Source organism: Guyparkeria sp. SCN-R1 (assembly GCF_003932495.1).
In the GTDB taxonomy this organism is placed as follows: domain Bacteria; phylum Pseudomonadota; class Gammaproteobacteria; order Halothiobacillales; family Halothiobacillaceae; genus Guyparkeria.
Genome location: NZ_QZMT01000005.1, coordinates 1 through 57671 on the forward strand (window position 1 = coordinate 1; position 57671 = coordinate 57671).

Consider the following 57671-nt stretch of genomic DNA (forward strand, 5'->3'; position numbering starts at 1 on the left):
GTCCCTCCACCCCGACAAGCCCAGTTTTTGACTTGCCGGGGTAAACATACAAGCGTCTTCAGGCGCGAAATGTTCATGTGGGAATTTGTTCTGGTTTCGCGGCTGAAGCCGCTCCTACAATGCACGTGACGGCCCAAACGCAAAATGGCCGCCCGAGGGCGGCCATTTTCTTTATCGATGGTCGAATTCCTTATCGACGGTCGAAATTGCGACGCGGCGGGCGCCCCTTGCCGGGGTGGCCACCCGGGCCGCCGGGGCCGCGGGGTTTGCGGCGCGGTCGGCCGGCGGGTGCGGGGCCGATCGCCTGCAGGCCGAGCTTGATGCCGAACAGATGGATGTTGCTCATCTGCTGGACCAGGCGGTCGGGCATGCCTCCGGGTAGGTCGACGAAGCTGTGATCCTGCTCGATCTCGATCGCACCGATCTGCTTGCCGTTGATGCCGCCCTCGTTGGTCAGCGCGCCGACGATGTTGCCCGGCGTAACGCCGTGCTCGCGGCCGACATTGATGCGATAGCGGATCTTGTCGGAATCGTCGCGCGGGCCGCTGTCACGCTCCTGCATGGCCGGCGGCGGGGCCATTTCCTTGATCTGCTCGGCGATCACCGGGCGATCTTTTTGCAGCAGGAAGGCCAGTGCGGCGGCCACCTCGGCCATCTCGATGTCGTGCTCGTTCTGGTAGTCGTTCAACATCTCGACGAACGGTGTCAGTTCCTCGGCCTCGCGCACCTCGGTGATCTGGTCCTTGAGCTGTGAGCTGCGCTTGCTGGCGATGTCTGTCGCGCTCGGCAGACGCATCTGCTCGATCGGCTGGCGCGTGGCCCGCTCGATGGCCTTGAGCATGCGCTTTTCACGCGGGGTGACGAACAGGATCGCCTCGCCCGAGCGCCCGGCACGGCCGGTACGGCCGATGCGGTGGACGTAGGCCTCGGTGTCGTAGGGGATGTCGTAGTTGATGACGTGGCTGATGCGCGGCACGTCGAGGCCGCGGGCGGCGACATCGGTGGCGACGATCATGTCGAGTTGCCCGTTCTTGAGCTTCTCGACCGTCTTTTCGCGCTCGGCCTGGCCCATTTCACCCGACAGGGCCGCGGCCGAGTGGCCCCGTGCCTGCAGGCGCTCGGCCAGGTCGTTGGTGGCCTGACGCGTGCGCACGAAGATGATCGCGGCGTCGAAGTCCTCGACCTCGAGGATGCGGGTCAGCGCGTCGGGCTTGTGCATGCCCGAGACCGGCCAGAACCGCTGGCGAATCGCCGAGACGGTGCTGGTGCTGTTCTTGATCTTGATTTCCTGCGGGTTGCGCAGGTGACGCTGGGCGATGCGACGGATCGGCTCGGGCATGGTCGCCGAGAACAGGGCGACCTGGCGCTCGGCGGGGACCTCGGCGAGGATCGCGTCGACGTCGTCGATAAAGCCCATCCGCAGCATTTCGTCGGCCTCGTCGAGGACGACCATGCGGATCTGGTCGAACTGGAGCGTGCCACGACGCAGGTGATCCTGGATGCGGCCCGGGGTGCCGACGACCACGTGCACGCCGCGCTGCAGCAGCTTGCGCTGCTGGAACATGGCCTGTCCGCCGTAGATCGGAGCGATGTGGAAGTCGGGAATGTGGCGGGCGTAGTTGGCCATCGCCTCGGCGACCTGGATGGCCAATTCGCGGGTCGGGGCGAGGACCAGCATCTGCGGGGCGCGAATGCTGGTATCGATGCGACTCAACAATGGCAGCGCGAACGCGGCGGTCTTGCCGGTGCCCGTCTGGGCCATGCCGATCAGGTCGCGGCCTTCCAGCAGCGGCGGGATGCTCTGCGCCTGGATCGGGGAGGGGGTTTCGTAGCCGACGTCTTGGATCGCCTGCTGGATGGCAGGGCTCAGATCGAGATCGGCAAAGCGAACCGAGGGTTGCTCGGTAGCGGGGGTATCGGACATGGATATCTCAACAACAGGCGGCAGGGGCCGCGGGGGACAGGCGGGCGCTGGGCCCTCACATCGGAGCGCTCCGGAGATGGTCCGGGGCTCTTTGGCGGGCTCGTGGCTCGGCGGAAACCCGGGGGCGCGGTGTATCGCAAGGCGACGCAAAGCGGTAAATCCCGAGTAATCGGTCATTCTACCGTTCCGGGAGCGCTTTGTCCCGAACTATTGTGCGTCTCCGACTATTGAGGTGGCCGACGCGACGATGGGATGGCTGCTATGTTGAGTGAGGCGCGCGCCCGCGTCATTGGTCAATGGCAAATGGAGCTAGAAATGGTCCACGGATTCGAGTCGTATCTTCCCATGCGCCGCTGGCCTCGATTCGCCCATTATCCGATCCGGTCGCGACTACCGTCTTGGCGGGGCCTGCTGGTAGTGGGTCTTCTGGTGCTGGCCACGCCACTGGGAGCGGCTACCAGCAGCGCGTTGACGCCGGGGGCAGGCTCGTCCAGCGCCGCCGCGACGGATGATGACGACGAGACGCCGGAGCCGAATCTCGACTCGCGCCTCTACGAACCGGACGGGGACCTGCGCTCCACAGCGATAGGGGATCTCAGCACGCCACGTGGAACCCTGATGAACCTGATTGCGGCGGCGGGCAGTGCTGACTATCGACAGGCTGCCAAATCGCTGCAAGTACCCGGCGACATGACGCAGGCCGAGATGGAGGACGCCGCCGGCAAGTTGACCTATGTGCTGCGCCAGCGTCTGCAATTGCGGGAGGACGTATTGCCGAACAATGGCGACGGATTGCGTGAAAAGGAACGTGAGGAGGAACGGTCTCCCCGAGACTCGATCCTGTTGACGGAGTTCGAGGTGGCGGGAGAGCAGGTGCCGGTGCGTCTCGTGCGCACGGTTACCGACGAGGGCGCGCGCTGGTGGTTCGATGCGGAAACCGTCGCCGGGACGGACGTTCTGTACGACAACACGGGCATGGGGAAGATTGTCTCCATGTTGCCGTTCTACCGAATCAAGTACGAGGTGCTGGAAAGCAACGTGTTTCGGTTGGGACTGGCGGCCCTTGGTGTGGCGCTCAGCGCGATCCTGGCCTTGCTGATCCGCTGGGCGGTGTTGCGTCTCGCAAGGCGCTTTTTGCCGAATGATGTGGTGGCTGACTGGATGCCTTACCTGCGGCGTTATGTCGGCTTTGCGTTCCTGTCGCTGGTCTTCTTCCTGCTGGCGGGGTCGTTGTTCGAGCCGCTGATCCTGTTGCCTGCTCCGGCGCAGTCGTTTTACGAGTCGCTCGTCTTCGTCGGCGTGGCCGGCTCGGTGACCTGGCTGCTGATCAACGTGGTGCGCATGTTCTTTTCCACCTACGGGCAGAGCAAGCTGCGACGACTGGAGGACAGCAGCATCTTTCTTGCCCGCACCTACAACACCAAGATGACGGTGCTCAGTCGGACGCTGATCGGGGTGATCTTTTTCGTGGGTGTGATTGTCGCGTTATCGACCTTCGACTGGTTTGCCTCGCTGGGGCTCTCGTTGCTCGCCTCGGCCGGCCTGATCAGTCTGCTCATCGGTATCGGTGCCCAACGCAGCATCGCCAGCCTGTTTGCCGGGCTGCAGGTGGCGCTCACCCAGCCGATGCGCATCGGGGACCTGGTGATTTTCAAGGGCGAATGGGGATACATCGAGAACATCACCTATACCTACGCGGTGATCCGCATATGGGACCTGCGCCGACTGACCGTGCCGTCGACGATGTTGATCGACGAGCCGATCTACAACTACTCGTATGCCAGTGAGGATGGCGACCTCAACGTCTATGGCGAGGTTTACCTGTATCTCGATTACACCGCGCCGATTGATGCGATCCGGGAGAAGCTGGCCGAGTTGGTCAAGGATGACGAGAACCACGACGGCGAGGTGGCCAGCGTCCTGGTCACCGACTGTCGCGACTGGACCCTGGAGGTGCGGGCATTGGTGAGTGCGACCGACGGGTTGGCCGCCTGGTACCTTCGTTGCAAGGTGCGTGAAGGATTGATCGCTTTCCTGCAGGAACTCGAGGATGGGCGATACCTGCCGCGCTCACGGGTGGTGCTCGAGCGAGAGCTGGCCGATGGCCGGTCGAGTGGAGAGTCGAGTCGCGGGGACGGCGATACGACGCCACAGCGGTCGCAGGAAGAGCGTCACGGTGTCGGGGCGCGTCCCGACGATCTTGCCGAGAACAACTGACACGCCTGCGGGTGTGTCTGGTATCGGAGCCTTATTCAGGCTGCAGCCAACAAAAAAACCCGGCCTCTTGGGCCGGGTCGATGATCGATCGGTGTTTGCCTTGCCGGTTATTCGCCCTTGTCGGCCTCCGCCTTGGCCGCCGCCTCTTCGAACAGCGGCTTCAATTCGCCACGCTCGTACATCTCGATGGTGATGTCCGCGCCGCCGATCAGCTCGCCATTGACGTAGACCTGCGGGAAGGTCGGCCAGTCCTGGTAGCTCGGCAGGGCCTGCATGATCTCCGGGTCGGCCATCACGTTGACGTAGCCGAACGGCACGCCGCAGGCCTTCATTGCCTCGGCGGTACGGCTGGAAAAGCCACAGGTCGGGAACTGCGGCGTGCCCTTCATGAAGATCAGGATCGGGTTTTCTTTGACGAACTGGTCGATGCGCTCAAGAGCATCCATGGTGATGGTCTCCCGTCTAAGTCGGTGTCTGGTGGCCCCGTCGATGAATCGGCGGGCCGAATGACTTTATATGGGACCAAATTCGTACCGATTTGGCAAGGCTTGCACGGGCGCGGCCCGACAGGCAGGGCGCACTAATGTTCGTAGTGGCGCGCCTTGACCTGGTTGCGGCCGGCCTGCTTGGCGCTGTAGAGCGCGCCGTCGGCGGCGTTGATGATCTCTTGCGGGGTGATGTGTTCGGGATAACCCGCCACACCGGCGCTGAACTGGCAGTGGATGGTGTCGCCGGACTCGGTGGTCACGGCGATCTCGGCGAACTGCTCGCGCAGCCGGTCGATCAGCTCCACGGCCGCATCGATCTCGGTGGCCGGCAGGACGACCAGGAACTCCTCGCCGCCGTAGCGGCCCACGCCGTCGTACTTGCGCAGGCGGGTATTGAGCAGGGTCGACAGCCGGCGGATAACGCGGTCGCCACTCGGGTGGCCGTGGGTGTCGTTGATGCTCTTGAAGTTGTCGATGTCGATCATCACGACCGACAGCGGTTGCTCCTGACGGATGGCGCGGTCGAGCTCGCTGTCGACCAGGTTGGTGATTGCGCGGTGGTTGAGTAGCCCGGTGAGCGAGTCGGTGCGACGTTCGGCACGCGCCTGGCGGTAGCGTTGCGCACGGTAGCGCACCATACGGATCAAATCGTCGCCGGCAATCGACTTGTTGAGGAAATCGTCGCCGCCCTGGAGCTTGGCCTCCAGCCGGTGTTGGTCGCGTTCCTCGGTGGACATGAACAGGATCGGTACGTCCGAGAGTTGCGGGTGCTCGCGGAAGATGCGCGCGAGGTCCACGCCGTCCATCTCCGGCATGTAGAGATCCAGCAGGATCACGTCCGGCTGTTCGGTGATCGCGGCATCGAAGGCGGCCTGGGGGCGGGTCTCGAACAGCAATCGGACATTGGCGCGGGCGAACTGCTTGCGCCAGTACATGCCCGCGGTGGCCATGTCGTCGACCAGCAGCACGGTGATCTGCTCGTCGTCGCATTCGTAGGCGCGTGCCCCGGTCAGGAGGGTGTTGAGGCGCGCGGAGTCGATCGGGTAGGTGATCACGTGGTCGATGCCGGCACGCACGGCGGCTGCGCGGATGGCGAAGTCGTCGCGCTGACTGATCATCAGCGACTGGGCGCAGGCGGACATGCGCTTTTTCAGCTCGGCAAGTTGGCTGAATTCGCGCTCGTGATCGGCATCGTCCTGCGCGAGATAGATCAATAGGCCCGTGTGCTCCAGTAGGGCCGGATCGGGGTTTTCCAGGTTGATCGGGTGGGCGCCGAATCCGCTGCGCCGCAGGGAATCTTCCAGCACTTCGGGGACGTCGGTACTGCCGGTGTATAGCGCAATGGCCTCCGGGGTGTCGTCCTGCGTCTTTTGTAGGTGCTGGACCAGGCGATCGAAGTAGCGGATCAGTCGATTGAGCCTTGATAGGTCGGCCGAGCCCTGGGCGTGTTCACGCTCGATTTCCTGATCGATCCGGTTGAGCACCCCCAGCAGCACGCGCAGTTTCTGGTGGCGGGCACGCTGAATCAGACAGCGAACCTGGCTCTGCAGGTCGGCCAGTCGCGTTGCGCGGCGAGCGGTGGGGTCATCGACGGTCGCCCGCAGCGAGGAGGCCGCCATCGGCCAGTCGCGGGAACCCGCGTCCCAGTCGGGCAGATCGATGGGTTCGGGCTCGGTCACGGCGTCGTCTGGCATGGGGCTCGGTCCATTGAGTCGGTGGGGCTGAGTCAGTTCAGCGTTTCCTGATATTGACTCTAACGCAATCCAACGGCGGTCTGTACCGCCGTGATTTGATTGCCCATAAAGCTGGATAGTGAGGCAATCGACCGCCGTGAATGTTCCCTGAGTCTTCCTATAAACCGGGCCTAAATCCCCTGTTCCTGCAGCCAGAGTTCGAAGACTGCCAGGTGCCAGATCTTCGCCCCTTGCAGGCGGGTGAAGTGACGATCGGGTTCGGCGAGCAGCTTCTCCACGTAGGCCGGCTCGAACAGCCCGCGGGCGCGCGCGGTGTCCGAAGTGAGGATCTCGCGCATGAACTCCAGGAACGGGCCGCGCACGAACTTGAGCGCCGGCACCGGGAAGTAGCCCTTGGGTCGGTCGATGACCGCATCCGGAATCCGCCCGCGGGCGATGCTCTTGAGGATGCCCTTGCCGCCCTGGGCGAGCTTGTGCTCGGCCGGTACGCGCATGGCCGCCTCGACCAGACCCGTGTCGAGGAAAGGCACGCGCGCCTCCAGCCCCCAGGCCATAGTCATGTTGTCGACCCGCTTGACCGGATCGTCGACGATCAGCGTGCTGGCATCGAAACCCAGCACGCGGTTGGCGAACGAGCCGCGGCCGGCTCCCGACAGTCCCTGCTTGACCAGTTCGCTGGTGGCGTCGGGGCCGCGAAAGCGCTCGGTGACCATCGCCATCAGTTCCTCGTGGCTGCGGTCGAAGTAGTAGGGCGCGAAGCGCTCGAGGTCCGAGCCTTCCGTTTCCGCCATCTTCGGGTACCAGAAGTAGCCGCCGAAGACCTCGTCGGCGCCTTGCCCCGAGAGCACCACCTTGACCTCGCGGGCGACCTGTTCGGAGAGCAGGTAGAAGGCGACCGCGTCCTGACCGAACATCGGTTCGTTCATCTCGCGCACCGCCTCGGGCAGGCGGGTGAGCACCTGCTCGTTGGGCACGTGGAAGCGGAAGTGTTCGGTCTGGTAGCGCTCGGCGACCGGGTCGGCGTACTCGAACTCGCTGCCTTTCTCTTCCGGCTGGTCCTCGAATCCGATGGTGAAGGTCTTCGGGGTGACGCCCGCCTCGTGGGCCAGCGCGACGATCAGCGAGGAATCCAGCCCGCCGGAGAGCAGTACGCCGACCGGTACGTCACTGATGGTCAGGCGCTTTCGCACCGCATCCAGCAGACGCTCGTGGATGAGATCGGGCCATTCGTCGGCCGGGACGTCGTGGTCCTCGGCGGTGTCGATGGCCCAGTAGCGGTTCAGCGTCCGGTTGCCGTTGCGATCGACGCGCATCCAGTGCCCGGGCGGCAGCTTGTTCACGCCGCGGAAGATGGTGCGCGGCGCCGGGACGACCGCGTGCAGGGTGAACTGGTGGTGCAGGGCGGTGGGATCGAAATCGGCGTCGACGTTGCCCGCGGCCAGCAGGGCCGGGATGCTCGAGGCAAAGCGCAGCGGGCCGTCACCGACGGTGTGGTAGAGCGGCTTGATGCCCTGGCGATCGCGGAACAAGAACAGCGATTCGTCGCGCATGTCCCAGATCGCGAAGGCGAACATGCCGTCGAGGCGCGAGACGCCGTCCGGGCCCCACTCGCGGAAGGCGGCAAGGATCACCTCGGTGTCGCCGGTGGAGGCGAAACGATGCCCGAGCGACTGCAGTTCCTCGCGCAGTTGCGGGTGGTTGTAGATGGTGCCGTTGAAGACGATCGCCAACCCGCGTTCGCGGTCGATCATCGGCTGGTGACCGTGGAAAGAGAGATCCAGGATCGACAGACGCCGATGACCGAAGGCCAGCGGCCCGTCGGAGAAGCTGCCCTCATGGTCTGGCCCCCGCCGTTCCAGCCGGCTCATCATCCGCCGTACCGCGGTCAGGTTGCCGTCACGTCCGCCGGTTTCCAGCCATCCGCAAATGCCACACATCGTTTCGTACGCCTGTTCTGAGAGGATTTTGTGTCGGGGGAGTCTAGCCCAATGGGCCGCCTTAGAGGCCGATGATGCCGTACTCGGAGAGAGTCGGTTCCCAGCGGCGCCACTCGGGGTAGGCATGATCCATCACGCCGTAGAATCGGGCGTTGTGGCCGCGCTCGACCAGGTGCGCCAGTTCATGGACGATCACCAGGTCGATCGCCTCGACCGGCAGGCGCACCAGCTCGAGGTTGAGCCAGATACGCCGCGCTTGGATGTTGCAGGTGCCCCAGCGTGATCGCATTCGCCGGATGCGGGTCTCGGGCCGGGGCAGCGCCATGTGATCGGCCCAATGAGGGACGCGGTGGTCGAGCACGCGTTTGAATTCCCGGCGGCAGTGTTCGCGCAGCAATGCCTGCCCCTGCTCGACCCCGGCGCTGTGGACACGGATGGTGCCGGGCTCTTGCCGCACTTGCCCCCGGGGTGTCGAGTCGTCGTGCCAGACAAGCGCGTGTTCCTCGCCGAACAGGTGGAGTCGATTCGGGAGTTGACCCTCGGTGATGACGGGCGGTCGATTGGCCAGCTTGCGGCGCTGTTCCTCGATCCAGCCGGCCCGGCTGGTGACAAACGCCCGCACCGCGCGGTCGCTGACTCGGCGTGGGGCGTTGACCCGCAGCGAACCATCCGCCGGATCGAGCCGCAGGTAGAGGTGTCGAATCGATTTGCGCTGCACCCGGACCTCGCCCATTGGGTGGTCGAGGCGGCTGACGCGTGTTTGTGTAGATCGTTTGGGGAGCAGGCGTTTCATTGGGGACGAAGTCTAACCGAGCGCGGCGAGCGGAACGGCAAGCGACTACGCTGGTCGCACGCGAAACCAGTTTCGAGCCAATGATCGAGGCCCCGGATGCTCAAGACACTGCAATCGTTGTTCTTCCCCGACCAGCCCGCCGCCGAGACCAACCGGGAGACCCGACTCGACGCGGCCGTGGCGATCCTGTTGATGGAGGTGGCCCGGGCGGACTTTGACGTGGCCGACGACGAGCTTGACGTGATTCGCCGTACCCTGATCGACGATTTTGCCATGGGGGCGGATCAAGCCGATGAACTGGTGCGTCACGCTGCGGCCGAGGTGGATGATTCGACCGGATTTTTCCCGTTCGTGCGGGTGCTCAACGAGCAACTCGGCCAGGATCAGAAGCGACAGGTGGTCGAGACACTCTGGCGCCTAGCCTACGCCGATGCCGGCAAGCACCATCTCGAGGAATCGATCATCCGCCAGATAGCCGACCTGCTCTACGTGCCGCACAGCGAGTTCATCCGCGCCCGGGTGCGGGCCGAGCAAGCCGCCGATTGAGTGCCGGCGAGGCGCCAATAAAAAGCCCCGCGACCGATCGTTGCGGGGCTCGTTGATCTAAACCGGTCGCCCGTCAGGTCTTGAACTGGTTCACCAGTGCCTGCAGCTGCGAGGCCAGTCGTGCCAGTTCGTGGCTCGCCGTGGAGGTCTGCGCACCGCCCTCGGCGGTCTGGGAGGCGGCCTCGTTGATATTGGAGACGTTGCGGTTGATCTCCTCGGCCACCTGGCCCTGTTCCTCGGCCGCCGAGGCGATCTGGTGGTTCATGTTGGTGATCGTCTCGATCGCGCGGGTGATGGTCACCAGCGACTGGCCGGCCTCGCGGGCCTGATCGGCGGTCTTGCGGGCGTGCACCTGGCTGCTCTGCATGGCGCCGACCGCCTGCTTGGAGCCACCCTGGATGCTCTCGACCATCTCACGGATCTCCAGGGTAGAGGCCTGCGTCTTGCTTGCAAGCGAACGCACTTCTTCGGCCACCACGGCAAAGCCACGGCCGTGCTCGCCGGCCCGGGCCGCCTCGATCGCGGCGTTGAGGGCCAGCAGGTTGGTCTGCTCGGCGATCTCGCGGATGACGTCGACCACCGTGCTGATCTTCTCGCTGGCGGTCTCGAGGTTGCCGATGATCGCGCCGGCCTCCTCGATTTCGTCGGCCAGCGCGGCGACATGGTTGATCGTCTCGTTGACCACGCGTTGACCGTCCTTGGCCTCCTCGTCGGCGTTCTGCGCGGCGTCGGCGGCGCCCGAGGCGTTCTGGGCGATGTCCTGGACCGTGCTGGTCATCTCGTTCATGGCCGAGGCGACCATCTCGGTCTCTTGGCGCTGCTTCTGCACGCCCTCGTTGGTGTCCGCGGTGATCTGCGAGAGTTCCTCGGCGGAGGCCGAGAGCTGGCCGGTCGAGTTCGCGACTTCGTGGATCGAGTCGCGCATCTTGCCGGCAAAGCGGTTGAAGGCGGCCGACAGGTCGGCAATCTCGTCGCGACCGCTCTCGTCGAGCGTCTGGGTGAGATCGCCGTCACCGGCGGCGATGTCGTCCATCGCCTTGACGGTGCGACGCAGCGGGCGAGTGATGCTGCGGGTGATCAGGAAACCGATGATCGCGGCGATGGCGATCGCCACGGCCATTACGGAGATGACCTTGTTGCGGGCCGCGGCCTGGCGCTCGACGTACTCGCTGCGATCCATGCTCACGGCAAGCACGCCAACCGGGTTACCCGAGAAATCCGCGATGGTATGGGCGTAGGTCACCGTCGGTGTCTCGTCGAGCGCGTGCTCCCAGATCGTGGTGTCGCTCTTGGCGGCACGCAGCTGGTCGGCATCGAGCGCGCCTGGCTGGCCGAGGGTCGAGCCGAAGGCCTCGAAGCCGCCGCTGTCGGTTTCCAGGTACAGGCCGATGTCCACGCCATAGCCGGCCTTGAACTTGTCGAAGAACGGCTGACCGAAGCTCATGCCGAACTCGACGCTGCCCTGGTGCTCGCCCTGGTAGCGGATCGGTGCGATGCCGCGCATGCCGAGTCCGGCCACGCCGCGCTCCAGGCCGCGAACGCCCTTGCTATCACTGTTGGTCGCCAGGACGGTCTTGCGGAAACCGGAGAGGTCGTCACCGAACTTCTCCGGTTTGTGGGCGCGGAAGAAGGAGGTAGCCGGCGGCAGGTGGAACTGGAACTGGCGCGCGCCGTAGTCCTCGCGCATCGGGGCGAACATCGGCAGGGTCATCGTGCTGATCCGCTCCCGATCCTGCTCGGCCATCGCCTGTTCGATATCCGGAATGCGCGAAACTGCCGTGCTCAACGCTTCGGCCAGACGCCCCTCGGCGCTGATCTCGGCCTGTGCGCTTTCGAACAGCCCGCGCAACTCGCGTTGCTGGGCCTGCTTGATGGTGGCCGAGAATTCGGTGATCACCAGAGGGATGATCAGGGCCGCGATAAAGACGATGACCAGGGCAAAGCCGAGGGCGAGTCGGGCGCCGATGGTCAGGTTCTTGAACAGGGCAGGCATGGTTGGCTCCGCGTGGTCTGGCTCGGGGCAGATGGATGAGTCGGGACCCGTGAAATCGGCCGATGCGCTGGAAACTTTAACCTCAGTTATTTGCTGAGGTATTAGTTCGTACTCAAACGATTCTCCGGCGCGGCTTCACGCGTTGGCCGGTCCGGTCCGAAGGTGACAAAAGTCGGGGAGCCTAACCAACCCTCCGTCGCCTATTGAAGGGCGTTTCTCAGTCGCCCTCGAGTTCCATCCAGCGGTCGAGAACCGCTTCGAGTTCCTGCTCGAGCTCGGTGACGCGGGCCAGCGTGCGTTCGACCTCGGCGGGATCGCCCTGGTAGAAGGCGGGATCGTTGATGGTGGTCTGCAAGTCGGCCTGTTCAGCCTCCAGCGCCTCGATGCGGGCGGGCAGGGCGTCGAGCTCGCGCTGGACCTTGTAGGAGCGCTTTTTCGCCTTTTTCGGCTTCTCTCCGGTCGGTTTCGCGTTTGCGCCAGCCTTTGGGGCGCCTTTCTGGGCCGTTGTGGCAGCCGGGTTGGACGGGGCCGAGCCTTGGGCTGCCTGGTCGAGGTAGTCCTCGTAGCCGCCGATGACTTCCTCGATCTCGCCATCGCCCTTGAAGACCAGCAGGCCGGTGACGACGTTGTCGAGAAACGCCCGGTCGTGGCTGACCAGCAGCAGGGTGCCGTCGTAATCCGACAGCGCCTGCTCGAGCACCTCGAGGGTCTCGAGATCGAGATCGTTGGTGGGTTCGTCGAGTACCAGCAGGTTGGCCGGCTTGGCGAACAGTTTGGCCAGCAGCAGGCGGTTGCGCTCACCGCCGGACAGCAATTCGACCCGCGTGCGGGCCCGTTCCGGGGTGAACAGGAACTGTTGCAGGTAGCCGATGCCGTGGACGTTACTGCCCCGGACGTCGAGGCGGTCGCCACCGTCGCAGAGGTTCTCGATGGCGGTCCAGTTGTCGCGCAACTGGGCACGGTGCTGGTCGAAGTAGGCGATTTCCAACTGCGAGCCGCGCTTGATGCTGCCCGAGGTCGGTTCGATCTGGCCTAGGATCAGCTTGATCAGGGTGGACTTGCCTGCGCCGTTGGGGCCGACCAGTCCCACTCGATCGCCCCGCAGGATCGTGGTGGTCAGATCGCGGATGACGGTCTTGTCGCCGAAGGCCACGCTGGCGTCCTGTATCTCGGCGATGATCTTGCCGGAGGTGCGGCCGGAGTCGGTCGACAGGGCCACGCGCCCGGCCTTGTCTCGTCGGGCGGCGCGCTCGGCGCGCAGTTTTTCCAGGTTGCGGACACGCCCCTCGTTGCGGGTACGCCGCGCCTTGACACCCTGACGGATCCAGACCTCCTCCTGGGCGAGCGTCTTGTCGAAGCGCGCGTTCTCCTGCGCCTCGGCATTGGCTCGCTCCTCGACCCGCCGCAGGTAGTTGTCGTAGTCGCCCGGCCAGCTGGTCAGGTGACCGCGGTCGAGCTCGATGATGCCGTTGGCCAGCCGCTTGAGGAAGGCGCGATCGTGCGTGATGAAGACCACGGCGCCGGTGAAATTGCGGACGAGGTCCTCCAGCCATTCGATCCCGGCGATGTCGAGGTGGTTGGTGGGCTCGTCGAGCAGCAACAGCTCGGGCTCGATCACCAGCGCCTGGCCGAGCAGGACGCGGCGGCGTTCCCCACCGGACAGCCCGCGCACAGAGGCATCGGCATCCAGGCCCAACCGCGTCATGACCTCGTCGACCTTCTGCCCGGCCATCCAGCCGTCGCGGGTTTCCAGTTCGTGCTGGAGCACCGACAGACGATCCAGTGCGGCATCGCTGTCCGCGTTCTGCGCCAGTTCGTGGTACTCGGTGAGCACGTCGTGCAGGTCACCCAGGCCCGAGGCGACCACGGAGTAGACCGTCTCGTCGGTATCGAGATGCGGGTCCTGCGGCAGGTAGGCGACCTGTGAGCCCGGTTCGAGGCGAATCTGGCCATCGTCGGCTCGCTGAATGCCGGCCAGCATCTTGAGGAAGGTGGACTTGCCTTCGCCGTTGCGACCGATCAGCGCCAGCTTGTCGCCGCGCTCGATGGTGAGGTTGGCGTGATCCAGGAGCTTGCGGTCGCCGATGGCGAATTGCAGGTTTTCGACGGTCAGAAGGGGCATAGGGTCGGAGCTTGAGGCTGAAGGCTGAAAAGGGTGTGCATTGTACGCGGTTGCTCCGCGTCAAGGCGGGGGATTATCCCCTCAGCGTCGTTCGCGGAAGAACTCGGTGAGGAGTTCGGCCGCCTCGGTCTCGCAGGGGCCGGTGTCGATCACGGGACGAAAGTGATGCCAGTCGGCCCGATTGAGGTCGATGGCAGAGCCGCAGGCACCGGCGCGCGGGTCCGGGGCGGCGTAGACGATCCGCGCGACGCGGGCGTGCGAGGCCGCAGCCAGGCACATGGGGCAGGGCTCGAGGGTGACGTAGAGAGTGCAGTCGTCGAGGCGATAGTTGGCCAGATGCCGCCCGGCCTCGCGCATGGCCAGTATCTCGGCGTGTGCGCTGGGGTCGTGCAGGGCGACGGGGCGGTTGTGCCCGCGGCCGATGGTGGCTCCGTTCGCGTCGACCACGATGGCGCCGACCGGCACCTCGCCCAGCTCGATCGACTGTCGAGCCAGGGCAAGGCAGGCCTGCATGTGCTTGCGGTCGTGGCCGCTCATGGAGTCAGCGCTGGTGGCGAGCGGACGTCATTCCCACTCGATGGTGCCGGGCGGCTTGCCGGTGACGTCGTAGACCACCCGCGAGATGCCGCGAACCTCGTTGACGATGCGCAGCGAGACCTTTTCCAGGAACTCGTAGGGCAGGCGTGCCCAGCGGGCGGTCATGAAGTCGATGGTCTCCACGGCCCGCAGGGCGACGACGTAGTCGTAGCGTCGGCCATCGCCCATCACGCCCACCGAACGGACCGGCAGGAACACGGCGAATGCCTGCGAGACCTGGTCGTAGAGGCCGGCCTCGCGCAGCTCGTGGATGAAGATGGCATCGGCGCGTCGCAGCAGCTCGGCGTATTCGTGCTTGACCTCGCCGAGGATGCGCACACCCAGGCCCGGGCCGGGGAAGGGGTGTCGCATGATCATCTCGCTGGGCAGGCCGAGTTCCAGGCCGATCTGGCGGACCTCGTCCTTGAACAGCTCGCGCAGCGGCTCGACCAGGCCGAGCTTCATGTGCTCGGGCAGGCCACCGACGTTGTGGTGCGACTTGATCACGTGCGCCTTGCCGGTCTTGGAGCCGGCCGACTCGATCACGTCAGGGTAGATGGTGCCCTGGGCCAGCCATTGCGCGTTCTCGCGCTTGCCGGCCTCGTCATCGAAGATGTCGATGAAGGTGTTGCCGATGATCTTGCGTTTCTTCTCGGGGTCGGCCTCGCCGGCCAGCCGGGAGAGGAACCGGTCCTCGGCGTCGACGCGGATGACGCGCACGCCCAGGTGCTCGGCGAAGGTGCGCATCACCTGGTCGCCTTCACCCTCGCGCAGCAGACCGTTGTCGACGAAGATGCAGGTGAGTTGGTCGCCGATGGCGCGGTGGAGCAGGGCGGCGACCACGGAGGAGTCCACGCCGCCGGACAGGCCGAGGATGACTTCCTCGTCCCCGACCTGCTCGCGGACCTGGTCGATCATGGTCTCGATGATCGCGTCCGAGCGCCACAGCCCTTGCGTGTCACAAATCTCGCGGACGAAGCGCTCGATGATGCGCGCACCCTGGCGGGTGTGGGTGACCTCGGGATGGAACTGCACGCCGAAGAAGTTGCGCGACTCGTCGGCCATGCCGGCGATCGGCGCGTTGTCCGAGGAGGCCATCAGTTTGAAGCCCTCGGGCAGGTCAACCACGTGATCGCCATGGCTCATCCAGACGTCCAGCAGTCCAAAGCCTTCCTCGGTGACCTCGTCTTCGATGTCCTTCAACAACGCGGTATGGCCGCGGGCGCGCACCTTGGCAAAGCCGAATTCCTGGTGGCTGGCGTTCTCGACCTTGCCGCCCAACTGGGCGGCCATGGTCTGCATGCCGTAGCAGATACCCAGTACCGGCACGCCCAGGGTGAAGACCAGTTCGGGGGCGCAGGGCGCGTTTTGCGGGTCGATGACCGATTCGGGACCGCCGGAGAGGATGATGCCGGTGGGATTGAAGTCACGGACGAAGGCGTTGTCGACATCCCAGGAGTGGATTTCGCAGTACACCCGTGATTCGCGCACGCGCCGGGCGATCAGTTGCGTGTACTGCGAGCCGAAATCCAGGATCAGGATGCGCTCGGCGTGGATGTCGGGATGCGGGATGGTCGAGGAAGCGGTCATCGTGAGGTCCGTGTTTTTCAGGCAAGGGCAGCTTGGCCCTGTAACAAGTCGACCCGGCAGGCAAGGCCGGGTCGATGGCAAACGAGGCGCCCCGGCAGGGGCGCGGCACTGGGTTACACCCGGTAGTTCGGGCTCTCCTTGGTGATCGACACGTTGTGGACATGCGATTCGAGCATGCCGGCATTCGTGATGCGCACGAACTGCGGCTGCTTACGCATGGTGTCGATGTCCTTGGCGCCGACGTAGCCCATCGAGGCGCGCAGCCCGCCGATCATCTGGTGGACGATGGCGACCAGCGAGCCCTTGTAGGGCACGCGGCCCTCGATGCCTTCCGGTACCAGCTTCTCGGCGGTGGTCTCCGCCTGGAAGTAGCGATCCGAGGACCCCTGCTGCATCGCCCCGAGCGAGCCCATGCCCCGGTACGACTTATAGGAGCGGCCCTGGAACAGCTCGACCTCGCCGGGTGACTCCTCGGTGCCTGCCAGCATCGAGCCGACCATCACCGAGTGGGCACCGGCGGCCATGGCCTTGGCGAAGTCGCCGGAGAAACGCACGCCGCCGTCGGCAATCAGCGGCACGTCCGTGCCCTTGAGCGCCTCGGCCACGTTGGAAATGGCGGTGACCTGCGGTACGCCCACGCCGGCGACGATGCGGGTGGTGCAGATGGAACCCGGGCCGATACCGACCTTGACCGCGTCCGCGCCGGCCTCGACCAGCTCGAGGGCGGCCTGGCCGGTGGCGATGTTGCCGCCGATCACCTCCACCTGCGGGTAGCGGCCCTTGATCCAGGCCACCCGGTCGATCACGCCCTTGCTGTGACCATGTGCGGTGTCGACCACGATCACGTCCACGCCGGCGGCGACCAGCGCTTCGATGCGCTCCTCGGTGTCACCGCCGGTGCCGACGGCCGCGCCAACGCGCAGTTGCCCGGAGGCGTCCTTGCAGGCATTGGGATAGTCGGTGGACTTCTGGATGTCCTTGACGGTGATCATGCCGCGCAGCTCGAAGTCATCGTTGACCACCAGCACCTTCTCGATGCGGTGCTTGTGCAGCAGGGCCTCGACTTCCTTGCGGTTGGCGCCTTCCTTGACGGTCACCAACTGCTCCTTGCCGGTCATGATGTTGGCCACCGCCTGGTCGAGATTCTGCTCGAAGCGCAGATCGCGACTGGTGACGATGCCGACGAGGTGGCCTTCGCTGACCACGGGCACGCCACTGATGGAATGATCGCGCGTGATCTTGAGCACGTCGCGAATGCTGGTGTCCGGGGTGACCGTGATCGGGTCCTTGATGACACCCGATTCGTGTTTCTTCACCCGGCGGACATGCTCGGCTTGCTGCGCGACCGTCATGTTCTTGTGGATGATCCCCATGCCCCCTTCCTGGGCAAGCGCAATCGCGAGGCGCGCCTCGGTAACCGTGTCCATCGCCGAGGAGATCAGCGGGATATTGATTTGGATATTACGGGTCAGGTGCGTGACAAGTGACACGTCCCGGGGCAGCACCGAGGAGCGGGCCGGAATGAGCAACACGTCGTCGAAGGTGAGACCTTCCTCGAGGATTCGCATGGTTGGGGGACTCTTGCGGATGGTAGAAAGTGTCCGCGCAATTATAGTGGCCTGCGCCCGACGGGTAAATGTCCGGATGCCTCGGTGTCCCTCACCGGGAGCATCCGGATGCGGTTTTGGGCGCATAAGGAACCTCGGCACGATTAGCAATGCCACTCTGGTTTGGTGAGTCGCCCGCCTTCAAGGCGCGGCGTCGCCGGCGTGCTGGCGGCCACGCCAAGATGGCGCAACGCGGAAGGGGGGTGACTCGGCAAGCCCCGAAGGGCGCGCTTGAGCCGGACACCTGCGGCGTTGCCGTCCTTGACAAGGGAATCACCCTTGCGCGGCGGACGGTCCCCTTGCATCTGTCCGGCTCAAGGCGCGCAGAGCGGTATTGCTAATCGTGCCGAGGTTCCAAGGGCGTTGTTGGCATCCCGACTTTGATTGCGCTAAAGTCGGACTCGCTACCAGAGCAAACCACCTAGGAGGCAGTAAATAATGATTAAAACAGCACGCGTTGTTGCCGCAGCAGCGGGCTTTGCCCTGATCGGTTCGGTTGGCATGGCCAACGCCGCCAGCGAAGCAGATTACGAGAAGGCCAAGCAAGAAGCCCAAGCCGCCGTTGAAGCCGTTCAAGAGAAAGGCTACGCGCCGTGGAGCCCGCACCCGAAGAGCGCCTTGTTCGGCGAAGCCGACAAGCTGGCCAAGAAGGGCGAGTACGACAAGGCCATCGAGAAGGCCGAGTACATCAAGGAGCTGCAGGCACTGGCCGAGAAGCAGTGGGCCGAGCAGGAAGCCGGTCCATACAAGACCTGGTAAGGGCTTGATGATCCCGGCCAGCCCTGGCGGGTTGGCCGACCGCTAGAAACAGCAAGATTCCCGGGCCGCGAGCATTGTTCGCGGCCTTTTTCGTGCCGTACTTCGGGGCTGACTCGAGTCCCCGTCTTTTTTCTTGATCACGGATTGTGCCCATGTCATCTCCCACCGGATCGACCGCCCTGTCGGTCACCCAGATCAACAAGCAGGCCGGTGATCTGCTCGGCCAGGTGTTCGGCCTGGTCGAGGTGGTCGGCGAGATCAGTGAGCACAAGCGGGCGGCGTCAGGGCATCACTACTTCGCGCTCAAGGATGATCGGTCGCAGTTGCGTTGCGCCTTTTTTCGCGGCAACGCACAACGCTGCGCCCATCCACTACGCGAGGGCGAAGAGGTGGTCGCGACCGGGCGGCTGGGTATCTACACCGAACGAGGTGCCTACCAGCTGATTGTCCAGTCGATCGCGCCGGCCGGTGAGGGGCGCCTGGCCGCCGAATTCGAACGACTCAAGCAACGCCTGCTGGCCGAAGGGCTGTTCGCGCCAGAGCACAAGCGACCGACGCCGGAGTTGCCGCGACATATCGCCGTAATCTCCTCGGACACCGGTGCGGCCATCCACGATGTCCACGTCACCCTGGCGCGGCGCTTTCCGCTGGCGCGGGTCACGTTGTTCCCGGTGCGGGTGCAGGGAAGCGAGTCGGCCGGCGAGTTGCGCCAGGCCGTGTCGCAGCTAACTAGTGATGTCTTCGATGTGGCGTTGATCGTGCGTGGCGGAGGGTCTTTGTCGGACCTCTGGTCCTTCAACGACGAGGCGCTGGTGCGTGCCTTGTACGACTGCCCGGTGCCGGTGATCAGTGGAGTCGGTCACGAGACCGACACCACGCTCTGCGACCTGGTGACCGACCGCCAGGCGGCCACCCCCACGGGGGCCGCTGAACTGGCCACACCCATCACGGCGAGCGACATGCGCCAACATGTGGAGCGGTGGGCTGATCGGGCCCGTCTGCGCTGGGAGGGGCGGCTGCAGGCCGAGTCGCAACGCCTGGACGGGCTGACGCGGCGCCTCGATCGCGCCGGCCCGGTCGAGCAGCTACGTTTCGGTCGTTATCGACTGGCCGGACTGAACTCGCCGCTGCGACGCGGTATCGAGCGTCGTATCGCGCAGGGGCGTGAACGTGCGCATGGCTTACGCCGACGCCTGGAAGGGGCGCATCCCCGGCGTCGCCTCGAGGGGCTCAGGGAACAACTGCTGGGGCCGGCAAGCCGGTTGCATCGATGCATTGCCGCAATCAACTCCGCCGAGCGTGATCGGGTTGCCACGCTCTCCCGGCGCCTGCTGGTAAGCCGAGAGCGCCTGATGCCTCGCTGGCGAGCCCGTCTTGATGCCACGCGGCTCGATCCCCGCGGTCTGGAGCGGCGACTGCGTGAAGAGCGCACACGCCTTGCCGGCCTGTCCCGTCAGCTCGAGGCACTCGGCCCGCGTCAGGTCCAGCAGCGGGGGTATGCCCTGATCGAGACCCGCGACGAGGGTCGAAGCGATGGTTCGGGCGTGTTGGTCAAGCGGGCCACGGAGGTCGAGCGGCTGGGCAGTGCGACCGGACGATTGCCATTGACCATTCGGTTCGTTGACGGTGACGTGGCGGTGGAGTGGACGAGGTCGATATCCAGTGAGCCTTCATCGGACTCCTGATAACCGGTAACCGGACAACCTGGGGCGGGCTTCCCGGTTGCGTTGCGCGCTACCGTACCGATCGGTCAGCGCGCTGAACTGCGCTCCATGGCATCCAGTTGTTCCTCGATCCACCGGCGTGCCGGGACGGGGCGGGCAAAGCAGAAACCCTGGAACCGTGTGCAGTCGTTTGCCTTGAGGTAATCGAACTGCTCGCAGGTCTCTACGCCCTCGGCGACCACGTCGATGCCAAGGCGTGCGGCCATGGCGAGGATGGCCTCGACCATAGCGGTGTCACCCGGGCTGTCGGGGACGTCGTCGACGAAGCTCTTGTCCAGCTTGATCTCGTTCAGGGGCAGGCGCTTGAGGTAGGCGAACGAGGAATAGCCGGTACCGAAGTCGTCGATCGAGAACGTCAGGCCCAATTCGGCCAACGCGCGCATGCGTTCGATGGCCTCGGAGGCGTGGCTGACCAGCAAGTTCTCGGTGATCTCGATCATCAGGTGGGCCGGATCGATGCCGGTTTGCTCAATGGTCTGTCTCACCTGGTCAACGAAGTCGGGCGTGCGGAACTGGCGCGGGCTGACATTCACCGAGATGTTGAGATGTCGCTGGCCGGGCGGTGTGGATTGCTCGAGCCCATGCAGCAGGTGGCAGGCCTCGTGCAGCACCCATTCGCCGATGGCGATGATCTGCCCGGATTCCTCGGCCAGCGCGATGAATTCCGCTGGCGAGACAAGCCCGCGCACCGGATGACGCCAGCGCAACAGCACCTCGGCGCCGACCACCACCTCGTCGCGGTCCACCTGGGATTGCAGGTGCAGCTCGAATTCGCCACGTTCCAGCGCCTGCTTGAGTTCCTGTTCCATTCGATAGCGGCGGGTCACCGACTCGACCATGCCCGACTCGAAGTTGACCAGGTTGTTTCGGCCGGCGCGCTTGGCCTGATACATCGCGATATCCGCCTCGCGGACCAGTTCCTCCGCGTTGTCGACCTTGCCGGCAAACAGCGTCAGACCCACGCTGGCGGTTGCCAGGTGGCGGAAGTCCTCGAACTCGAACGGTTGTTCCATGGCATGGCGCAGCTTGTCGGCCAGCGCCGTCGCGCTTTGACGCGCCCCATGGATATCGTGCGCCATCTCGGGAACGAGCACCAGGAATTCATCGCCACCCAGTCGAGCCACCGTGTCGGTGTCGCGGACCAGGCCGGACAGGCGTTGCGCGACCTCCATTAACACCTGATCGCCGCGCGCATGACCGTACAGGTCGTTGATCTGCTTGAATTCGTCCAGGTCAACGAAGAGCAACGCGCCGACACCACCATGGCGTTTGCGTTGTCGGATAGCCTGATCGACCCGATCGAGCAGCAGGGCGCGGTTGGGCAGGTCGGTTAACCCGTCGTGATAGGCCAGTCGTTCGAGCTGGGCGGCGGTTTCCTTGTCCGCCGTGACGTCGACGCATTGCCCCATGACGCCCACGAACTCGCCCCGGCTGTTGAAACGCGGTGTGCCCTTGGCCAGCAACCAGCGGTATTCGCCGCTGTGATGGCGTAATCGATACTCGCGCGTGAACGGGGTGCGTCTCTCGTAGGCGGAGGCAATGGTCTGCTGCAGTGCCGGCAGGTCGTCGGGATGCACGGCGCGCTGCCAGCCGTCTCCGAGCGCCTCGGATTGGGACAGGCCGGTGAAGGCCAGCCAGGGGCGGTTGACGTAGTCGCGTTTGTCCTCCAGGTCGGCCGTCCAGATCAGTGTCTGGCCGTTGTCGGCAAGTGTGCGAAAGTGCTGTTCGCTCTCGGCAAGCGCGTCGCGCAACCGATATTCCGCGCTCACGTCATGGAAGACGAGCACGACCCCCACCAGCGAGCCGTCGTCATGCTGGATCGGCGCGGCGCTGTCGGCGATGTGGTACCGATTGCCGCTGCGGTCGGTGAGGACGGTGTGGTTTGCCAGTCCGACCAGGGTGCCTTCGGCCAGTACTCGGCGGATGGGGATCGCGATCGGCCGGTTGTCATCGGTCTGGCAGATCACGAACACCGCCTCGATGGGTTTGCCGATCGCCTCCTCGCGCGACCAACCGGTGAGCCGCTCGGCCACCGGGTTCATCAGCGTGATATGGCCGTCGAGATCGGTCGCGATCAGGCCATCGCCGATCGAGTCGAGAGTGACCGCCAGACGCTGTTCGCTTTCGAGCAATCGGTCGCGCGCCTCGGCGATCGCACACGTCATTGAGTTGAAGCCTTGAGCGACCTCGGCAATCTCGCTGCAGCCCCGGTCGGGCAGGCGCACGTCGTGATCACCCTGGCGCAGGCGCATTGCTGCCCGCCGCAGTCGTCCCAGTGGCCGGGTGATCTGCGAGTTGAGCACCCAGGCGGTGAGCAGGATGATCAGCAGCATCACGCCGGCCTCCGGCAGGCGCGCGAGGATCGCCTCGTTGCGGATGCGGGCGAGCGAGGCCGTCAGGTCCATGCGTACACAGACCACGCCGCGACTCTCCGAGCGCGGGCGGTCGGACAGGCCGGGCAACTCGAACGATTGCAGCGCACGGAGTGTTTCGTCCTCGTCCAAGTGCTCGAGGTAAGGCAGGCGCTGGTCCTGTCGTTGGCCAAAGGTGCCGGGGTTGAGATCGGCCAGCAGGTCATCGACCGACTTGCCTTGCCAAGTCCGGTTTGGGGAGACCAGCACCTCGCGATCGGGACCCACGGCGATCAGCATGTCGACGCGCGGATCGGTCAGGATACTGCTCACGCGTGCATTCAGGATGCCGGATTGTTCCAGCCCACCCTGTTCGATCGTGCGGGCAATCTCGGTCGTGTAGCCGAGCAAGCGCTGGCTCGAATCGGCGAGGAAGATGGCCGAGCGATTGTGGATGCCATTGACCAGCGAGACGGCCGTGATCAGGAGGAACAGCAGGCCAAGTCCCAGCGGGACCATCAGTCGCAAGGACAGGCGCGGCAGTTTCATGGCCCCTCCGGCAGGAAACGAGCCGTGGCGAGATCGGACAGGTCGGGGATCTGCTCGATCAGGGCGTTGGATTGCATGATTTCGGCGACGGTCCGTGCCGCCTCTCGCAGCGGGGCGGAGGGTGGCTCCAGCCAGGCATGATTGTCAGTCAGGCTCAGCAGGGCGATGCCTCCGTAGGCCTCCGCGGTTTCCTCGACGGTCAGTCCCAATCGCGGTGCCATGAGGCGGTGCGCCCGCCCCGGGCTCGATTTCACCACGGCCAGGGCCTCGAAGTAGGCCGTCAACAGGTCGGAGAGTGTCGTGTGCTGGTGGTCGATGGCCGTTTCACTGACGGCCAGCACGTCGACGATCAACCCGGGAAAGGCACTGCTGTCGTAAAGCCGGTTCGCCCCGAGTGCGACCAGACGCGAGGCGAAAGGCTCGTAGCTGATCACCGCGTCGACCTCGCCGTGCCGGTAGGCATCCATCTGGCCGCCGCCGATCACCGGTACCCGGGTGACGTCGTCGGGTGTCAGACCGGCTGCCTCGAGCGACTTTCGCAGCATGAGGGCGCCGGCGGCCGTGTCTTCCACCCCGATCCGTCGACCGGCCAGATCCTCTAGCCGGTCGATGCCCGGACGGGCCATGATGACATCGGCCCCCTGGGAGGTGTCGAAGACCAGCGCGATGCGTACCGGTATGCCGCCGGCACGAGCGAGAATGAATTCATCGAGGGTAAGCGTAGCCGCCTCGACTTCGCCGGAGGCCAGCTGCATCAGGCTGTTGGTATTGGAGGGGGACTCGATTAGCCGGATCCGCTCGGGGGGAAGCAGGTCGAGTTCGCGGGCGAGGAACAGGGGCTCGTAGCCGACCCAGGTGATGCCGGAGATGCGCAACAACGGCTCGCGGGCCTCACAGCCGAGCAGGGCGGCGAGCGGGGCGAGTGCCCCGGTGACGAGAAACTGCCTTCGTTCCATGGCAGAAGCCCTCCCTGTGGGGCGTCGTGGTCCTTCCGAATGCGACCCGGGCGTTGGCTCGATGGCCCGTCAAAATCCGTTTCCGGATTATCCGCTCTGCTTGACTGGTGCAGACCAAAAGCCGCGTCGTGCCGGCAGGCCGCCTCAGAATTACTCGGGCCGGTTTCCTGCCAACTGTAGCTCATTGGCCTCGGCAGCGCGTCCCCCGCCCACGTACTTGCCTGACCAGAACACGTTGTCGAGGCTCGCGAATGAGACGGACTTGCCGCTGGAAGGGGCATGGATGAAGCGATCGCCACCGACGTAGATGCCGACATGATCGATCCGGTTGCCGTTCAATCGGAAAAACACCAGATCGCCGGGGCGTAGCGCCTCGCGCTCGATGCGCTTGGTGGCACGGTACTGCTCGGCGGAGGTGCGAGGCAGCTCAATGCTTGCCGCCTGGTAGGCGTGTTGGGTCAGGCCGCTGCAATCGAAGCCGTTCTCGGTGGACCCACCACCCCAGCGATAGGGCGTGCCCAGTTGGGAGACGGCCTGGATGACGGCCTCGATGGCGCGCGGATGCATGCCGGACAGGGTGTCGATGGTTTCGAGTGGGTCGTAGGGCAGGTTGCTGCGTCGCTGCGCCTGATCGAGCACCTCGGCTGCTTCCTTGGCCTTGCTGGCTTGCTCGCTGCTGTTCGGCTTATGACTGGGTTGGGTGGCGCACCCACTGGCCAGGGTGAGGACCAGCCCCAGTCCGGCCCAGCTCAACAGGGTGGATGGAAACCAACGCCGGGCCGTCATTTGGCCGGCTTCACTCGGCCGGCTCTCACCCGCGTTACTGGCCCGGAGGCCCCGCCCGTTGACGTCGCCATGACGCTCAGGGACGCCGGATTTCACAGACAAAACGCCGCTCCGGGGTGCGTGCGAAATCCTTGGGCAGTGTTTTTCTCGAAATATCATCGATTTGGAATCGCTTCTCGATGGAAGGGTGCAATGTAAACCCTTTGCGGTTGTTTGAAAAGACAAGTACGCCACCCGGGGCGAGGTGGGGCATGCAGGCCGCGATCAGATCCGGGTGATCCCGCTGGATGTCGAGCGTGTCGTCCATCGACTTGGAATTGGAGAAGGACGGCGGGTCGAGAAAGATCACGTCAAAGCGTTCCGCGGCCGGCGGCCGGTGGTCGAGCCAGCGCAGCACGTCCGCGCGGAGCAACTGGTGTTGACCATTGAGGGCGATGCCATTGAGTTCGAAGTTGCGCTCGGCCCAGTCGAGATAGGTATTGGAAAGGTCCACCGAGGTGGTGGCCTGCGCCCCGGCGACGGCGGCACGTACCGATGCGCTGGCGGTATAGCAGAACAGGTTCAGCAGGCGCTTGCCCCGGGACAGTTCGGCCAGGCGATCGCGTACCAGCCGATGATCGATGAACAGGCCGACGTCGAGATAGTCGGTGAAGTTGATCAGCAACCGGGTGTCGCGCTCGCGCAGGATGCGTTCGATGTGTTCCCCGCCGAGTCGACCGTACTGCTGTCGACCCGACTGCCGCGCGCGCTGGCGCACCACGACACAGTCCGGATCGACACCCAGGGTGTCGACCGCGATGGCCGTGGCGGCCGCCAGGCGGGTCCGCGCCTTCTGCGGATCGATCTGTTTCGGTGCCTGGTATTCCTGGATGTCCAGCCAGGTCTGGTTGTCCTCGGTGCGGTACCAATCCACGGCGAGCTTGAAGTCGGGCAGATCGGCATCGTAGATGCGCAGGGCATTGTCACCCTGCTTGATCAGCGACTTGCGCTGTTTCCAGTTCTTGGCCAGACGATTGGCGAAGTCGGCGGCATCGTATTCGCCACGCCGGCCCTGCTCGATCAGTCGACCGGCCAGGGCATGCGGTCCGGCGGGCCGCCGCAGGCTTTTCTCGGAGAACTGTCCGCGCAGGAACTCCACCTCGACACCCCCGTGGAGCACCATCACGCGCTTCTCGAAACGCAGCGGCCAGGTCAATTCGCTTTCGGCTGCACGCAGGATGCCCCAGTACCAACCGGGCAGGCCTTCCACCCAGCGCGAGCACAGGGCGGTCCACTCGGCCTGGTCCTGTGATGCGTCGATGCGCTGGCCGAACGGCACGTTGCTGATCAGCAGGCCGGTCTCGACTCCCCGAAGCTCGGCCGGGCAGGGGGCGCGGAAGCTGTCTGCATGGATCAGCTCGATCGCCTCGCCGAGCCCGGCCGACTCGATATTCGCGTGGGCGGCGGCGAGCTGCAGTGGGTCCCGATCCTGGGCGACCATGGTGAGCGAGCCGCGTGCCGGCGGGTTGTCGAGCCAACCGCGCGGGGCATCCTCTAGGATCGCATCGCGGGCGGTCGGCACATGACCCTTCCACGCCGGCGAGCCCAGTCGTCGTTGGCGCATCGCGGCAGGCATGCCCCAGAGCGACAGGGCGGCCTCGACCAGGAAGGTGCCCGAGCCGCACATCGGGTCGAACAGCCCGCCACCGAGGCTCGCGACCTGCGGCCAGCGCGCCCGCCACAACAGACCGGCGGCCAGATTCTCGCGCAGGGGAGCCTCGCCGCCGTCGACCCGGTAGCCGCGCCGATGCAGCGAGCCGTTGGACAGCTCGATGGCGAGGGTCGCCTGCCCCTGGCGTGGCACGTGGCAATGGACCCGCAGGCCCGGGGTCTCGGCATCGACGCTGGGGCGGCGGCCGGTGGCGTCGCGAAACTGGTCGACCAGCGCGTCCTTGACGCGCGTGGCGATGAAGCCGGTGTGCCGCAACGCCTCGTTGCCGCCGCTGGCGGTGATCGCGAAGCTGTCGTCCGCACCCAGCTGCGCCGCCCAGTCGACGCTCGCCGCCAGCTCGTAGAGCTGATCCGCCTGCGCGACGTGGCCGCGCGCGAGCGGCAGATAGACGCGCGCGGCGATCAGGCTGTCGGCCAGGACCCGGTAGATCGCCTCGACCGGCCATTCGGCGCTCGCACCGAAGGGTCGATCGCTGACGCTCTCCCCGGTCAGGTGCCGCAGTTCCTCGGCCAGGGCCGTCTCCAGCCCGGGCGGCGCGACCACGTCGACGGGGCGGAGGCTGCCCGTTGTGTCGCGATCGACCGGGGTGGCGTTTGGGGACATGCGAGGATCCGTTACGGCAAAACGCGCGAGTCTAACCGATTGACGCTTCCGCGGCGACGTTCAGGGGGCCGATCCCCGCACCAGGTGCAGTCGCGAGACCAGTCGTCCCTCGAAGTGGGCGTCGAGCTCGAGCCCGTCGGGGCGCGTCTCGATCGCCAGACCCGGCTGCGGCTCGGGGTCGCTGTCGACCAGCCGGAGCAAGCCGGACGGCCAGTCGATCGCGAGGTGCACCTGCATCGGGTAGTAGCCGTCGAGGAATCGGCGCATGAACGGGCCGTTCTCGACCTGGAACCCGTCGGCGGTCGGGTGGGGTTCGATCGCGAGCACCTCGGCCCGCACGCAAAGCCGCGCGCCCCGCTCGATCTCTCGCATCTGCACGCTCGGCCCGTCGATTTTCGCCACGCCGATTCCCTGGCGCGAGGTGATGCGGATGTCCCGGGTGCGTTCCGGGTTGTAGACGATTTGTACCGCCGGCGCGGGATCGAGGTTTTCGTGGCATTGCCGCATCGCCGCCCAGCCGGTCTCGAGGCTGTTACGATCGAGGCGGATGCGTTTTTGCATGCGAGCCGCGTTCGGTTCGGGCGGGGTGGTGAGCAGTTCAAGCTCGCCCTCGTTGACCTGCCTTGCCTTCTCGATCAGGCGCTGCTCCTCGCGTGATCGTTCCTCCGCTTCCTCCCAGGCCGCATCCCAGTCGAAGGATTCGCTCGATGTCGCGTCTTCGGCCCAGGCCGGTGGCGAGGGGACTACCGCGGCGATCAGTGCCGCCAGCGTGAACACGAGTGCCGAAAACGAGCCTCGGGCGACCGCGATCGAGACGGACATGGAAGGGTCCACCGTGTGTTCTGGGAATGGGTAGACCATAGACCACGGCCAACCGGCAATGCCAAGTCCTTACCCCGACCCGGCGGCGACGTTCGTCAAGCCGGTGGCCTGTGAGCCCTGCGGTGGATGACCGCCGTGGCGAGCGGCGTTAAGGATGACGGTCAGCGAACTGGCTGCCATCGCGGCGGCGGCCATCACGGGCGGGATGACGCCGAATGCCGCCAACGTGAGTCCGCCGGCGTTGTATCCCAGGGCGAAAACGAGATTCTGGCGCATGACTCGGCGGCCCTGGCGGGCGATCCGGATGGCACGCTCGACCCCGTCGACCCCCTCTCCGCCAAGCACGACCCCGGCGGCCATCGCCGCGGTGCTGTTGGCGTTCGACACGGCGATGCCGACGTCCGCAACCGCCAGGGCCAGGGCATCGTTGGCGCCGTCGCCGACGAAGGCGGCTTGCCCGCTCGCCGCGCGCAATCGCCGGGCCTTGTCCCCCGGCAGGCAGTCGGCGGTCACCCGCTCCGGTGGGATACCCACCGCGCGGGCCACCCGCAAGGCGGAGTCGTGACGGTCGCCGGTGAGCATCCCGCACTCGATCCCCAGCTCGCCCAGGGCGTGTACCGTCGCCGCGGCCGCGGGGCGCAGCGGGTCGTCAAGCACGATGGTGGCGACGTGGTTGCCGGCGATCGCCAGTTTCACCTGCATGTCGTCGCCGGCGCGAGGACTGTGAACCGGGATGCCGTGCGCTTCGAGAAAACTCGCCGAGCCGACCAGCAGTTCGCCATGGCGGGGGTGTCGCGCGCTCACCCCGGCATCCTCGCGGCGCGCCTCGAGCGGCATGACCGGGGCACCCGCCGCCTGGCGCAGGGCCCGGGCGATGACGTGTTCCACGTCGCCCTCGGCGGCCGCGGCCAGGCCGAGCAGGGTGGCTCGGTCGGCGGGAAGTGCGCTGGGCAATGGCTGGTGGACCATGACCTCGGCCACCGCGGGGTGGCCGGCGGTCAGGGTGCCGGTCTTGTCGAGAAAGACGCGTTCGATGCGAGCCAGTCGCTCCAGCGCGGCGGCGTCGCGAAACAGCACGCCCGCGTCGGCGGCGCGTCCGGCCTGGGTGACGTAGGCGATGGGCACGGCGATGCTGATCGCGCAGGGGCAGGCGACCACCAGCACCGAGGTCGCGCGCAACAAGGTTTCCTCAAGGGGCAGCCCGAGCAGCAGGCCGGCCATGCCGGTCAAGGTGGCCAGTCCGATGGCCCCCGGGGCGAGCCAGCGGGCGACGCGGTCGGCCAGTCGTTGCGTGCCGGGGCGGGCCCGCACCGTTTCGATCACCCGTTCGCCGATGCGGTCGATCTCGCGTTCGCCCACCCGGGCCGTGACTTCGACCACCAGGCCCCGCTCAAGATTGACGCAGCCGGCCGACACGGCATCGCCGGCTCGGACCTCGGCGGGGCGCGATTCGCCGGTCAACACGGCGCGATCGACGCGGCCTTCCCCCCGACGGAGGATGCCGTCAAGCGGGATGCGCTCGCCGGCCGGCACCCGGATCCGTTCGCCGACCGCCACCGATTCGGCGGCGACGGTCTCCGCGCTGCCGTCGCGATGCAGGCGGATAGCGACTTCCGGCAGCCGCGCGTGCAGGGCATCGATGGTGACGGCCGCCCGCCGCAGGGCCCGGGCTTCGAGCAGGCGTCCCACCGTCAGAAGGACCACCAGCATCACCGCCGTGTCGGCGTAGACGTGCTCCACGCCGCGCGACAGTTGCCAGGCCGAGAGCCCCAGCGCGGCCAGCACGCCGAGACTCACCAGGGTATCCATGCCGGGCACGCCGGTGCGAAGCGTGCGCCACCCGGCGAGCAGGATGGGGCGGCCGGCCAGGGCGAGTGCGGGTAGCGCGAAGGAGACGCTTGCCAGCGCGAGCCACCAGCCCACCGATCCGCCCGACTGCTCCGCTACGCCCAGGTAGAGCAACAGCGAGAACAGCATGGTCCAGACCCCGAAGAACGCGGCGAGGGTCAGACGAACCCCCAATGCGCGGATCTCCCCGTCCAGCCGCTCGGCCGTTGTCCGGTGCCGGTCGGGTGGGGCGAGGCGATACCCCAGCCGGCGAACCGCCGCGGCGAGGGTGGCAAGCGACGTTCGGCCGGGGTCCCAACGCAGCAGGGCGGCCGAGCCGATGAAGCTTACCTGGGCGTCGAGGACCCCGGGGCTGTCGCGCAGCACTCGCTCGGTGGCCGCGGCGCAACTCGGGCACCACAGGCCCTCGATAGTGACCAGGGCGCGGCCCCGGCCCTCGAGCGAGTCGAGGCCGGCGAGGCGGTCGTCGGGGGTCGCCGATGCGTCCGCCGGCGCACCCGCCCGGCACGCGCCATCCGAGGGCTCGGTGGCGCTCGCGCCGTCACGGCGAGCCGTCATCGAGCCTCAATGCATGCTGATCGCGAAAGGTTTGCCATTCGGCATGATCGAGGGGTTCGCCCAGGAGTCGGCCGCGCAGCCGCTGGCCGTAGTAGCCCTTCTTGTCGTCGTGATACCGAGACTGCGCCTCGGCGACGGAAAGGTCTTTCTCGATCTGGCGCGGGTCGGGGGGACGCGGGAAGCTGTTGATGAAGGCGGCCACGTCCCAGGCCTCCTGGTCGCTGAGGTAATCGCGCTTGCCCAGCGGCATGTTTGCCTTGATGAATGCCGCGGCGGTGGGCACGCGGTGCATGCCGGCGCCCCAGTTGTACGAATCGGGACCCCATAGCGGCGGGAAGATCCGCCGCCCGTTGATGTCCTTGTGTCCCTGCCCGTCGAGGCCGTGGCATACCGCGCAATTGGCGCGGTAGACCTGTTCGCCGCGTTGGTAGTTGAAGCCCCGCTCGGTGCGTTCGAGGGTGGGATAGCCCCGGCCGGGGAGGTCCTGGCCGGTGGGCGCCCCGTCGGCAAGCCAGAACATGTAGCTCTGCAGGTCCTTGTAGATGGAGTGGTTATCGGGCGGTGGGCCGCCGCTCGGCGACTCGCGCGCGTTCATCGAGTAGGTGAAACACCCCTTGAGACGATCCTCCATGGTGTTGACCATGTCGTTCTTGCCGCGGTATTTCGGGTAGACGCCCCAGGCGCCCCACAGTGGCGCGCTGCCCTGGCGCCGACCGGCGTCGAGGTGACAGTTCGCGCATGCCAGGTCGTTGCCGGTGAATCTCGCCGCCCGCGTGCCGGTGTTGACGAACACGCTGCGTCCGCGACGGATGGCATCGCCCATCTTGCCGTCGGGTATCTCCTTGTCGCTCGGCGGGACGAAGTGGTTGTCCTCGCCGACCGGTACCGTCGGGAAGTCGGCGTCTGCATCGTCAGCGAGGGCCTGGCGCGATTCGTCCAGCGCGGCCCGCGCCTGCCGGGCCTCGCGATCGGCGCGGGTGGTGGCTGCCTGCTCGGGGGTCTCGCCGATGGCGCCGAAGGGCCAGATCTCGTGTTCGGCGGCGAAGAATCCCGCCCCGAGCAGCACCACGGCGCCGGCCACCGCCAGGGCGGACCGTGCCAGCGCCGAGCGTTCGCGGGTCGTCCGATCGCCTTGTTGGCTCATCCGTCGCCCTCCGTCTGTGCGGGATTCGTGGTGGCATCGGTCTGTTCCGACCTCGAGCCCGCCGGCGAGGTGAGTTCCTGGCGGGGTGGCCGGCTGGCCAGATAATCCGCCAGGGCGCGACGGTCGGCGTCGGAAAGCACGCGCGCCACGTCGTGCATGAAGTTCTCCGGGTCGTTGTCGCGCCGGCCGGTGGCGAAGGCGGTGAGCTGCTGGTAGAGGTAGACCGGCTGCTGACCGGCGATCGGCGGGAAGCTCGGCCCCACTCCCCAGCCGGACGAGCCGTGGCAGCTGTAGCAGGCGGGCGCGCTCACGCGCCAGTCGCCGCGGAGCGCGAGTTCACGCCCGCGGTCCATGTCCCCGCCCAGCGAGGCCCCCGCCGGCGCCTCGAGCGACATCTCGGCGTAGAAACGCCCCAGGGCCGCCATCTCCTTTTCGCTCAAGCCGCGGGCGACGTAGTTCATGCTGGCGTTCTTCCGCCGTCCGGTGGCAAAGTCCGCCAGCTGCTTGGCGATATAGCCGGCGGGCAGGCCGGCGAGGGCCGGGATTTGCTCGGTTCCCTCGCCCTTCGCGCCATGGCAGGAGGCACAGGACCAGGTGCCGTTCCCGCCGGCGATCAGGTCACCGGCGATTCCCGGGGATACCTCCGCGCTGCGGGCCTCCCAGCGCATGGCGGCCAGCGGGTCGATCGGGTCGGAGGCGCTCGCGGCCGCGTCGTCGTTCCCGGAGGGGGAACAGCCGGTGCCCAGCAGGGCGAAGCCGGCGGCCATCGCCACCGTCGCCGCAACGCCGGCAAGCCGGCCGGCTGTCGGTGGACCGGTTCGGGTTGAGGGGCTGTGTCGAAGTCTCAGAGGCATGGCGGCGGTCAGTGTCCGATGGGTTTGGAATCGCCGCTACCGGCCTTTTGCCTCGCTTGCCCGACGGGCTGGCCGAGGGTATCGGCGATATCGGCCTCGCCTTTGAGTGGCGCGGAGCGATCGGCGAGGCGCTGGCGAAGCTCGGCAACTCGCTCGGGGCTTACGGCGCCGGCGTCGTTGCCCCAGGCCTGGCGGATGAAGCTGACGATTCGGGCGATCTGCTCGTCGTTCAATGCGTTTCGGAAGGTCGGCATGCGCCCGTCGAAGCTTCGCCCGTCGACGGTGACCGGTCCGCTCAACCCCATCAGCACGATCCCCACCGGCGCGTCGGCGTTGCCGGTGACGAAGGGCGAGCCGGCCAGCGGCGGCACCGCGCCGCGAATGCCGATACCGTCCTCCTGGTGACAGGTGGCGCAGTTGTCCTCGAACAGTTCCCGTCCCGGGGCGAGTACCGCTCGTCCACTTCCCTCCGACCCGGCGGTCGCGCCAGGGTTCGCCCCGGCCCGGGTGCCGGCGCTCGCCGTGGCTGGCTCGTCGCTGACGGTGAACAGGGTGAACGCCCCCCAGGCGGCCAGGGCGATCACCACCGAATAGACGATCACCGGGATGCCGCGTTGCCGTTCGTAGGGAATGAACGAGTCGTCCCGGACGCCGCCGATCGAGGTAATGAACCGGCGTTTCTTCATCCCCGCTCACCCCCGTGGCGGTACCCGTTGTCGCGCAGGTTCCGGTGCACCGGCGGGTAGCTGTGGTCGAGGCTGAGCAGGTAGGCGACCAGGTCGAGGGCGGACTGGCGCGCGACCACCACCTTGCCTTCGGGCCGGAATGCCTTCGGCACGTCGACGACGACATCGTCGGGCCCGGCCGAATCCTTGGTCTCGAACAGGAACGGGAAGGCGGGCATGATGCTGTCGGGGTGCACGGCTCGCGGGGCGTAGAGGTGCGTCAGTTGCCAGGCGCGCGAGGGCTGGCGTGCGCCGATGTTGAACAGGTCGGGGCCGGTACGCATGGTGCCGAGCTGGTGGGGCCGGTCGTAGACGTAGTCCGCCGCGGTCGAGGGCCGTCCCCAGCCGCGCGCCTGGTCGGGAGCCTGCGAGGGGTCGCGCGGCTGCTGCGAATGGCAGTAGACGCAACCGAGTCCCACGTAGTGGGCGCGCCCGCGCAATTCGGCCTTGGAATACGGTTCTAGTTGCTTCGGCGCCTCGATCGGGGCGATCTGCAGGGCGGGCCCGATCAGCAGAAAGATCATGGCCAGGGCGAGGATCGCCAGCGCGACGAGGCCTAACGGCAGGAGTCGATTCATGCGGCACCCCCTGTCTGCAACGACTCACCGGAATGGTCGGCGCTCACCGGGCGTTTGCCCGGTGCCGTGAGGAAGGCCACCAGGTGCAGGGCGAACAGGACGTGGCCGGCGGTCATCATGCTGCCGCCGACCGAACGGGCGGTGAGGTAGGGGACGGTCAGTCGGACGCTCTCCATGAAATCGCGGGTGGGATCGAGCATCGCCATCCCCTGCAGCCACCCGCCGATCGTCAGCGAACCGACGTAGATGCCGACACCGATCGCCGCCAGCCAGAAGTGCCAGGCGATCAACGCGCGCCAAGGCCAGTGTCGCCCGGTCAGGTGCGGCAGGATGTAGTAGATCGAACCGAACATCACCAGGGAGACGAAGGCGTACATGCCCATGTGGGCGTGACCGACCGTGTAGTGGGTGAAGTGAGTGACGGTGTTCACCGCGCGCAGGGCCTCGAGCGAGCCTTGCAGGGAAACCACGGTGTAGCAGATCGCACCCAGCGCCACGAACCGCAACGGGATGCTCTCGCGCCAGGCCCAGCCGTTGCTCAGGCTCAGGGTGTGCTGGTTGATCGCCACGGCGAGTACCGGCACGACCATCATCACCGACTGGACGACCGAGAGCGTCACCGCCCAGGTCGGGATCGGGCCGCCGACGAGGTGGTGTAGGCCGACCTGGCTGTAAAACAGTGCCAGCGCCCAGAAGCCCAGCAGCGACAACCGGTAGGAGTAGATCGGCTTGCCGATGATGCGGGGGATGAAATAGTAGGCGGCGGCCAGCCCCAGCGGCGTCGCCCACAGGCCCAGCACGTTGTGCGCGTACCACCAGTTGACCGTCGCCGCCTGGGCGCCGCTATACAGCGAGGGCACGTTGGCGGTGACGAACAACACCACGAACCACAGCAGCGCGGCACTGAGATACCAGCCAGAGACGTAGATGTGTTCGATCTGGCGATGTCGCCCCGTCAGCAAAATGGGTATCCCGATCAGCACCACGGCCGCCGCCAGCGCGATGTCGATCTGCCACGGGAATTCCAGCCATTCCATTCCGTCGGTCCAGCCCGAGCCGAGGGCGACCACGCCGGCCAGTGTCGCGAGGTTCCAGAGGATGCCGCCCCACAGCGCCACGGTCGGGTGTCGCAACCGGGTGCGGAACAGGGTGGGTGCCAGCCACAGGGCGGTGCCGAGACCGGCGAGCGAGGTCCAGCCGTAGACCACGCTGTTGAGGTGCATGGTGCGCACACGACCGAAGGTCAAGGGGGCACTGCCGTCGAGCAGCCCCGGGATGTGGAGCTTGAGCGAGGCGATCAGCCCGAAGGTCGATCCGATCACCAGCCAGGCGATCGCGGTGACGAAGAAGAACAGGATCAGGCGTCGCTCGGCCGGACCGAAGGATTGCTCCCCGGTGGTCTGACGCTCGTTATCCGCCTCGGGCAGTATCGAGCTGGCCTGGTCGTCGGAAATCGCGAACTGGTTCGAGTAGATCGCCCAGATGAGGGCGAGGATCGCGATCAGCGAGAGGACGAAACTGAAAGCCAGCAGCGAGCCGATCGAGTAAAGCAAACGAATGGACTCCTGCGCGAACCGCGGTCGCGCCTGGGCGGTGGTTGAACGGGTAGCTGGTGAATCGTGAAGCTAGCCTACTGATTCGGCTTTAACAAGTGAGAATCGAACATGGCGTTCTGGTTCCCACGGTTCTTGCGGCACAAGTCGGCCCGGCATGACGACAGGCGTGCGGGGCGGCATGCGGCATTGACGGGGCATCGATGGCAGAATGGCCCGATCGTGGATCGCGGCGTGCCGGCCCACCCGCCGAGGGTGTCGGGCCTGGTATCGCCCCGATCCCTTGGCGCGGGAGGACGAACACCATCGTGGATGCGAACCGAGCGAGTCCGTTGCTGGAAATCACCGGCCTGGATGTCTCCGTGGAAGGAAGCCGGTTGGTGCGTGGGGTCTCCTTCGAGGTCGCCGCGGGCGAGCGGGTTGCCCTGGTGGGGGAGTCGGGGTCCGGCAAGACCGTCACGGCCTTGTCGATACTCCGGCTGTTCGACGCCGGCGGGGCGAGTACGCAAGGCGACATCCGCTTCGAGGGCGAAGACGTGCTGGCGATGAGCCAGCCCCGACTGCGGGGCCTGCGCGGCAATCGGGTGGGCATGATCTTCCAGGAGCCGATGACCGCGCTCAATCCGCTCAAGACGATCGGCGCTCAGATCGCCGAGGTGCTGGTGCGCCACCGGGGTCTGCGTGGCGAGGCGTTGCGGCAGCGGGTCAACGAATTGCTCGACCAGGTGCGGCTACCCGAGCCCGAGCGCGTGATGCGCGCCATGCCTCATCAGCTTTCCGGCGGGCAGCGTCAGCGGGCCATGATCGCGATGGCGATTGCCTGCAACCCGAGCCTGGTCATTGCCGACGAGCCCACGACGGCACTGGATGCCGGGCTGCGCAAGACCATCATGGATCTCCTGGTGGAGCTGCAGCAGCGTCTGGGCATGAGTCTCTTGCTGATCACCCACGACCTGCCGGTGGTGCGCCGTTACGCCGACCGCGTGATGGTGATGCGCGACGGGGCGATCGTCGAGGCCGGCCCCACCGACGCGATCTTCGCCCGCCCCAAGGACAGCTACACCCAGACGCTGCTCGAGGCCCGCCAGGTCGCCCCGATGGTCGGTCCGGTGCGTCCGGATGCCGCCGAACGGCTGCGTTGCGAAGGTCTGGGGGTCACGGTCGGCAAGCGGCGCTGGTTCGGGGCCGACACGCGCAGCGAGATACTCAAGGGCATCGATCTTGCCCTGCACGCTGGGCAAACCCTGGGCGTGGTGGGCGAATCGGGCTCGGGGAAGACGACCCTGGCGCTATCGCTGCTGCGGCTGATGGACGGGGCCGAGGGGGCCGTCTGGCTCGCCGGTCGGCGTGTCGACGGGATGCGCGAACGCCAGTTCCGCCCGTTCCGGCGCGATTTGCAGGTGGTATTCCAGGACCCGTACGGCGCGTTGTCGCCACGCATGAACATCGCCCAGATCGTCGGCGAGGGGCTGGATGTCCACGAAGCGGGGCTCACGCGCGGCGAGCGGCGAGAGCGAATCGAGCGGGTGCTTGAGGAAGTGGGCCTCGACCCGGCGGTGATGTCGCGCTACCCGCACGAGTTCTCCGGCGGGCAGCGCCAGCGCATCGCGATCGCGCGCGCGCTGATCCTCAAGCCCAAGGTGCTGGTCCTCGACGAACCGACCAGTGCGCTCGATGCGGCGGTACAGTTGCAGGTGCTGCGCCTGCTCGGCGACCTGCAGGCCGAGCACGGTTTGACCTACTTGCTTATCACCCACGATCTCGCCGTGGTGCGCGCCCTGGCGCACCGGGTGGTGGTGATGCTCGACGGCGAGATCGTGGAGTCCGGCGAGACCCGCGCGTTGCTGGATGCCCCGGTCCACGACTACACCCGCCAGCTGATCGAGAGTGCGCTGCTCGCCTGAGGGGCGACCCGGAGTCGAGGCGGCTCCGGGCGGGCGTGAGCCTCGTCGTCCCCATGTGGCGGCAAGCGCGGGCAAGGGCCGCGCCGGCGCGGCCGGGGCGCCCGTTCAGCCCGTGATGGGGCCCAACCCGTCGATCACCCGGATCCCGTCCCGTTGTTCCGAACCGACGCCGATGCGGCCGCGCCCGGCGGCCTTGGCAGCGTAAAGGGCCTCGTCGGCCTGACGCAGCAGTTCGTCGGGGCTGTCCTCGCGCCGTGGTGGTTCGAGGCTTGCCACGCCCAGGCTGGTACCGGTATCGCAGGGAGAAAAATCCGCGCGCTCCACAGCCGCGAGCACCCGCCTTGCGACGTCGATGGCCGCGTGGTGATCGGCCAGGGGCAGGATGATCGCGAACTCGTCGCCGCCGTAGCGGGCGATGAAGTCGGTGGGCCGGGACACCGAGCGCAGGATGTCGGCGAAGGTGCGGATCACCCGGTCGCCGACCTGGTGACCGAAGCGGTCGTTGCAGGGCTTGAAGCGATCGAGATCGAGCAACACCAGCGACAGCGGGCTTTCGTGTTCGCGGGTGAGCGCCAGGGCCTCTTCCAGGCGGGTGTCGAAGGCGGCGCGGTTGCCCAGGCGCGAGAGCTTGTCGGTATCGGCGCGGGTGCGCAGTTCGCCAGCGATGGTCTCGAGTTCGCGATTGCGATGCTCCAGCTGAGCGAGGATGACCTCGCGTTCCTCGTGCTCGCGTCTGAGCTCGCGCTCGCCCCGACGCAGCTCGGCCAGGCGCATGGCCTGGCGGGCCAGGGCATCGACGGCGGCCCGCTGATGGGTATCCAGCGTTCTCGGCCGGTGATCGACCACGCACAGCGTGCCGATCGCCAGACCGTTATCGGTCGTCAGCGGCACGCCGTAGTAGAAGATGGTGGGCGAGCGGGCGTCCATCACGTTGGGGTTGTCGGCGAAACGCTCGTCCTCGCGCGCATCGGGGACGTAGGTAGCCCGGTCGGGCGTCAGGATCGCGTGCGCGCAGAAGGTATGCTCGCGTTGGACATCGTCGAGCGTGGCGCCGTCGACCGACTTGAACCATTCGCGCTCGGCGTCAATCAGGCCGATCAGCGCCAGCGGGGTGTCGCTGAGGTAGCGAGCGAGATGGGTGAGGTCGTCGAACGACGGGTCGGCCGGGGTATCGAGTATCTCCAAGCCGCGTAGCGCCGCGAGCCGTTCGGTTTCGTTGGCCGGGATGGCTGGCTTCATGGGCCTCCACGTGTCGATGAGACCCGCCCGGCACCGCAGGCGGGCCGGCGCCGGATCACCCCCGGAATCGTTGCATCACCAGCGAGGCGTTGGTGCCGCCGAAGCCGAAGCTGTTCGAGAGCACCGTGTCGATCCGCTGGTCTTCCAGCGTCCGCGTGGCGATCCGGGCGTGTTCGGCCTCGGGCTCGAGGGTCTCGACGTTCGCCGAGGCCGCGATGAAGTCGTTCTGCATCATCAGCAGCGAGTAGATCGCCTCGTGCACGCCGGCGGCGCCAAGCGCGTGGCCGGAGAGCGACTTGGTCGAGGTGACGATCGGCTGGTGATCGCCGAAGACCTCGGTCATCGCCTGCAGCTCGCGCAGGTCGCCGACCTTGGTGGAGGTGCCGTGGGCGTTGACGTAGTCAATCGGCGCCTCGACCGTCGACAGCGCCTGCTGCATGCAGCGCACCGCGCCTTCGCCGGAGGGCTGGACCATGTCGTAACCGTCGGAGGTTGCGCCGTAGCCGGTGACCTCGGCGAGGATAGTCGCGCCGCGGGCCTGGGCGTGCTCGAGCGACTCGAGGACGACCATGCCGCCGCCACCGGCGATGACGAAGCCGTCGCGGCCCACGTCGTAGGGACGCGAGGCCTTGTCCGGCGTGTCATTGAAGTTCGAGGACAGGGCGCCCATGGCATCGAACATCGCCGACAGTGACCAGTGCAGCTCCTCGCCGCCACCGGCGAAGATCACGTCCTGCTTGCCGAACTGGATCTGCTCGACGCCGGCACCGATGCAGTGCGCGGAGGTCGAGCAGGCCGAGCTGATCGAGTAGTTGATGCCCTTGATCTTGAACGGCGTGGCCAGGCAGGCCGAGGTGGTCGAGCCCATGGTGCGGGTGACCATGTACGGACCGACCCGCTTGATGCCTTTTTCCCGGGCGATATCGGCGGTGGCGACGATGTTCTCGCAGGAAGAGCCGCCAGAGCCGGTAATCAGACCGGCGCGCGGGTTGGAGACCTGCTCTTCGGTCAGGCCGGCTTGCTCGATCGCCTCTTTCATCGCGAGGTAGTTGTAGGCGGCTGCCGAGCCCATGAAGCGCAGCAGCTTGCGATCGATATGCTCGGCCGGATCGATCTTGAGCGTTCCGGCGACGTGCGAGCGAAAACCGTGCTCGACCTGCTCGGGGTTGCGTTCGATGCCCGAACGACCTTCCTGAAGCGAGGCGAGCACCTCTTTGCAGTTGTTGCCCAGGCTGGACACGATGCCCATGCCGGTGATGACGACTCGGCGCATTGAGTGGTTACTCCGAAAGTGCTTCTGTGCTGGTAAACAGTCCTACCCGAAGATCTTTGGCTTCGTAGATGACGACGCCGTCGCAGAGCATCTGCGCATCGGCAATGCCCATCGTGAGCTTGCGCATGATGACGCGCTTCATCTGCACACGGTATTCAACCTTCTTGTTTCTCGGCAAGACCTGTCCCGAGAATTTTACATCACCGACGCCCAATGCGCGCCCGTGGCCCTTGCCGCCGCTCCAGCCGAGGAAGAAGCCGACCAACTGCCACATGGCGTCCAGGCCCAGGCAGCCCGGCATGACCGGGTCGCCTTCGAAATGGCAGGCAAAGAACCAGAGATCCGGGTGGATCTTGAGTTCCGCCTGCATCTCGCCCTTGCCGTATTCGCCACCCTCGTCGGTGATCAGGTTGATGCGATCGAACATCAGCATCGGCGGCAGCGGTAGTTGCGCGTTGCCGGGCCCGAACATTTCGCCCGTGGCGCAGCGAATCAGATCGTCGTATTCGAAGGTCGATTGGGACATGGTATTCCTGGCGCAAAAACGCGGATGGTACCGCAATCCGGTCTTGTACGCAGCCTGCGGCAAATCACGCGGCACGTAGGTAATTGAATTGGCATATGATCACCTGTGTTCTGGCCAAAGACAATGAGTGGAGGTGAGCAGATGAAAGGACGTATCGATAAGACGGTCGCGGGCCTGATGGCCGTGTTGCTGGCCCCGGGGCTGGCATTTGGGCCGGCGCAGGCCAGCGAGGACGAACACGATGCCAGCGGCGTGCACGAATTCCACGAAACCATGGAGAAGCTGGGCGAGCACACCGAGCAGATCGTGAAGGCGTTCAACCACGAAGACTGGGAGTGGGTGGCCAAGGAAGCGCGGGCCATCGCTGAACACCCGCGCCCGCCCGCCGAGGAGCGCAAGCGCATCATGGCGTTCGCCGGGGATCGTCGTGCCGAGTTCCAGAAAGCCGACCACGCGGCCCACGAGTCAGCGGCGACGCTCGCCGACGTGGCGGATATCGGTGACGGCCGAGAGGTCATCCGGGCGTTTGCCGACCTGCAGGCCACCTGCCTCGATTGTCACGCGAGTTTCCGGAACGATTTCCGCCAACACTTCTACGTGAACAAGTAGGGGGCAGTCGGTTAGTTCTTGTGTCGTCGGGGCCAGACCTTGCGCCCCCCACTAAAGGTCGTCGCGTCTCCCTGCCATCGTGGCGGGGGCGGGCGGCCTTTGTCGTTACCTAATCGAACTCGGGCCGCTTGACGGCCAGCAGGCCGGTCAGCCAGCCGATCCAGCCGAGCATCAGAAATAGCCCGCCGATGGGCGTGATCGCCCCGGGCCAGGGTTGGTTGAACAGGGTCAGGGCGTAGAGGCTGCCACTGAACAGGATGATGCCGATCAGCCAGAGCCCCGCGATGGTCAGCCGCCAGCGGGCTGGGGCAGCCCAGTGGGCCATCAGCATCAGTGCCAGGGTGTGCACGAAGTGCAGCATGATGGCGGTGTCCACCTGCCGTTGGGCGTCCAGGTTGGTCGGCGCCATCGGGCCGTGCGCGGCCAGCGCGGCCAGCATGACCGCGACCAGGCCACTGACCAGACCGATGGCCAGCACCCGTCGGTCCGCGAGATGGACTTGATGGCCGGGAGTCTCCCGCATGCGTTGGCTCCGCTGGTTTGGAAGGGGGGGTCAGAATTCGTCGGTCATCTGCGCCCGCAGTCGGCGTTCCTCGAGGAGGTCGTCAAGTCGGCGCCGGGCATCCTTCGTACCCTTGATGCTGTCGAGCAGGGAGTCGTTGTTCTGCTCGTCGTCTTCGACGTCGGTATCGTCCCAGTCGTCGATATCTTGGTAGTCGTTTTCTTTGCTCATGATGTACCTGCCTGATCAAAACGTTCAAGGCGACCATCGAGCGAGGTCGCGTTGGTATCGATCGACGGTCATGGCCAAGTCCTACAGGCCATCATGGGTCCCGGGTGCATGTCCCGAGCCGGCGCCCGTCCGCGGGGATGACCAGCCGATTTCCGGCGCGTTATACCGCGTTTTTTCGGTCGGTCAAAGCAAATTGTTCATCGCGCCGGGGCGCGCATGGCCGCGGGCTTTGCGGCGATGCAACAGGTGGGTACGGGGAGGTCGGAAAACGCGTCCGTTGAGCGTGTGTGCGGAGTGCGGGAAAGGGCGGGGGTGAGGCTGACGCCGAGGCTCAGATCAGGTCGTGGTCGCGCAGTTTCTTTCGCAGTGTGCTGCGGTTGATGCCCAGGCAGGCGGCGGCCCGGCTCTGGTTATGATCGCAGCGTTCCAGCACGCGGGCGAGCAGGGGGCGCTCCACCTGACCCATGACCAGCTGATAGAGGTTGCTGGGCTGGTCTTCCTCGAAGGCATCCCAGAGGATGTCGAGCGCGTCGATGATGGTCTCGTGCACGTCTTGGTGACATTCGGCCGCACGACGGGCGCTGCCGTTGAGCGACGACACGTTGGGCTGGGAGGTGGCGGTGCTGGATGAGTAGGTCATTATTCTTTTCAACAACGCGGCATGAGGGGCGGACAGGACCACGAGACGCCGGGACGAACGGATCACTCCGTGGTCGTCCCGTGTCTCCTCGATCGAGCGTTCCGCTGGCCGTTCAGGCGCTCACGTTGGCGGACGGTCTCGATACGCTGCGAAGCTCGGCCTCCCGCCGGTCAAGCCACCGGCGCTGGGACTCGATGGTCTCCAGTCGGTTGAACTTCTTGCGCGTCCCTTCGTCAATCGGTAGCTGCGAAGAATACCACCCCCAGTGCTTCCTCGCGATGCGCACGCCCATCACATTTCCGTAATGGCGATAAATATTCTCGAATTGCTCGCGCACAAAGCCCATGATCTCGGTCGGTGCCGGATCGGGCGGAACGTCGCGGCCTTCCAGCGCGGCACGCAACTGGGCGAATAGCCACGGGCGACCGAAGGCAGCACGACCGATCATCAGCCCGGCGGCACCGGTCTTTTCCAGCACCGCCAAGGCCCGGTCCACCGAGTCGATATCGCCGTTGGCCAGCACCGGGATGCGGCGTTCGGCGACCACCTGCGCGATGGTGTCGTATTCCGCCTCGCCGAGGTACTTCTGCGCCCGCGTGCGACCGTGAATCGAGAGCATGGCGATGCCCGACTCCTCGGCGATCCGGGCGATTTCGGGGGCATTGCGCCATGTCTCTTCCGGTCCGGTACGCATCTTGAGCGTGACTGGGCAGGGCACGGCATTGACCGTCGCCTCGAGCAGTCGGGCGACCGTATCGGGCTCGGCCATCAGCGCCGAGCCGGCCGCCTTGCGGCAGACCTTCTTGGCCGGGCAGCCCAGGTTGAGGTCGATCAGCTGCGCGCCGTCGCGGTAGGCCTGACGCGCGGCCTCGGCAAGATCATGGGGCTCGTTGCCCAGAAGCTGGACGGCGCGCGGCTCCGGGTCGTCGGCGCGGATGCGGCGTTGTTCGCTCTTGCGCGTGTTCCGCAGCTCCGGCTTGCTGCTGATCATCTCGTTGACCACCAGTCCCGCGCCCTGGTCGAAACACAGCTGGCGAAAGGGGCGATCGGAAATGCCGGCCATCGGCGCGAGCGCCAGGGGAAACTCGATCGGCAGGCGGCGGTCGCATCCGACCAGCTCGATCGGTGCAAGACGCGCTGCGGACGCGGTTTGCGTTGGCAGGTCAGGGTGTGCGGACGTCAAGGGTCTCGGGCAGCCAGGTGACGATGTCCGGGAAAATTACCAACAGGGCCAGCACGGCTATCTGGATGGCGATGAACGGCAGGACCCCGCGATAGATCTGGGCGGTGCGAATGCTGGCCGGTGCCGCCCCGCGCAAGTAGAACAGCGAGAAGCCGAACGGCGGGGTGAGGAAGCTCGTCTGGAGGTTCACCGCGAGCAAGATGCCCAGCCAGATCGGGTCGATGCCCATCATCAGCAGGACGGGGGCGACGATCGGTACCACCACGAAGGTGATCTCGATGAAGTCGAGCATGAAGCCGAGCAGGAAGACGATCACCATGACGATCAGCAGGGCGGTCATCGCGCCCCCCGGCAGGCCCGAGAGCAGGTCATGAACCATTTCGTCGCCGCCGAACCCGCGGAAGACCAGCGAGAAGATCGAGGCGCCGATGAAGATCATGAACACCATCGCGGTTACTCGCAGGGTGGCGGTCAGGCTCTCGTGCAGCACGGGGAAGGTCAGGCGTCGCTTCGCCAAGGCGAGCAGCAGGGCGCCAACCGCGCCAACGGCGGCCGCCTCGGTCGGCGTGGCGATGCCGCTCATGATTGAGCCGAGCACCAGCACGATCAAAGCGATCGGTGGAGCCAGCGCGATCAGTAGCCGGCTGATTGGTGGTCGCTCGGCGAGTTCGGCCTCGGTGAGTCCCGGCACCCGCTCGGGCTGGCGCCAGGCCACGAACAGGATGTAGGCGGCGTAGGCGCCCACCAGGATCAGGCCGGGGATCAGGGCGCCGCTGAACAGATCGCTTACCGCCACGGTCTCGGGCGAGAAGATGCCTTGCTCGAGCTGCGCCTGGGTGTAGGCATTGGCCAGCTGGTCGCCCAGCAGCACGAGGATGATCGACGGCGGGATGATCTGGCCGAGCGTACCGGCGGCGGCCACCGAGCCCGAGGCCAGGCGGGGGTCGTAACCGCGGCGCAGCATGACGGGCAGGGCGATCAGCCCGAGCGTCACGACGGTCGCGCCGACGATGCCGGTGCTGGCCGCGAGGATCGCGCCGACCAGCATCATCGACAGCCCCAACCCGCCCGGGCGGCGGCCGAACAGCGCGCTCATGTTCTCGAGCAGGTCGTCGGCCACCCGGGCCTTTTCCAGCAACACGCCCATCAGCACGAACAGCGGCACGGCCACCAGCGTCTGGTTGAGCATGATGCCGAACAGGCGGTTGGGCATGGCGCTCATCAGGCCGTGGTCGAAGACGCCGATCAGCGTGCCGAGCCCCGCGAAGACCAGTGAGACGCCGGCGAGCACGAAGGCGACCGGGAAGCCGCTCATCAGCGCGGCGAAGATGGTCAGCACCATCAGGAGCAGTAGCCATTCCATGCCTTACATGCCCTCCTTCATCGAGCCGTGCTCGGGTTCGGTGGGCTGCTCGTTGCGCAGCACGGCGACGTGTCGCAGCAGTTCGACCAGCCCCTGCCAGAAGAGCAGGGCCGGCATGACGATCAACAGGGTTTTGAGGAGATACAGCAGCGGGATGCCACCCGGCTCCGGCGACCCTTCGCGCATCGCCCAGCTGTTGCCGACGTACTCGAGGCTGCTGATCCCGATAAACAGACAGACCGGCCAGAGCAGGACGACCACGCCGATGATCTCGATCCAGGCGCGGGTCTTCGGGCGGGCATTGCGCGAGAGCACGTCGACCCGCACGTGGCCGTCGTGGCGATAGGTGTAGCCCATGCCCAGCATGAACATCAGCGCGAACCAGTAGGTGATCGATTCGGACAGCCACTGGTTGCTGTCGGAGAGGCCGTAGCGCAGCGCGACCACGCCGAAGACGGTCAGGGTCAGGACCAGGCCAAGCCAGGCGACCAGTCGCCCGGTCCATTCATTGATCCGGTCGAGTCGGTCGACCAGTCGGCTCAGCCGGCAGGATGTATCCGATTGGCTCATCAGCGCACCTGTGCGGGCTGGTTGGTCTCGATCCACTCGCCGGTTGCGGTGCCGGCGGCCCGGTGCGCCTCGAGGATGCGGCGGAATGGCGTCGGGTCCTTGATGTAGGTCATCTCGCCGGCTCGCGGGAAGTATTGATCCTGCATGCGCGAGACCCAGAAGCGCAGCGCTGCGGCGCGCAACAGACCCGGCCAGGCCGCCTGTTCGGCCTCGGTGAAGGGGCGTTCGGCGAGATAGCCCGCCAGGAGCGCATCGCGCTCGGCGGCACGCGACTGACCCTGCTCGTCCACGCACCAGTCGTTGAGCGTCACCGCGAGATCGTAGGCGAACACGTCGGTGCAGGCGTAGTACAGATCGATGATGCCGGTCAGTTCACCGTTATCGAACAGGGCGTTGTCACGAAACAGATCGGCATGGATCGCCCCGCGCGGGAGGTCCGCCCGCGACTGGTCCTGTTGAAAGGCGATCTCGTCGTCGAGCAGCTCGAGTTCGTCGTCGGTGGCCTTGCTGTGCAGTTGTCGGGCGACGTCCTCGGCCCAGCCGAGATCACGATCGGGCGCCCGATACTCCGGGAAATCGGCGGAAATGCGGTGAAAGCGCGCCAGGGTCCGCCCGATCTCCCCGCAGGCGGCCGGATCCGGGTGGTCGAGCGAGGCGCCCGTCAGTCGCTGGACCAGGGCGGCCGGCTTGCCGTTGAGTTCGGTCAGGTAGGCCCCGTCACGGGTTGGTACCGGGTGGGCCGTGGGGATGTCGTGTTCGGCGAGGTAGGCCATCAGGTCGAGAAAGAACGGCAGCTCGTCGGCGCCGTGATTCTCGAACAGGGTCAGCACAAAATGGCCGCCGGTCGTGGTGACGAAGTAGTTGGTGTTCTCGATCCCGGCGGCGATGCCCCGGTGTTCGACCAACTCGCCCCGGTCAAACCGGGTCAGGAAGGTGGCGAGTTGTTCGGTATCGACCTTGGTAAAAACCGACATGACGGTCTCGTTCGTTGCTTGGGTTTGCCCGGATTTCGTTGTGTCGGCTCAGAGGTCGAGCAGCTTCTGCTGCTCTTCCTCGGTCGCCGTGACACCGCGGTTTCGGTAGAAATCGAAGATCGCGTCCACCGCCTCGTCGGCCGTGTCGCAGAGGGTGAACAGCTTCATGTCCTCGGCGGCGATGGTCTTCTCGCCCAGCAGCTGGTCGCCGAACCAGTCGATCAGTCCCTGCCAGAACGTGCTGCCCAGCAGGACGATCGGAATCCGCCGGGACTTGCCGGTCTGCACCAGGGTGAGGATCTCGGCCAGCTCGTCGAGGGTGCCGAAGCCGCCCGGCATCACCACGTAGGCCGAGGCGTGCTTGACGAACATCACCTTGCGGGCGAAGAAGTGCTGGAAATGCAGCGAGACGTCCTGGTAGTCGTTGTCGTTCTGCTCGTGGGGCAGGGCGATGTTCAGACCCACGCTGGGTGCGCCTCCGGCCTGAGCGCCCTTGTTGGCCGCCTCCATGATGCCCGGCCCACCGCCGGAGATCACCGAGAAACCGGCGTTGGAGAGCTTCTGCGCCACCTCGACAGTCAGGCCGTACCAGGGATTGTCTTCCTTGTACCGCGCCGAACCGAAGATGCTGACGGCCGGCTCGATGCTGGCGAGCGTCTCGTAGCCGTGGACGAACTCGGCCATGATCTGGAAGACCTTCCACGACTCCTGCGAGAGCCGTTGTTGCTGATCCATCCGGGTCGGGTGATTGGGTAGCTTTCTACTCATGCAAGACCGCGTGAAGCCGAGGTGTTCCCGGGATGTTTCCCCCGGAGTTCAGTGGGGTTTCAGTGGTTGCCGACCCGTCGGTGACGGGGCTGCCTGTGGCATAGTACCGGCCTGATATCCACGGAATACAAAAGGGGCAAATCCTACCATGTCCGACCGCAACGGACCCGTGATTCTCGTCGATGGCAGTTCCTTCCTGTTTCGCGCCTTCCACGCCCTCCCGCCGCTCACCGCGCCCGATGGCACGCCCACCGGCGCCATCCACGGCGTGGTCAACATGCTCCTCAAGATGCGGCGCGAGGCCGATCCCAGCCACATGGCGGTGGTGTTCGACGCCCCGGGGAAGACCTTTCGCGACGACATTTATCCCGACTACAAGGCTCACCGGCCGCCGTTGCCCGACGACCTGCGGGTGCAGATCGAGCCGGTGCATGCACTGGTTCGGGCGTTGGGTTTTCCGCTCCTGTGCATCGAGGGGGTCGAGGCCGACGACGTCATCGGCACCCTGATGCACGAGGCGCGCGAGAACGACGAGGAGGTGATCGTCGCGACCGCCGACAAGGATTTCGCCCAGCTGGTGGCCCCCAGCGTGACGCTGGTCAACACCATGAGCAACAAGACCACCGACGTCGCGGCCGTCGAGGAAAAGTACGGCATCACCCCGGCACAGTTCATCGACTTTCTCGCACTGGTCGGCGACAAGGTCGACAACATCCCCGGCGTCCCGGGGTGTGGCCCCAAGACGGCCACCAAGTGGATCAACCAGTACGGCTCGCTCGACGAGATCATCGCGCATGCCGAGGAGCTCAAGGGCAAGGTGGGGCAGTCGTTGCGCGATTCGCTAGAGTTCCTGCCCACCAGCCGCGAACTGGTGACCATCCGCACCGATTGCGAGCTGCCGGTCACCCTCAACGAGTTGGTGATCGAGCCGGCGGACGTCCAGACCGGCCTGGCATTGGCCGATCGCTACGGACTCAACTCGCTACGCCGCTGGTTCGGCGAGCAAGGACTCGAGGAGGGCAACTCGGTCGCGGAGACGGTCGAACGCCCCGAGGTCGAGTACCACACGGTGACCGATCTCGACACGCTGGATGCCTGGATCACGCGGATCGAGGCGGCCCCGCGCGTGGCCTTCGACACCGAGACCAATTCGCTCGAGCCGATGCAGATGGCGATCGTCGGGCTGTCGTTCGCGATCGAACCCCACGAGGCGATCTACGTACCATTGGTGCACGTCGATGCCCACGGCGAACGCATCGAGCCGCAACTGGATCGCGACACGGTGCTCGCCCGGCTCAAGTCGTGGCTGGAAGATGATCGTCCCACCAAGATCCTGCAGAATGCCAAGTTCGACATGCACGCGCTCGCCAGTCACGGCATCACCCTGCGCGGGCTCGTGGATGACAGCATGCTCGAGTCCTACGTGCTCGATCCGACCGCCTCGCGCCACGACATGGACACGCTCGCCTCCCGCGAGCTGTCGTATCAGACCACTACCTTCGAGGAGATCGCCGGCAAGGGTGCCAAGCAACTGACCTTCGACCAGATCGAGATCGATGTGGCCGGCCCGTATGCCGCCGAGGATGCGGACATCACCCTTCAACTGGCCGACCGCCTGCGCGCGCAGCTGGCCGAGGTGCCCACCCTGATGACGGTCTACGAGGGGATCGAGCGGCCGCTGGTGCCGGTGCTGTTCAGCATGGAGCGTGCCGGCGTGGCGATCGACAGCGAGCAGTTGGCGCGCCAGGGCGAGGCGATTGGCGCACGAATCGCCGCGATCGAAGCCCAGGCCCAGGAGATCGCCGGCGAGACCTTCAATCTCGGTTCAACCAAGCAGCTCAAGGCCATCCTCTACGAGCGCATGGGGCTGCCGGTGAAGGTCAAGACGCCCAAGGGCGAGCCGTCGACCAACGAGGAGGCGCTCTCAGCGCTGGTCGACGAGCATCCGCTCGCCCAACTGATCCTCGATTACCGTGGCCTGACCAAGCTCAAGAGCACCTACATCGACCGCCTGCCCGAGCGCATCGACCCCACGACGGGGCGGGTGCACAGCATGTTCCACCAGGCGGTAACCGCGACCGGGCGCCTGTCGTCCTCGAATCCCAACCTGCAGAACATCCCGGTGCGTACCGAGGAGGGGCGGCGCATCCGCAAGGCGTTCGTCGCCACGCCCGGCCACAAGCTGATTTCGGCAGATTACTCGCAGATCGAACTGCGGATCATGGCGCACCTGTCGGGTGACGAGGGATTGCTGTCGGCTTTCGAGCACGGCGAGGACATCCACCGGGCCACCGCCCGCGAGGTGTTCGCCGATGGCGGCGAGGTCTCGGACGAGCAGCGTCGTGCCGCCAAGGCGATTAACTTCGGCCTGATCTACGGCATGTCGGCCTTCGGGCTGGCGCGCCAGATTGGGGTGGGGCGGACCGAGGCGCAGGATTACATCGATCGCTACTTCGCTCGTTATCCCGGCGTGGCGCGCTACATGGACGACACGCGCCGGCAGGCCCACGAACGTGGCTTTGTCGAGACCGTCTTCGGCCGGCGCCTGTACCTGCCCGAACTCAAGAGCCGCAATGGCCAACGCCGCCAGTACGCCGAGCGCACCGCGATCAACGCACCCATGCAGGGCACGGCCGCCGATATCATCAAGCGGGCGATGTTGGCCTTGCACGAGAACGTGGTGATGCCTGGCCGGGCCCGGATGATCATCCAGGTGCACGACGAGCTGATCTTCGAAGCGCCGGCCGCTGAGGCCGAGTCGCTGGCGAACGAGATCGAGACCACCATGATCGCCGCCGCCGAGCTACGGGTGCCGCTCGAAGTGGGAATCGGCATCGGCGAGAGTTGGGACGAGGCGCATTGAATATCGGCGACTGACACGATGCCCGACGGTATCGACAGGCCAACCAGTTGACTGCCGGCTTTTCTCCCAGCCCACGTTCACGGGCAATCAAAAACGCCCGCTGATGCACAAGGCATCGGCGGGCGTTTTTTTGTGGCGAGTGGGTCCGGTGTCAGTCGGCCTGACGGCTCGGTTGGATCTCGGGTACCGGGTAGCTGGGGATATTGCCGTGCATGAACTCGCCGTCCCAGTAGTCCTCGTCGAAGGGCCGTGAGAAGACGAAGCCCTGAATCTGCAGGCGACTGCCGAACTTTCGCAACTCGACCAATTGCTGTGGGGTTTCGACGCCCTCGATTACGACCTCGAACTCGAGCTTCTCGGCCATCGCGAGGATCGACTCGAGCAGCTTGCGGGCATCCTCGCTGCGCTCGATCTCGTCGACGAACTGCTTGTCGATCTTGAGCTTCGAGATCGGCAGATTGTTGAGGTAGGCGAGCGAGGAATGGCCGGTGCCGAAGTCGTCGATGGCGATGGCAAAGCCGTGCATCGCCAACTGGTGGAGTCGCTCGGCCAGCAGGGTCGGGTCGGAGCCGAAGTCGCTTTCGGTGATCTCGAGCACGATCGACGAGGTCGGCAGGCCGGCGGTCTTGGCCAACTGGATCAGGCGTTCGTCGACCTTGTCGAGCAACAATAGCTGCGGCGGGACGTTGATCGAGATGGTCAGTTCCTGGCCCGCCTGACGCTGCCAGTCGGCGACGCGCCGACAGGCGTGGTTGAGCGCCCATTCGGTGAACTCGCCGATCAGGTTGTGCTCCTCGGCCAGGGGAATGAACTCCGCTGGCGAGATCCAGTCGCCACGATAGCGCCAGCGCATCAGGGCCTCGAAGCCCACCAGCGTGCCACTGGCCAGTGACACCTGCGGCTGGTAGTGCACCCGCATCTCGCGATTGCCGAGTGCCTTGCCGAGTGCCTGGGTCAGTTCGAAACGCCGTTTTGCGGCATGCGTATGGCCTTGGGCGTGGCCGATGATGCGGTTACCGCCCTCGGCTTTGGCCTGCGAGAGGCCGTTATCGGTAATGCGCAGCAATTCCTCGGCGGTCTGACCCTCGGCCGGGAACTGCGCCGAGGTGACGCTGGCGCGGATATCCAGGCGGTATCCGGCCAATTCCACGCGTTGGGTGAGGTGGGCGTGGGCCTGGCGCATCGCCTCGTCGACCCGCGATTCGAGCTCGGCGGCATTGTCGGCGAAGACCAGGAAGGCGAATTCGTCACCGTCGATGCGTGCGAGCAGGGCGCGTGGGTCGGTGATCTCGGCCAGGCGATCGCCCATGACCCGCAGGATACGGTCACCGAAGCGTCGGCCCAGGGCCTCGTTGAACGCCGTGAAGCCGTCCAGGCCCAGCGCGACCAGGGCGAATGGTTGGTCCGGATGGGTCTGAATCTGGGTGTCGACCTGCTGAACGAAGTAGCCGCGGTTGAGCCGGTCGGTGACCCGGTCCTGGCGGGCCAGCGCGAGGACCTCGTTCTCGCGGGCACGGATCTCGGTGTGATCGTTGATCACCACGATCACGTGGCCACGTTTCTCCCGCGGTTCGCCGACCAGCCGGATGGATACCAGCGCGATCAGTGCCTTGTCGTCCTCCGGGCGGGTGAACTCGATTTCGCTGCGCCACTCGCCCTTTTCCAGGACGTGCTTCCAGATCGGTGCGACCACGTGGCTGGGCTGGGCGAGCAGGATCTCGAGCAGGGGGCGTTCGGCCAGTTTTGTCGTGCTCATTTCGAGCAACAATTCAGCCGCCGGGTTGGCACGGCTGACGAAACCCTGAATGTCGGTGACCAGCACCGCCTCCTGCACCTCGTCGAAGACCGAGGCGGTCAGGGCCAGTGAGTCCTCGGCGCGCCGGCGACTCAGGGATTCCTTGTCGTGCTTCTTGAGCATCGCCTGGAGTTGCTCGCGGGAATTCGACAGGCTGACCAGCGAGCTGCGGAACTGCTGTACCGCCCGCGCGATCCGTCCCAACTGGTCGCGACGCTTCTGTTGGGCACCGGCAGTGGCCTGTTGGCCGGCGACGATGCGCTCGGTGATCTCGGCCAGTTGACGGATTTGCCGGTTCGTCAGCCAGAGCACCAGCATCAGCAGCAGGGCCTGCAGGGCGACGAACACGATCAGGACGAGCTGGTAATTGTCGGTGACCGCGGCATTGGCGCCCCGGATGGCCCGCATGGTCTCCTCGAGTTCATCGTTGGCCGCGTCGATCAGCCCACCGAATCCGTCGGTCATGATCGCGGCTCGCTGTTCGGCCAGCCGCGTCTGAATGCGTGCTATCTCGTCGCGCGGCGCCGCGGCGACGTTCTGATTGGCTTCGACCAGGCTACGCGCCTGGGTTTCGATTGAATCGGCGAGCCGGTTGATAGCGCCGGGGTGGTTTTCCCGCAGCGGGGCGAGGGCCACGCTGCCTCGAATCGCGGAGGCGATCTGGGTGAGTTCGGTGCGCAGGTTCGAGACATCGCGGCGCGCCCCCGGTGCGAAGCCGGCGACCTCCCGTTCGACCTTGGCGGCGATGCCCGCGTACTCGTTACGGATCTGCTCGATCGACTTGTGCGTCTCGACGAAGCCGTGACTGGCCTCGGCGAAGGTCTCGACGTTCGACTGGGCCAGATTGCCCAGGTAGAAAACCAGGCCGGCACTGAGAGCCAACTGGGCGAGGATGAAGAGGAGGAATTGCAGCGGCAGGGGGAGCAGTCGCATTCGGGTCGTCCTGAGTCCGAGAAGATTTGTCCGTCGTCGTGGGCTTACACGGCGTGCGCAGAGTTTCGCGCAAGGGCATCCCCGAGTCCAGCGGCGATCGGTTGGATTCGGGCGAGCAATTCGATCGGTTCCATCGGTTCGCGCTCGCCGGCGCCCCAGACCACACCCGGCCAAGCCCGATCCTCGGCAAAGCGGACGACACAATGCAGATGGAGCTGGTCAACGAGGTTGCCGATCGCGCCGACGTTGAGCCGCTCCGGGTGGTAGAGGCGTTCGAGGGTCTCGCTCAAGGCCTGAAGGCCGTCAAGCGCCTCGTTGCGCCAGTCTGGCGGGAGTTGATGCAGCTGCTCGGCGTGGGGACACATCGGCACGATCAGGGTCCAGACAAAGCGCCGGTCGTTGATCAGCCGGAACTGCAGCCGTCCATGATTGATTACCGGAAAACTGTCGGCTTTCAGGCGCGGGTGCAGGTGCCAATCCGTAGCGGTCGGTCGGGCATCGGTCATCGTGCGTCCTCCTCGTTGGCGGGCAGCTCCAGCACCAGATCCACGCGGCGGTTCTCGGCGCGGCCGGTGGCGGTGTCGTTGCCGGTGATGGGTTGCGTGTCGGCGAGCCCGACCGCGTGCAGTCGGCGGGGGCGGATGCCGGCATCGATCAATTCGCGTACCACCGACGCGGCCCTGGCCGCCGACAACTCCCAGTTGGAGGGGTAGCGCCAGGTCTGAATGGGGCGATTGTCGGTGTGGCCCTCAACGGTGATGCGATAGTCGCTGCCCTCGAGGCGTTCGGCGAGTCGCGCGAGCAGGTGACGGCCAGCGCCTGACAGACCGGCCTCGCCGGTGGGGAAGAGGATATTGTCCTTGACCCGCAATTGCACCCGATCGGCGATTGTCGAGACCTCGACGTCGTCACCCATGTCCTCGAACTGCCCGGCCAGGGCTCGGGCCTGCTCACCCGGATGGTTTTGTCCTTGGGCGGATGCGCCACTGCCATCGGAGTCCATGGCCGCGCCGGACGTCGGCTCCGGTGCTTCCTGGTGAGACTCGGCATCGCCGGGTTCAGCGAACAGTTGCTCGTGGCGCTCGCCGATCAGGGCATCCCCGCTGGCGGTGCGGGCATCCGGGTTCGGTTTGTCGCCTCCAATGATTATCTCGGGTGGGTCGGTATCCCCGGTGGCGTCGCTGGCCGCTGGCCGATCCGTGTTCGCTGGCTGGTTGCTCTGCATGCCACTGCCCGGCTCGATCGGATTCTGTGCCTTGTGCTGATAGGCGTAGGCGGCGAGCAGGACGAACAGCGTCAGCAGCAGGGTCATCAGGTCGACCATGGTCAGCAGCCAGTAGTTCTGATCGTCCTCGACCTGGCGGACGTCGGGCTCCCAGCCCTCGCTCCATGGCCGCCCCCCGTCACGGGCGGCCGCGGCAACCCGAGCCTCCTGGAGTTCGAGTTCCTGTGCGCTGGGGTCGGCGCTCACGCTGTTCACTCGCTGGCCTGTCTCGGGCGGCGGCGTGGGCTTTCGTTCCGGCCGTTGGATCGGTCCTTGGCCCGGCTGCGTTGCCGGTCACCGTCACGTAGCTCATCCTCGCTCTGCGCAAGGAACGAGCCGAGGGTTTCGCGGATGAAGGCCGGCGAGCGATCTTCCTGCATTAGCAGCACGCCCTCGACCATCATGTTCATCAACATCACGCGTTGCTCGGTACGCCGCTCCAGCTTCAGCGCGATCGGCTTGAACAGCATGTTCGACAGCAGGATGCCATACAGGGTGGTAATCAGCGCCAGGGCCATGTTGGTGCCGATGGCGCCGAACTGGTCGGCATCCATCGCCGACAGCATATTGATCAACCCGAGCAGGGTGCCGAGCATGCCGAAGGCCGGCGCGAAGGTCGCCATGGTGCGGAAGATCTGTGCCTCGGCCCGTTCGCGGGCCCGCATCCGGGAGATGCGCCACTGCATCAGGGTGATCAGATCCTCCGAGGACGCCCCGTCGAGCACCATCTGCATGCCCGAGCGCAGGAACGGGTTCTTGATGCGATTGAGTTTCTCGTCCGCCCGGCTGATCTGGCCCTGGAACTTGAGCTTGGACACCTCGACCAGCTCGTTGATGTCGCGCTCGGCGTAGAGTCGCTCGTTCTTGAGCACGATGCCGAACACGCGAAAGACGCGCAGCACCTCGTGCAGCGGGTAACTGACCAGCGTCGCCGCCATCGTGCCGCCGACGACCAGCAACAGGCCCGGTAGGTTGAGGAAGTTGGCCGGGTCCTCGGCGGAGAGGCCAATGGCCGCGACCACGATGGCCAGGCCGGAGAACATGCCGAGTAGCGTGCTGGGATTCAAAGGGCTCGGTCCTCGAGGATCGGTGATGCCGGAAACAAGGGCGCCCGCAGCAAACAGGCGAAAACAACAACCGCCACGAACAAAACGGACGAGCCAAACGATAGCATTGCCTTCGGCGTCCCCGATCCCGTTTGCGCAGGGCGTACCACTCGTCCAGGTTGGCTGGCCGGGGCGACCGCCCGATGCCGGCGGTTGTCCGGTTCGCCCGTCTCTGGCGGTTATCTTTATCATCGACCGACTGGCCGTATTCTTGAGCCCTGATCTCAACTCAATGGCAGATAGGAGATACAGCGTGGAGCGGATTGATACCCATTGCCACCTGGAAGCGGCCGCGTTTGGCGACGACCTCGACGAGGTGGTCCGGCACGCGCTTGCCAACGGGGTAACCGGAATCGTGGCGGTGGGGGTGTCTCCCGTAGACTTTGGCGATCAGTGTCGAGCCATGGCGCATGCCCGCGCCGTGGGCGTGTCTGCCTGGGGGGCGTTCGGCACGCATCCCTGGTGGAGTGATCGGGTGGATATCGATCAGGCCCTGGCGGGCCTGGAGCATCAGTGGCAGTCGGCCGAGCGTCCCATCGCGGTGGGGGAGATCGGCCTGGATTTCGCCCAACCGGGCCTGGATGCCGACGTGCAGAACGCGCTGTTCCCCGCCCAGCTCGACTGGGCCGGCGAGCGAGACCTGCCGGTGATCCTGCATGAGCGCAAGTCCGCCGATCGATTGTTGTATTGGCTGCGACGCCATCGTCATGCCGGCGGGGTGGTGCACGGGTTCACCGGCTCGCAGCAGCAGGCCGAAGGCTTCATCGAGCAGGGTTTTTACCTCGGCGTGGGCGGGGCGATCACGCACCCCGGTGCCCATCGCATGCACCGGATGATGCGTGAGCTCCCACTTGATGCACTGGTGCTGGAGACCGATGCCCCCAACCAGCCCGGGCACGCGCATCGCGGCGAGCGCAATCTGCCCGGCTATCTGTCCGAGAATCTGGACAGTCTGGCCGAATTGCGCGGTATGGAGCCGGAGGAATTGCTCGAGCGCGTCAATCGAAACACCCGGCGACTGTTCAAGGACCGGCTTGGCTACAATGCTGCCCCGTAATTCTCCAACCGCCACACGACAACCGGACCGAGCCAACGTGACTGCCATCAATCCCGTCGACGAACGTACCGAACTGCTTATCGGAGAGGAGGGTCTGCAACGCCTGCGTGCCGCGACCGTGCTGGTCGCCGGATTGGGTGGCGTGGGCGGCGCGGCTGCCGAGTCGTTGGCCCGCGCCGGGGTAGGGCGATTGATCCTGCTGGATCACGACACGTTCGCTGCTTCAAACCTCAATCGCCAGTTGCTATCCACCCGCGAGGTGCTCGGGCGTGGCAAGGCGGAAGTAGCGGTGGAGCGGCTGGCCTCGATTCGCGACGACATTGAACTGGTACCCAGCGCGGACTTTCTCGACGTCTCTGGGGTGGAGGTATTCCTTGACCGGCATCAACCGGATTTCGTCGCCGACTGCATCGACTCGATCGCGGTCAAGGCGAGGTTGCTGGCCGTGGCGCGCGAGCAGGGGCGAGGCACGTTTACCGCCCTGGGAGCGGGTAATCGTCTGGATCCGCGCCGGATGCAGGTCGGGCGGCTCGATCAGGTGCACGGCTGTGGGTTGGGGGCGGTGCTGCGGCGCAAGCTGAGAAAGGCGGGCGCCCCGGTGGACTTCCCGGTGGTCTACTCGACCGAAGCGCCGCGCAAGCCCGCCCCGCATCAGCCGACCGACGATGGCAGTCAGCCGCGCGCGGTCAACGGCACCATCAGCTACCTGCCCAACCTGTTCGGCCACGTGGTCGCCGGCGAGATCATTCGCCGGTTGCTGGACGGCGAAGGCTGAGCGCCGCCTTCGAACTCACTGCTCGCGCAGGAATACCCGCCGACCATTGACCCAGGTGGTCTCTACCTGGTGGGCGAAGTCCCAGCCCGTAAACGGCGTGTTCTCGCCGGCGCTCGCCAGGCCGACCGAGCCGAGGCTCCACATCGCATCTGGATCGACCAGGGTGAGATCGGCACGCTGGCCCACGGCGATCGAGCCGGCATCGGACAGACCAAACAGCGCGGCCGGGCGCGTCGTCAGCGCATCGATGGCGCGCTCGAAACCGATCACGCCTTCCTCGACCAGCTTCAACACCAGCGGCAGCAGGGTCTCGAGCCCCGAGATGCCGGGCTCGGTCTCCGGGAAGGGGGCGAGCTTGGCATCCGGTTCGTGCGGCTGATGATCCGAGACAACGGTGTCGATCAGGCCCTCGGCAAGCCCCCGGCGCAGCGCATCGCGATCGCGAATGGTCCGTAGCGGCGGGATGACGTGGGCGTTGGGATCGAGCGCGTCGGTGTCCATCTCGGTGAGCCAGAGATGGTGGGCCGAGACGCCGGCGGTGATCGGCAGGCCATCGGCCTTCGCCCGCTCGATCAACTTGAGGGCGGCGGTAGAGGATAGCTGCGGCACGTGCACTCGCGCGCCGGTCTCGCTGATCATGGCGATCAGTTGCGCCAGCGGCGCGGTCTCGGCGGAGACCGGCAGGCCCGGTAGGCCGAGGCGGGTGGCCACGGCGCCATCATGTGCGCAGCCCCGTGTGGAGAGCGAGGGGTCCAGCGGCTGGAGCAGTACCTGCAGATCGAAGGTCGCGGCGTACTCCAGTGCCCGCCGCATCAGGCGCAGGTCCTGGAATGGGTAGTGGGCATTCGAGATCGCGACGCAGCCACCGGCGTCCAGTGCCGCCATTTCGGCGAGCAGCTCACCGCCCAGTTGCTGGGTCATCGCGCCGATGGCAACCACGCGGGCGCGACCGGCCAGCTGGGCGCGGCGCTTGATGTAGCGCGCGACCGCGACGGTATCGAGTACCGGGACGGTGTCGGGTGGCATGACCACCGTGGTAATCCCGCCGGCGACGGCGGCGGCACTTTCGGTCGCGATGGTGGCCTTGT

The 57671-nt window shown here is 66.0% G+C and carries 46 protein-coding genes (1 of these 46 running past the window's edge); 9 read left to right on the plus strand and 37 right to left on the minus strand.

Translation table 11 applies throughout. The features are described from left to right. Positions 1–190: 190 nt before the first annotated feature. The gene (locus D5687_RS04130) at positions 191–1924 is read right to left on the minus strand and encodes a DEAD/DEAH box helicase (RefSeq protein WP_125198505.1); all 1734 of its coding nucleotides are present in this window, start codon (positions 1922–1924) and stop codon (positions 191–193) included. Positions 1925–2269: 345 nt separating this feature from the next. On the opposite strand from D5687_RS04130, the gene D5687_RS04135 reads away from it, so the two are divergent. After that, complete coding sequence (locus D5687_RS04135; protein WP_158611742.1) at positions 2270–4141, plus strand: mechanosensitive ion channel family protein; 1872 nt, start codon at positions 2270–2272, stop codon at positions 4139–4141. Positions 4142–4248: 107 nt separating this feature from the next. On the opposite strand, the gene grxD is transcribed toward D5687_RS04135, so the two are convergent. From grxD to D5687_RS04155, 4 genes are all read right to left on the minus strand, one after another. Then, positions 4249–4587: a Grx4 family monothiol glutaredoxin gene (gene grxD, locus D5687_RS04140; protein ID WP_125198507.1), complete on the minus strand. Its 339-nt coding sequence runs from the start codon at positions 4585–4587 to the stop codon at positions 4249–4251. A gap of 134 nt (positions 4588–4721) precedes the next feature. After that, complete coding sequence (locus tag D5687_RS04145; RefSeq protein ID WP_125198508.1) at positions 4722–6323, minus strand: diguanylate cyclase; 1602 nt, start codon at positions 6321–6323, stop codon at positions 4722–4724. 170 nt (positions 6324–6493) lie between these two features. Next, positions 6494–8260, minus strand: coding sequence for an N-acetylglutaminylglutamine amidotransferase (locus D5687_RS04150; RefSeq protein WP_125198509.1), 1767 nt, complete (start codon positions 8258–8260; stop codon positions 6494–6496). Positions 8261–8321: 61 nt separating this feature from the next. Next, entirely contained in the window at positions 8322–9053 is a 732-nt protein-coding gene (locus tag D5687_RS04155; protein WP_125198510.1) for a M48 family metallopeptidase, read from the minus strand. Between the two features lie 96 nt (positions 9054–9149). Between D5687_RS04155 and D5687_RS04160 the strand changes: the two genes are divergently transcribed. After that, positions 9150–9599 carry a TerB family tellurite resistance protein gene (locus tag D5687_RS04160; protein WP_125198511.1) on the plus strand — a complete coding sequence of 150 codons (450 nt, stop codon included), beginning with the start codon at positions 9150–9152 and terminating at the stop codon, positions 9597–9599. Between the two features lie 73 nt (positions 9600–9672). On the opposite strand, the gene D5687_RS04165 is transcribed toward D5687_RS04160, so the two are convergent. The 5 genes from D5687_RS04165 to guaB all read right to left on the minus strand — a co-directional run bounded on the left by D5687_RS04165 (position 9673) and on the right by guaB (position 17448). Next, on the minus strand, positions 9673–11592 hold the full coding sequence (locus D5687_RS04165) for a methyl-accepting chemotaxis protein (protein ID WP_148097304.1): 1920 nt from the start codon (positions 11590–11592) through the stop codon (positions 9673–9675). A gap of 217 nt (positions 11593–11809) precedes the next feature. Continuing rightward, a complete protein-coding gene (locus D5687_RS04170) occupies positions 11810–13714 on the minus strand; it encodes an ATP-binding cassette domain-containing protein (RefSeq protein WP_125198512.1) in 1905 nt (634 codons plus the stop codon). 81 nt (positions 13715–13795) lie between these two features. Beyond that, positions 13796–14251, minus strand: coding sequence for a tRNA adenosine(34) deaminase TadA (gene tadA / locus D5687_RS04175; protein ID WP_204742136.1), 456 nt, complete (start codon positions 14249–14251; stop codon positions 13796–13798). 27 nt (positions 14252–14278) lie between these two features. Next, complete coding sequence (gene guaA, locus D5687_RS04180) at positions 14279–15880, minus strand: glutamine-hydrolyzing GMP synthase (RefSeq protein WP_125198513.1); 1602 nt, start codon at positions 15878–15880, stop codon at positions 14279–14281. A 113-nt stretch (positions 15881–15993) separates the two neighbouring features. After that, positions 15994–17448 (minus strand): IMP dehydrogenase, encoded by a 1455-nt coding sequence (gene guaB, locus D5687_RS04185; RefSeq protein WP_125198514.1) that lies wholly within the window; start codon positions 17446–17448, stop codon positions 15994–15996. A gap of 477 nt (positions 17449–17925) precedes the next feature. Between guaB and D5687_RS04190 the strand changes: the two genes are divergently transcribed. Further along, positions 17926–18246 carry a hypothetical protein gene (locus D5687_RS04190; RefSeq protein ID WP_125198515.1) on the plus strand — a complete coding sequence of 107 codons (321 nt, stop codon included), beginning with the start codon at positions 17926–17928 and terminating at the stop codon, positions 18244–18246. 152 nt (positions 18247–18398) lie between these two features. Then, positions 18399–19931 carry an exodeoxyribonuclease VII large subunit gene (gene xseA, locus D5687_RS04195; protein ID WP_125198516.1) on the plus strand — a complete coding sequence of 511 codons (1533 nt, stop codon included), beginning with the start codon at positions 18399–18401 and terminating at the stop codon, positions 19929–19931. A gap of 65 nt (positions 19932–19996) precedes the next feature. Here the strand turns inward: xseA and D5687_RS04200 are convergent, their stop codons facing one another. The 11 genes from D5687_RS04200 to D5687_RS04250 form a co-directional block, all read right to left on the minus strand. Beyond that, a complete protein-coding gene (locus tag D5687_RS04200) occupies positions 19997–22870 on the minus strand; it encodes an EAL domain-containing protein (protein WP_125198517.1) in 2874 nt (957 codons plus the stop codon). Further along, positions 22867–23826, minus strand: a complete 960-nt coding sequence (locus D5687_RS04205) for an ABC transporter substrate-binding protein (protein ID WP_125198518.1) — start codon at positions 23824–23826, stop codon at positions 22867–22869. Before D5687_RS04205 ends, D5687_RS04200 begins: the two co-directional genes overlap by 4 nt. A gap of 150 nt (positions 23827–23976) precedes the next feature. After that, a complete protein-coding gene (locus D5687_RS04210) occupies positions 23977–24612 on the minus strand; it encodes a C40 family peptidase (RefSeq protein WP_158611743.1) in 636 nt (211 codons plus the stop codon). Positions 24613–24688: 76 nt separating this feature from the next. Further along, complete coding sequence (gene rlmKL, locus D5687_RS04215; protein WP_125198520.1) at positions 24689–26926, minus strand: bifunctional 23S rRNA (guanine(2069)-N(7))-methyltransferase RlmK/23S rRNA (guanine(2445)-N(2))-methyltransferase RlmL; 2238 nt, start codon at positions 26924–26926, stop codon at positions 24689–24691. Between the two features lie 60 nt (positions 26927–26986). Then, positions 26987–27748, minus strand: a complete 762-nt coding sequence (locus D5687_RS04220) for an alpha/beta hydrolase (RefSeq protein ID WP_125198521.1) — start codon at positions 27746–27748, stop codon at positions 26987–26989. Between the two features lie 69 nt (positions 27749–27817). Beyond that, positions 27818–30154: a cation-translocating P-type ATPase gene (locus D5687_RS04225; protein WP_125198522.1), complete on the minus strand. Its 2337-nt coding sequence runs from the start codon at positions 30152–30154 to the stop codon at positions 27818–27820. Next, complete coding sequence (locus D5687_RS04230) at positions 30138–31298, minus strand: c-type cytochrome (protein WP_125198523.1); 1161 nt, start codon at positions 31296–31298, stop codon at positions 30138–30140. Before D5687_RS04230 ends, D5687_RS04225 begins: the two co-directional genes overlap by 17 nt. Beyond that, on the minus strand, positions 31295–32065 hold the full coding sequence (locus tag D5687_RS04235) for a c-type cytochrome (RefSeq protein ID WP_158611744.1): 771 nt from the start codon (positions 32063–32065) through the stop codon (positions 31295–31297). Before D5687_RS04235 ends, D5687_RS04230 begins: the two co-directional genes overlap by 4 nt. A gap of 95 nt (positions 32066–32160) precedes the next feature. Then, positions 32161–32838 (minus strand): cytochrome c, encoded by a 678-nt coding sequence (locus tag D5687_RS04240; RefSeq protein ID WP_125198525.1) that lies wholly within the window; start codon positions 32836–32838, stop codon positions 32161–32163. After that, the gene (locus tag D5687_RS04245; RefSeq protein ID WP_125198526.1) at positions 32835–33455 is read right to left on the minus strand and encodes a cbb3-type cytochrome c oxidase subunit II; all 621 of its coding nucleotides are present in this window, start codon (positions 33453–33455) and stop codon (positions 32835–32837) included. The genes D5687_RS04240 and D5687_RS04245 overlap by 4 nt, the downstream gene beginning before the upstream one ends. After that, a complete protein-coding gene (locus tag D5687_RS04250; protein WP_125198527.1) occupies positions 33452–35008 on the minus strand; it encodes a cbb3-type cytochrome c oxidase subunit I in 1557 nt (518 codons plus the stop codon). Before D5687_RS04250 ends, D5687_RS04245 begins: the two co-directional genes overlap by 4 nt. Before the next feature lie 308 nt (positions 35009–35316). Between D5687_RS04250 and D5687_RS04255 the strand changes: the two genes are divergently transcribed. Further along, entirely contained in the window at positions 35317–36912 is a 1596-nt protein-coding gene (locus D5687_RS04255; RefSeq protein ID WP_240031415.1) for a dipeptide ABC transporter ATP-binding protein, read from the plus strand. 105 nt (positions 36913–37017) lie between these two features. On the opposite strand, the gene D5687_RS04260 is transcribed toward D5687_RS04255, so the two are convergent. From D5687_RS04260 to fabA, 3 genes are read right to left on the minus strand one after another with little or no spacing between them, the layout of a single operon-like run. Continuing rightward, positions 37018–38151 carry a diguanylate cyclase gene (locus D5687_RS04260; protein ID WP_125198529.1) on the minus strand — a complete coding sequence of 378 codons (1134 nt, stop codon included), beginning with the start codon at positions 38149–38151 and terminating at the stop codon, positions 37018–37020. 55 nt (positions 38152–38206) lie between these two features. Further along, positions 38207–39424, minus strand: coding sequence for a beta-ketoacyl-ACP synthase I (fabB, locus tag D5687_RS04265; RefSeq protein WP_125198530.1), 1218 nt, complete (start codon positions 39422–39424; stop codon positions 38207–38209). Positions 39425–39431: 7 nt separating this feature from the next. Then, positions 39432–39950, minus strand: coding sequence for a bifunctional 3-hydroxydecanoyl-ACP dehydratase/trans-2-decenoyl-ACP isomerase (gene fabA / locus D5687_RS04270; protein WP_125198531.1), 519 nt, complete (start codon positions 39948–39950; stop codon positions 39432–39434). A gap of 141 nt (positions 39951–40091) precedes the next feature. On the opposite strand from fabA, the gene D5687_RS04275 reads away from it, so the two are divergent. Next, on the plus strand, positions 40092–40559 hold the full coding sequence (locus tag D5687_RS04275) for a cytochrome c (protein ID WP_158611745.1): 468 nt from the start codon (positions 40092–40094) through the stop codon (positions 40557–40559). 109 nt (positions 40560–40668) lie between these two features. Here the strand turns inward: D5687_RS04275 and D5687_RS04280 are convergent, their stop codons facing one another. From D5687_RS04280 to D5687_RS04315, 8 genes are all read right to left on the minus strand, one after another. Further along, the gene (locus D5687_RS04280) at positions 40669–41082 is read right to left on the minus strand and encodes a DUF423 domain-containing protein (protein WP_125198533.1); all 414 of its coding nucleotides are present in this window, start codon (positions 41080–41082) and stop codon (positions 40669–40671) included. Between the two features lie 30 nt (positions 41083–41112). Then, positions 41113–41292, minus strand: a complete 180-nt coding sequence (locus D5687_RS04285; RefSeq protein ID WP_125198534.1) for a PA3496 family putative envelope integrity protein — start codon at positions 41290–41292, stop codon at positions 41113–41115. A 331-nt stretch (positions 41293–41623) separates the two neighbouring features. Further along, positions 41624–41932: a helix-turn-helix domain-containing protein gene (locus tag D5687_RS04290; protein ID WP_125198535.1), complete on the minus strand. Its 309-nt coding sequence runs from the start codon at positions 41930–41932 to the stop codon at positions 41624–41626. Positions 41933–42044: 112 nt separating this feature from the next. Next, complete coding sequence (gene dusB, locus D5687_RS04295) at positions 42045–43028, minus strand: tRNA dihydrouridine synthase DusB (RefSeq protein ID WP_370271302.1); 984 nt, start codon at positions 43026–43028, stop codon at positions 42045–42047. Positions 43029–43095: 67 nt separating this feature from the next. Next, positions 43096–44478: a TRAP transporter large permease subunit gene (locus tag D5687_RS04300; RefSeq protein ID WP_125198537.1), complete on the minus strand. Its 1383-nt coding sequence runs from the start codon at positions 44476–44478 to the stop codon at positions 43096–43098. Between the two features lie 3 nt (positions 44479–44481). Further along, positions 44482–45048: a TRAP transporter small permease subunit gene (locus D5687_RS04305; protein ID WP_125198538.1), complete on the minus strand. Its 567-nt coding sequence runs from the start codon at positions 45046–45048 to the stop codon at positions 44482–44484. After that, positions 45048–46022, minus strand: coding sequence for a homoserine kinase (locus D5687_RS04310; protein ID WP_125198539.1), 975 nt, complete (start codon positions 46020–46022; stop codon positions 45048–45050). The genes D5687_RS04305 and D5687_RS04310 overlap by 1 nt, the downstream gene beginning before the upstream one ends. A gap of 48 nt (positions 46023–46070) precedes the next feature. Continuing rightward, positions 46071–46790 carry a TIGR00730 family Rossman fold protein gene (locus D5687_RS04315; protein ID WP_125198540.1) on the minus strand — a complete coding sequence of 240 codons (720 nt, stop codon included), beginning with the start codon at positions 46788–46790 and terminating at the stop codon, positions 46071–46073. A gap of 148 nt (positions 46791–46938) precedes the next feature. Between D5687_RS04315 and polA the strand changes: the two genes are divergently transcribed. Continuing rightward, positions 46939–49653, plus strand: a complete 2715-nt coding sequence (polA, locus tag D5687_RS04320; RefSeq protein ID WP_125198541.1) for a DNA polymerase I — start codon at positions 46939–46941, stop codon at positions 49651–49653. Between the two features lie 151 nt (positions 49654–49804). Here polA and D5687_RS04325 read toward each other — a convergent pair whose 3' ends face one another. From D5687_RS04325 to D5687_RS04340, 4 genes are read right to left on the minus strand one after another with little or no spacing between them, the layout of a single operon-like run. Next, entirely contained in the window at positions 49805–52381 is a 2577-nt protein-coding gene (locus D5687_RS04325) for a bifunctional diguanylate cyclase/phosphodiesterase (RefSeq protein WP_125198542.1), read from the minus strand. Positions 52382–52425: 44 nt separating this feature from the next. Continuing rightward, the gene (locus D5687_RS04330) at positions 52426–52887 is read right to left on the minus strand and encodes an HIT family protein (protein ID WP_125198543.1); all 462 of its coding nucleotides are present in this window, start codon (positions 52885–52887) and stop codon (positions 52426–52428) included. Beyond that, positions 52884–53852, minus strand: coding sequence for an OmpA family protein (locus tag D5687_RS04335; RefSeq protein ID WP_240031417.1), 969 nt, complete (start codon positions 53850–53852; stop codon positions 52884–52886). The genes D5687_RS04330 and D5687_RS04335 overlap by 4 nt, the downstream gene beginning before the upstream one ends. Positions 53853–53857: 5 nt before the next feature. After that, positions 53858–54712, minus strand: coding sequence for a motility protein A (locus tag D5687_RS04340; RefSeq protein ID WP_125198544.1), 855 nt, complete (start codon positions 54710–54712; stop codon positions 53858–53860). A 292-nt stretch (positions 54713–55004) separates the two neighbouring features. On the opposite strand from D5687_RS04340, the gene D5687_RS04345 reads away from it, so the two are divergent. Both D5687_RS04345 and D5687_RS04350 read left to right on the plus strand, forming a co-directional pair. Then, entirely contained in the window at positions 55005–55808 is an 804-nt protein-coding gene (locus tag D5687_RS04345) for a TatD family hydrolase (RefSeq protein WP_158611746.1), read from the plus strand. 37 nt (positions 55809–55845) lie between these two features. Beyond that, on the plus strand, positions 55846–56583 hold the full coding sequence (locus tag D5687_RS04350) for a ThiF family adenylyltransferase (protein WP_240031418.1): 738 nt from the start codon (positions 55846–55848) through the stop codon (positions 56581–56583). Positions 56584–56598: 15 nt separating this feature from the next. Here the strand turns inward: D5687_RS04350 and D5687_RS04355 are convergent, their stop codons facing one another. Beyond that, positions 56599–57671, minus strand: partial view of a dihydroorotase gene (locus D5687_RS04355; RefSeq protein ID WP_125198546.1) — the 3' portion only. 298 nt of this gene lie beyond the right edge of the window; 1073 of the gene's 1371 nt are visible here — the last part of the coding sequence; the start codon falls outside the window, past its right edge; it ends in the stop codon at positions 56599–56601.

What these genes read in the sequence shown, in the direction of transcription:
- D5687_RS04240 (WP_125198525.1), bottom strand. Translation starts at nt 32,838, where the DNA reads ATGAAGAAACGCCGGTTCATTACCTCGATCGGCGGCGTCCGGGACGAC.
- D5687_RS04300 (WP_125198537.1), bottom strand. Translation starts at nt 44,478, where the DNA reads ATGGAATGGCTACTGCTCCTGATGGTGCTGACCATCTTCGCCGCGCTG.
- D5687_RS04130 (WP_125198505.1), bottom strand. Translation starts at nt 1,924, where the DNA reads ATGTCCGATACCCCCGCTACCGAGCAACCCTCGGTTCGCTTTGCCGAT.
- D5687_RS04275 (WP_158611745.1), top strand. Translation starts at nt 40,092, where the DNA reads ATGAAAGGACGTATCGATAAGACGGTCGCGGGCCTGATGGCCGTGTTG.
- D5687_RS04160 (WP_125198511.1), top strand. Translation starts at nt 9,150, where the DNA reads ATGCTCAAGACACTGCAATCGTTGTTCTTCCCCGACCAGCCCGCCGCC.
- D5687_RS04190 (WP_125198515.1), top strand. Translation starts at nt 17,926, where the DNA reads ATGATTAAAACAGCACGCGTTGTTGCCGCAGCAGCGGGCTTTGCCCTG.
- D5687_RS04155 (WP_125198510.1), bottom strand. Translation starts at nt 9,053, where the DNA reads ATGAAACGCCTGCTCCCCAAACGATCTACACAAACACGCGTCAGCCGC.
- D5687_RS04225 (WP_125198522.1), bottom strand. Translation starts at nt 30,154, where the DNA reads ATGACGGCTCGCCGTGACGGCGCGAGCGCCACCGAGCCCTCGGATGGC.
- D5687_RS04150 (WP_125198509.1), bottom strand. Translation starts at nt 8,260, where the DNA reads ATGTGTGGCATTTGCGGATGGCTGGAAACCGGCGGACGTGACGGCAAC.
- grxD (WP_125198507.1), bottom strand. Translation starts at nt 4,587, where the DNA reads ATGGATGCTCTTGAGCGCATCGACCAGTTCGTCAAAGAAAACCCGATC.
- tadA (WP_204742136.1), bottom strand. Translation starts at nt 14,251, where the DNA reads ATGAGCGGCCACGACCGCAAGCACATGCAGGCCTGCCTTGCCCTGGCT.
- D5687_RS04210 (WP_158611743.1), bottom strand. Translation starts at nt 24,612, where the DNA reads ATGACGGCCCGGCGTTGGTTTCCATCCACCCTGTTGAGCTGGGCCGGA.
- D5687_RS04205 (WP_125198518.1), bottom strand. Translation starts at nt 23,826, where the DNA reads ATGGAACGAAGGCAGTTTCTCGTCACCGGGGCACTCGCCCCGCTCGCC.
- D5687_RS04325 (WP_125198542.1), bottom strand. Translation starts at nt 52,381, where the DNA reads ATGCGACTGCTCCCCCTGCCGCTGCAATTCCTCCTCTTCATCCTCGCC.
- D5687_RS04245 (WP_125198526.1), bottom strand. Translation starts at nt 33,455, where the DNA reads ATGAATCGACTCCTGCCGTTAGGCCTCGTCGCGCTGGCGATCCTCGCC.
- polA (WP_125198541.1), top strand. Translation starts at nt 46,939, where the DNA reads ATGTCCGACCGCAACGGACCCGTGATTCTCGTCGATGGCAGTTCCTTC.
- D5687_RS04200 (WP_125198517.1), bottom strand. Translation starts at nt 22,870, where the DNA reads ATGAAACTGCCGCGCCTGTCCTTGCGACTGATGGTCCCGCTGGGACTT.
- D5687_RS04135 (WP_158611742.1), top strand. Translation starts at nt 2,270, where the DNA reads ATGCGCCGCTGGCCTCGATTCGCCCATTATCCGATCCGGTCGCGACTA.
- D5687_RS04235 (WP_158611744.1), bottom strand. Translation starts at nt 32,065, where the DNA reads ATGGCCGCCGGCTTCGCCCTGCTGGGCACCGGCTGTTCCCCCTCCGGG.
- guaA (WP_125198513.1), bottom strand. Translation starts at nt 15,880, where the DNA reads ATGACCGCTTCCTCGACCATCCCGCATCCCGACATCCACGCCGAGCGC.
- D5687_RS04230 (WP_125198523.1), bottom strand. Translation starts at nt 31,298, where the DNA reads ATGAGCCAACAAGGCGATCGGACGACCCGCGAACGCTCGGCGCTGGCA.
- D5687_RS04145 (WP_125198508.1), bottom strand. Translation starts at nt 6,323, where the DNA reads ATGCCAGACGACGCCGTGACCGAGCCCGAACCCATCGATCTGCCCGAC.
- D5687_RS04290 (WP_125198535.1), bottom strand. Translation starts at nt 41,932, where the DNA reads ATGACCTACTCATCCAGCACCGCCACCTCCCAGCCCAACGTGTCGTCG.
- D5687_RS04165 (WP_148097304.1), bottom strand. Translation starts at nt 11,592, where the DNA reads ATGCCTGCCCTGTTCAAGAACCTGACCATCGGCGCCCGACTCGCCCTC.
- D5687_RS04315 (WP_125198540.1), bottom strand. Translation starts at nt 46,790, where the DNA reads ATGAGTAGAAAGCTACCCAATCACCCGACCCGGATGGATCAGCAACAA.
- D5687_RS04170 (WP_125198512.1), bottom strand. Translation starts at nt 13,714, where the DNA reads ATGCCCCTTCTGACCGTCGAAAACCTGCAATTCGCCATCGGCGACCGC.
- guaB (WP_125198514.1), bottom strand. Translation starts at nt 17,448, where the DNA reads ATGCGAATCCTCGAGGAAGGTCTCACCTTCGACGACGTGTTGCTCATT.
- fabA (WP_125198531.1), bottom strand. Translation starts at nt 39,950, where the DNA reads ATGTCCCAATCGACCTTCGAATACGACGATCTGATTCGCTGCGCCACG.
- D5687_RS04220 (WP_125198521.1), bottom strand. Translation starts at nt 27,748, where the DNA reads ATGTCCGTCTCGATCGCGGTCGCCCGAGGCTCGTTTTCGGCACTCGTG.
- D5687_RS04310 (WP_125198539.1), bottom strand. Translation starts at nt 46,022, where the DNA reads ATGTCGGTTTTTACCAAGGTCGATACCGAACAACTCGCCACCTTCCTG.
- D5687_RS04280 (WP_125198533.1), bottom strand. Translation starts at nt 41,082, where the DNA reads ATGCGGGAGACTCCCGGCCATCAAGTCCATCTCGCGGACCGACGGGTG.
- fabB (WP_125198530.1), bottom strand. Translation starts at nt 39,424, where the DNA reads ATGCGCCGAGTCGTCATCACCGGCATGGGCATCGTGTCCAGCCTGGGC.
- D5687_RS04260 (WP_125198529.1), bottom strand. Translation starts at nt 38,151, where the DNA reads ATGAAGCCAGCCATCCCGGCCAACGAAACCGAACGGCTCGCGGCGCTA.
- xseA (WP_125198516.1), top strand. Translation starts at nt 18,399, where the DNA reads ATGTCATCTCCCACCGGATCGACCGCCCTGTCGGTCACCCAGATCAAC.
- rlmKL (WP_125198520.1), bottom strand. Translation starts at nt 26,926, where the DNA reads ATGTCCCCAAACGCCACCCCGGTCGATCGCGACACAACGGGCAGCCTC.
- D5687_RS04305 (WP_125198538.1), bottom strand. Translation starts at nt 45,048, where the DNA reads ATGAGCCAATCGGATACATCCTGCCGGCTGAGCCGACTGGTCGACCGA.
- D5687_RS04285 (WP_125198534.1), bottom strand. Translation starts at nt 41,292, where the DNA reads ATGAGCAAAGAAAACGACTACCAAGATATCGACGACTGGGACGATACC.
- D5687_RS04330 (WP_125198543.1), bottom strand. Translation starts at nt 52,887, where the DNA reads ATGACCGATGCCCGACCGACCGCTACGGATTGGCACCTGCACCCGCGC.